Below are 57671 nucleotides of genomic sequence, written 5' to 3' on the forward strand. Positions count from 1 at the left end.
AAATTGTCTCTATCAATCTACAAGTGGGTCCAATAATCTGTATTTTTAAATACAAAATTAGATGCGCTTACCCTGGTTGGGCATTGCCCCTGGGTTGAGTTTACCTCTCCTCATTGCAGCTTTTTTCGGGTGCTATATCAATTTACCACTCTTCATATTGACACCGCATCGCCAGTCAAAACAGCGAGTTAGCGTTGAAATCTTTCCGCTTTGGTTGTTAAAGTGCTTGTGCTTACCTTCATACAAAACCCAATGCGAGTTTTATGGTTATATTGGTTTAAATGTATCAGGAGGGCTCATTCCCATTATTTTGGCGCTTTACCAATTTTATCGCGTTCAACAAGAAGTAATTTTGATAGTAACAGCGGTCGTTGCGTTGTTTAGTTACTTCCTAGTGACCGTCATTCCAGGAATAGCAATTGTTACTAGAATGTCGAGGTTTTGGCTAATCACGATTGTTGCGGTTTTGTCAGCAATGGCATTGGTTGTTGACGGAGTGAACCGCTATGATGTGTCAGTTGCTTTTGCGGGAGGAGTATTGGGAACGACGATCGGAGCTGATTTACTACACCAAACAAGATGTTCGCCCCGAAATTGCTGCAACTCCCCTTAGTATCGGAGGTGCTTTCCTTGGATGATGGGATCGCGCAATGCGGTTTGTGGGCTTTAATAATAGCTGAATGGCTTCCTGCGACAATGGCTTGGCTATCTGCTTGTTTTCGGTAGATTCTTCTAACATAATCGATCGTAATATAGTAATTCTTTAAGACCTAACCTTGTTTGGCTCAACTTCCAACGCTTTAAGATTTTGCGCTCATAGCTGTTTCTAGCCTAGCGCTTTGGGCAAACTGCGTCATCACCCCCACCCTGTTTTCGGTACGGTTGGCAACACCGGCGAGCCTTCCCTCCACGCTCGCGCCGTGCAGATTTTGCTCGGCAAGGTCATCATGGCGTTGCTACAGCATTTTCGGTTTCCAGGAATAGCTATGTACGGTTTTCTTCACTGCCCATTACTCTGATTGTTTCACGTTCATTCTGGCAAATACGACCAACAGAGTAGGGTTCTCCTGACTGTTTCTCCCACTTAGAAAGCGGCATCATAATAACTGTAAGCAACGAGCTTCAACCCAAACTTTTCTTATAAAGCTTTACCATCTTTGAGGTGACAGATTATGTTGATGCGCTACTGGCAACCCTTCACGTCCATTGAAACCATCCGTCAGCAACTCGATAAAGCTTTTGACGGACGGGCAACAGCGAGAGATAACTCAGAAGCCGCTTGGATGCCCGCTCTAGAATTGGCTGATGCTGGAGACAACTTCGTATTAAAAGCGCAACTGCCTGGAATTGACCCCAAAGACATTGACGTTCAAGTCACCCGCGAAGCAATTTCTATTTCTGGCGAACGCCGCTACGAAAACACCGAAGAAAAACCTGGCTACGTCCGCTCTGAATTCCGCTACGGCAAATTCCACCGGACGCTTCCCTTGCCCGCACAGATTCAAAACGACTCCGTGCAAGCTGAATACAAAGATGGCATTCTAACGCTAACTCTGCCCAAAGTGACTGAAGCTCGCAATAAAGTCGTCAAGATTAACTTAGCCGAAATTGCTGGAGCTTCCACGAATCCCGCTTTGGAACAGGCTAATTAATAACGATCGGCTGTGCTTAATCAAGTAAGGCACATTTTCCTAAATTGAGCCTGATTGGATTTACTTAACAACAACGGAACTGGAAAAGCTGATACCGGGAGTAACCATTACTCTCGGTATTCTTTATGTAGAAAAGCCAAGCGAAAATTTACCTACAGATGCCATGAACTGACGCTGATTCCAGTTAGTCTGTCAAAATATTTCACGCTTGTCGGCACAAATTTCATTGAGTCTGCGAACCGGAGGAGGATTGGCGATCGCTCCAATGCTGGCACTCTCGTTGCAAACTTGAGATGGGTGTTGCGTTTTGATTCAAATAACCCAGTCTCTACCGGGCGTTTCTTAATTCCTCTTTACCTCATATCATCGGAAAGCCGTTATCTCAGCTACGGTATCGGTGGATGCGTGTGGGTCTGCCTCCAAGTGCTGGTGTGAGTTAAGTGCCTAACCTAGGATAGTGTAGTATATACTGTATTATGCCCAGGCAAAACTCCCGAAGATTTTTATATGAATTTTGTTAATTCGGTTCCAAGCAATCATCTTCCTGAACCCACCCTTTATTTAGGTCAGCACCCCAATCAGCCGATAAAACTGTACCGAGGCTTCGCTGAGCTGGTTAAAGATGAACAGGTCATTGAAGGTCAAGCAACCGTAAGTTTTGGATGGTTCCCATCTCCGTGCGTTAAGTTTGAGTTCACTCATTTATTTCACCGAGGCGCGAATTGATATTGATTGGGATGACGTTACCCTGAAACTGACAGAGATTGGCATCAGCGTGAAAGTTCGCATTTCACAGACGACAACAAATTGTGGAAACAATAAGTCTGTAATATCAGGCTATCCTTGCGAAGCAATTGTTAAAGGGAAGAGTGAGGAATTAGCCTCCTTAGTGTTTCACTTGCCTAACTTTCCGTTTTTCGACATTTCCAACACATGGAGAATGAGTGAAGAAGAGGAAGAAGAACTAGAAGGTTGGTTGGAATGGGTATTTGACGGACAGTTTGTCTTTCAGACTGGAGATTGGCGGATAGTATTAGCAACTCTTCCCGAAAATTGGGATACCCACGAGTTACTTCAGTCTCAAGGCGGCTATAGCCTAACCCATATCTGCAAACTGGAGCGGTTAGAACGAAACCCCTTCTCAATGGACGATGCCCGCGACCTGTTAGAAGCATTTTCTTATTACCTTTCATTTGCCAGAGGACTGTGGTTGGCTCCCATGCTAATTGCTGGTTTTGATGCCGAAGGGACGCAGGTTTTTGAAGAGTGGTCAGCTTGCCGTGCCGACTCTTGGCAAAACACTTATACGTGGTTTTCTACGGATTCAACCGACCTAGTTGAAACCTTTCCCGGTTTTATGCGCCGATGGCAGGATAAAAACTGGCGGGAGTTGGTGCAAGAGTCTATTCATTGGTATGTGGAGAGTAGAAAGCAAGCAGGAGGAGTAAATGGTGCGATTGTTTTACAGCAAGCAGCATTAGAACGACTGGCATGGGTCTTGCTCGTAGAAGATAAACGCAGCCGAGCGTCAAAATGGATTTCAAAAACTCCCAGCCGGGGATCAAGTGAGACTCTTGCTGTCATCTTTGGGGATAGACCTAAAACTACCCACTGACTTAATTAATTTGACTCAGTTAGCGAATCAGCAAAATTTGGTTGATGGTCCACAGGCGATCACTGAAATACGGAACGCCATTGTTCATCCTAATCCGAAAAACCGTCATAAAGGAGGCGGATGTTCAGAAAAATTAGAACGGAAGCCTGGAGCGTCGGTCTAGAATACCTAGAGTTAGCTCTGCTCAAGTTATTTGATTACCCGTATATTTAGCTTTTTCACGCTTGATGCTAACTGACTTAAGATAATAAGTGCAAGTGGCAAATAATTGACGTAGAGGGTAAGAGCTTCTAGAGTAACCAAAGTTTAAGAAGAAGGAGAAAGAGTATGAGCAAACAGAAAAACAAACCTGGGGATGAAAAATGGGAAACTATCAGACAGATTGGGGGTGGCAGGCAAGGGGATACTTTTCTTGTCCAACCTAAAGATTCTACAATTTTGTCTCAGAGTTTTGTATTAAAAAAACTCAAAAATCAGAAAGCTCCTGAAAGACGCAAGAGAATGCACAGAGAGGTTGCTGCGTTGAGTACCCTCAATTGCCCCGGCATCCCGCGATTTATTGAATCAAACTCCGACCAATTTGCTGCCGACGTTCCGCTTTACATGATTGGGGAATTCATTGAATGCAAAACACTTTCACAATTCCTAGAAGACCCCGCTAATCCTATGGGTATTGGGAATGCTATCAATCTTGTTCTGAAACTTTTAAAAACCCTACAATACTGTCACAAGCTTGGGATTGTACACCGAGATATCAAACCGGACAATATTATCATCCGCCGCGATAACATCGCCGATCCAGTTGTCATAGACTTTGGTATTTCATTTAATGAATCTGATGCTGACGGAACTATTTTGACAGAGCCTTGGCAGCAGCTTGGAAACAGATTTTTAGCACTTCCAGAGCTTCAGGTAAATAGCAGCATGCAGCGTGACCCCAGAGCCGATATTACGCAATGCTGCGGGATTTTGTTTTTTGCGATCGCTGGCTCGCCTCCTGTTACTTTGCTCGACTGCGAAGGAAGAATGCCCCATCAAAGACCCGAAAGTCAAAAAGCTTTGGCGAAACACCCTGACGATTTACTGGCTAAAGTGAATGGAATTTTTGACCGAGCTTTTGGAACTCACATCGAGTACCGCTGGCAATCTATACCCGAGCTACACCAAGCCTTGACAGATTGCGTTTCTGCAACTGACAACGCTCGCAATGCCGAACAATATATTGCTCAAATCCAAAATAAAGTATCAACTTCATCTGATTATGCCCGACGCCAATCTTTTAAAGAACTTGCTCAACAGCTCGTTAAGGAGCTTTATAACGTAAGTCGAACTGTTGCAGGCGAACTTGGCGAAGGCTTTGGTACAATTCACGATGCAGATGCAATATACTTAAAACGTCGCGGTATTGCTCGGGTTACAATAGACTGGGCAAAGCTAAGGTTCTCGCAAAGTCACGCCATTACCAACGAATTTTTACCAAATAATTTTTTTCCTAAGTTTACAGGATCTGCAACAGGAAACGAACTCGTTTTGTTGGCAGAGGTAAATGGAGAGCAAATTGAACTATTAAGGACTCCTTTAAACGGCGAGCCTGACTTTACTGCTTTTAGCGAACGTCTCCGGCTTTTCTATCTTGAAGGAGTGAGGAAATTAATAGGAGCTTGAACGACCCAACACTGCGGCGGAGAGCGCTCGTTCCCTACAATACAATAGTGCTAAACTCACGTATCTAGCAACTCCTGTAAAATCTGTTCTACTGTTACCTTCAGCGGAGGTAAATTATTCTGTACGATCGCCCAAACTAGGTTTAGCGACACTCGGAAATATTCATGCACTACAAGATTTCTAAACGCTACAATTTGCGCCCACGGCACTTGGGAATATCGGCCAGTTAACTCGGACGATAACGCATTTGTTGCTTCTCCAATAATTTGCAGGTGATGAACAATCCAAATTTGAATCAATTCTTGGTTATCAAATTCCTGCCTGCCAAGGCTTGCATATCGTTCAATTGCCGCTATTGCATCTAATATATCTTGCAGCCGTTGGGCTTCTCGCCTCATAACGGTACAGCTTCCTGCAAAACGCGCTCGCGAATGCGTTCTTTCAACATATCCACTGTGGCGATATCGACCTTGCGATTGAGTAGTTGTTCTAGATCGAGCAATAGTCCACCTGGAAACCAAGGCGTAATTTTCTCTAAATCGTAATCCACTAACAAATCAATATCGCTTTCTGGTGTCGCTTCGCCCCGTGCTACCGAACCGAATACGCGCACATTGTAGGCTCCGTGCTTTTGGGCAATGGCGAGAATTTGCGATCGCTGATAATACAGCAATTCTTGAATGCCTAATCCTGTTTTTTTCATCAAGCTCTCCTCAACTGGGGTCATTGCTAGTTAATCAGCGAAAGTAGCCTAAATCTGTAAGCATTCAAAGCCAAGCTATCAGACATTGTAGAGTATTGTAGTATGCTCGATCAAGCTTTCAGAGTTAACAGGAGTTCATGTGGGAATGCAAATTGAATCCTACGATCCTCACCACCTTGATGCTGTTATTCGTCTTTCGCTTCGGGCATGGAGTCCGGTCTTTGATTCGATTCAGAAGGCGATGAACGCTGATATTTACCAGGCATTCTATCCCAATCATTGGCGTGTGAGCCAGCAAAAAGCTGTGGAGGATGTCTGTGCTGCGGAAGACACGAATGTATGGGTTGTGATCGATGCCGGTTCTACTGTGGGCTTTGTAGCCGTGAAACTGCACGTTTGGGACAGCATGGGTGAAATCTACATGGTTGCCGTCGATCGAGACTTTCAAGGTAGTGGCATTGGTAGCGCTCTGATAAAATTCGCTCTGGCTGGGATGAAAGATGCTGGGATGTCTGTGGCTATGGTTGAGACTGGAGGCGATCCCGGTCATGAAAGAGCGCGTCACACCTATGAAAAGGTGGGGTTCGAGCTATTCCCAGTCGCCAGATACTTCAAGAAGCTCGCTTGTGCAGATGGTAAGTCTCAAGGTTTACTTGGTTCTATAGCTAATCAATCGCGCTCGCCCCATCGAGCCATGTTTGGTTTCACGTTACCTTGATTCACCAGCAAGGACTTGACAGACTTAACCCAACCTACAGCGAGAGGATCTCGCACTGGTTCCTGCTCTGCGAAGGCTCCGCCTCAAGCGAACGACTCTCGCTGCATCGGAACGGTAGGTTGCGACATTAAGTTAATGCTGGATAAGACCGATGTAGGGGGTGGTATCGTGTTATCTAGCAAATCGAACGGATATCCTGGAAGGTAAGGGTATTATCCAGGACATCTGACGGATAATCCTGGAAAGTAAAGGTGTTATCCAGCACATCAGCGGTTGAATAAATAGTTATATTTTTTGGGCATCAAAAGTACCAACAACAACAATTGGAGAAAATAGATGTGGGATGAAAGATACAGTGCCCAAGAGTACGCATATGGCACAAACCCGAACAAGTTTTTGGAAGCAAACGTCAGCAGTATTCCAAAAGGTAAAGTTCTGAGCTTGGCCGAAGGAGAAGGGCGGAATGCCGTTTTCCTTGCGAAGCAGGGTTATTCTGTCACCGCTGTAGATGCCTCTTTAGTTGGTTTGAATAAGGCCAGAAAGTTGGCCGAAGAGAATGGGGTGATTGTTAAGTTTATTCATACTGATTTAGCAGAGTATGATTTAGGCGAAAATAAATGGGACGGAATTGTATCTATATTTTGTCCATTGCCCTCTTCAATAAGAAAACAACTTCATAAAAAAGTTGAAGCAGCGTTAAAGCGAAACGGTGTTTTTCTGCTTGAGGCTTATACACCCGCTCAGTTGAAGTATGGTACTGGTGGCGGAAATTCAGTAGATGTGATGCAATCTAAAGAATCTTTAAGCCTTGAGTTGGCTGGCTTAAAGTTTAAGCATCTAATTGAGCTTGAGCGTGATGTAGTAGAAGGTATTTATCACACTGGCATTGGTGCCGTAGTTCAGGCGATCGCATTCCATCCTTCAACTTAATCCTAGAGAGAGAGGAAAGTTTGAGAGTTGCCTACTAAAACACGCTCAACTCGTCTGCCAATTTGAAGCATTTGAATTTCCCGCAATCTTGGTTTTCCCCGCCTAGTCTTAGCACTTTTAAGCCCAGGGTCAGGATATGCCTTTATTCTGATGAAGCTGCAACTGTTACAAGTCATAGGCTGGGAAATAGATTTTTCTTGACCGACTTCCTTCCCCTCCATGCTCAACCTAAAATTCGCTCAAGTTTGGTAACGAAACCCGGTAACGATATTTAAGGCAACCTACACTGTGGAGCAACGAGTTTGTTTACTGACTTGCTGAGGTTCAAGTGGCGTTGCTGAATTGATGTATGATGTAGCGATCGAGATCCAAAAACATTATTCAAAACAGGATGGAATATTTAGCTACATTTAATAGTTAGCAGGATATGGGGTGGGAACATCCCAGAACTTGAGATAGTGAATTAGTAATCTAACTGAATGTGCTAGCATTTCTTTTGACTTAGAATAGCAAAGTGTCTTACGATGAAGTCGAGCTAAATAGTGTCTAAGCCTTGTATTTTCTCCCTCTACTCTAGTCATATAAGTTTTACAGATAACCTGGTCTCCATCTGGAATAAATATCGGATAGACTGGCCATCCATCCGTGACATAAAAGTAGCATTTCCAGCTACCGACTAGTTCCCATAATGGCTGAAAAGTTTTTGCACTATGGTCGCCCATTACCCATCCTAAGATTCCTGGCTGAAAGTGATTGACCGCCGTCGGTCGCCAGATTTTGTTTTTTTTGAGCCGACAAATGTTTCCAACTCATCCAGTTCCCCCACCTCTGGAATTATTTCTGAATCGTAGGCATTTGGGAGCAATTCTCCTACCTGCTTAACCCAATTAATAATACTAGTATGATGGACTCCTTTCACTCTCTCAATTGCCCTAAAACCCATGCCATTGACATACATTTTTAGACACTCTCTTTTAACTTCCTGTGCGTACCCTTGATGGGATTGATAAAAATCTATGAATTGCCTACCACAATCAACACATATATGATTCTGTTTACCTGCTTTATGCCCATTCTTATTAATACGAGTAGACTTGCATTCAGGACATTCGATGGACTCTAATTTGCTGTTCATTGTTTTTCGTCAACTTTGCTCTCGATCGCTATATCATACATCAATTCAGCAACGCCCATATTGATCGGCTACGCGCGAGCTTCAACCGATAACCAAAAATTGAACCTGCAAATGGACGCTTTGCAGCAAGCGGGTTGTACAAAGATTTACTCAGATAGGCGCGAGTGGAGTTAAAGCTGCCAGACCTTGACTGATCCCAGCACTGGAAGTAGTATCGGCTAACGATGTTGGGATTTGAGTAGCAATCGTGCAGAAACTTACGCGCTTGGCTGAAATTTTTGCCAGCAACCCTTAGCAGCGGTTTCGCGCTGCTAAGTGGAGCTTCTATTGATAGTTGCACTTAATCCTGACTCAGTTGTATTTAATTCTCGCTCGTAAGTGTCTTGATTGCTGGCTGGAGTGTTTAGTATTGCGGGTCGCTACAAATAGCCTCTGTTCTTCTATTCTTCACTGTGCGGTAGTACCAACGACGAAACCGCAGTGAGGGTTCATCAGTAGGCACGTTACATCCTTCATTTGTATCGGAAACTTCACCGATTTGTGACTCAATCATCGTGCGATCGTCGAGAGATGCTGCAAAGAACTCATCAAAGTCAAAGTTACTCAGATCGATTCCAGAGTTGGGCAGAACAACCTGCATAAATCGCATTTGCTGGGTGTTGATCGGAATGGCAAACAGGTGGGGGCGCAGGGGCATTCCACCTAGATCTAACTTGAGAACAACGTTATTGGGCTGATGCCAATCAATTTCAATTCCGTAAGGTAAGGTGTTGAGTTGATTCGTGACTGTCATTCCATCTGCTGTTGCAGTAACGCTGATTTTGGCGATCGCATTTTCGTTTACTGGGTCATGGAATTGGCGACCAAATGTATCCCGATGGACGAAAGGAATATGTAGATAGTCCAGCGAAATATCGATCGCTCTTGTCCAATGCGCGTTCCAAATCTCATGGTGAATCACGTAGCGTTCATTTGGTTCTAATAAGCTCGACGGCAACTGCGGTTCTGGCACGTTTTCGGTTCCCGTAAAAACCCACAACATCCCTGCCATCACCCTTGTCGGCAGTCTCACGGCTGACAGTTTTGAGCGTTGAGCTGGGTTAAGTGAGTTGAAAGGAACATGAATACAAGCACCATCTGAGGCAAAACGCCAACCATGATAGGGACATTCAAGGCAACCGTCTTCAGTGACTTGCCCGCGTGACAGAGGCGCACCGCGATGAGGACAACGATCGAGGAATGCCACGAACTGCTCGGGTGAATTGCGAAATAGAACTAGCGATTCGCCAGCTAACTCAACCGCAATGGGAGCTAATCCTATTTCAGCAACGGGTAATACTGGAGTCCAGAAGTTAGGAAACATCTCAAACATAGCGGAATCGGCTCCTCAACAAACTTTTGGGCGTTACTCAGCATAAAACCCTACTCCTGACAGCATCCTGTCAGTGGAAACCAGATAACTTTATTCTTTCAAGTTGAAACTTCGTATATGCGTCAAGACTGATTTCTTGCCCTGGAGATTCAACGTCTGAAGCAAAATCAAGATGTTGGATACGATCAACCCGGAAATCTCTGTAAGCGTTTCTGAGAATGCACCATGTTCCAACTGTCCATTTCTCACCCCAGTAAAATAGTCCCAACGGGAAAACAACTCTTTGAGACAGTTGCTCATTCAAGCTTAAATACACAATTGTGAGGGCTTGTTGTTGTTGAATGCCCCGGTAAAGGTCGTTCCAATGTCTTAAGCTTTGGTCATTCAGAATCTCACCTAGTGCCCGAACAGGTGTGCGAGTCGGATCAAAGCTGCGTGGTGGCAACACTGCTCCAATTTTACTCAACAGCGTTTTTGCCGCTGCTGCTAAGTCGGTCCCGGTCGATTGCGACAGCATCTCGACACCCAACATCAAAGCGACAATCTCATCAGGAGTTAAAGTTAGGGGCGGTAACTCGAAGTCTTCATCCAAGGCGTAACCGACACCAGGTTCGCCATAAACTGGAATGCCACTCACTGAAAGATCATCGATATATCGGTAAATTGTACGCACGGAAACACCAATCCGTTCGGCTAGTTGCCCTGCTGTAATAGGTTGGTAAGATCTAATAAGATTCACTAATTGGAAAAGACGGTCCGCTTTCCTCATCCTGTACAAAGCATCCTTTCACCTCTTAAAAGGTTGGCCCCACCACTACCAGCATTCCTTGTTAAACGACGATCGCCATTTCAGTATCACCTTCCGCTCTAGGTTCTACCGCGCTTTCCTATCCGGTGGTGTGTCCTACCAAAAAGCCGTTGTCACCTATACGGGTATAAATCTTAGCGACGGTCCAGTTCAATATAGCTCAAGATGTACTGCTGGTAGTCGTGCGTTATCCAATGCTGCTTAGGTCTAGCGACCTGCTAAACACTCCAGCTCCCTCATTACTGCCTTCAGCTTATCCAAGCGCACATAGTGAAAACGAGATCGCGCTGTGGTTGTCAACCAGGTATTACATGGTTAACATTGCGTCTTGACCGTGGAATACTTGGATAGTCAGAAAGTAAACAGCCCATCCCTTCATCCGTGTATTACACGATTAGCAAAACTTCTTCCCATGTATTACCTGGTAGGCACAATTCGCCACAAACTCGCTTCAGTAGCAATAAAGCGCTCAAAAATAGAAGGATTGCACGACTTTCACCAGATGACAGGGGATTCAGCTTCTAGGGTAGGATACAGCTATATCCCAGCCTAGCGGTACGGTTGATCCCAGTCGTAATCTTTGATTGGGTGCAGGGATGTACAGCCCGATATAAGCTCCAACCACAACTTTAGTCAAGTCCCCAAACATCGGTCGGGTACTGAGGTCGATGCCAGCCAGCAGCAGGGAACCGAGAACCAATACCAAAACGACAGCTCCCAAAATGCGGGCTTGCGAGAAAGGGTTTTTCATACTCGTCACAAGTTAAATTACCAAACACCCAAAGTCTTCCTGCTCGGGGTGTTCTTTTTATAACAAGTTTGTTTATTGACAGCTTTCTCTCGTTTATACAAACTTTACAAAGGGTGCATCTCAGTTTGGCGAATATGTCGCAAAAGGGTTAAAATGGAAAAGCTAGTAAAATTGCCAAAAAATATGAGGTAAAGAAAATGACACCCTCAGACCAAGAACAGCTAAAAGCCTACTTAAAAGCGGCAGCATCCATTCTTTACAGAAATACAGATCCAACCGAATTAGAAAGTTTTGACAGCATAGAAAAATCTCTCCATCAGAAAATGCTAGAACAAGTGGGACCAGAACTAGGTAGCTTTTTTTTTCAGCAGTATCAGGGATTCAAACAGGAAAATCCAGAAAAATAAAATCAATAGTTGGTTCGCTCGAAATTACAGACAATCAAGCGAAATATTTTGGATTGAAAGCGTATAGTCAATTCAGTCCAATGATGGAAAAATGCTGTCTTTTAATCAGTGCCAACGAATCTTATCAAATGGCTGAAAAAGATTTAGAGATTTTCACGGGGGTCAAAGTCTCTCATAGTACATTACAAAGATTAGTCAAACGACAAGAATTTGAATTACCTACATCTAAACAAGGAGTTCAAGAAATTACATTAGATGGCGGGAAAGTCAGGCTACGCAACGACATTAAAGGCGAGGGGTGTTACTGGAAAGACTATAAAGCCATTTGTTTAGATAATGTTTATTCGGGAGCATCTTTTCAAAATAATCAAGATTTAATTGATTGGACTAATAGCCAAAAATTACTACATCCTATGTATTGCCGCTTGAGATGGTCATGCGGTAATTTGGAAAATATTTCAAGAAATAGGAGATACTGAACAAAGACAAGAAATCTTATATTGGTATCATCTGAAAGAAAATCTTTACAAGGTAGGAGGTTCGCTAAAACGTTTAAAACTAGCCGAAAATATGTTGTGGCAAGGTAAAATAGATGAAGTTATCAATCTATTTAAAGAGATGACAAAAAAAGGATTTAAAATATTTTGTAACTATTTAGAGACCCATCGGTGCCGAATAGTCAACTACCAATACTATAAAGAAGAGTCTATAAGTTCGATAGGTTCGGGAACAGTTGAATCAATTATTAAACGAATTGGGTTCAGGGTGAAAATATCAGGAGCGCAATGGAAAATTGAGAGCGTTCCCTCTATCCTTTCTCTTCGCTGTGCTTATCTCAACGGTCAACTTTCAATTTGATGTATTTGCCTTCATTGAGATGCACCCCTTCCCCTTCCCCCTCCCCCTCGAAAGATGATGATATTGATGAAAACTTCATTGCTAACTTTGACCCCAATGTACCCCTAACACTTGAAACTCAATATCAACTCGCTCAAGATGAGGAAAGACCACTGCCCCCGCCTGTTTCCGAAAGAGGCGTTCCTAGAGCAGTGACAATGCTGCTGTTGACTGGTGGAATACTATTGCTAGGACTGCTGATTTGGCAATTTATCAAGCCTAAATCACCTCGCGAACCTATCGCACAATCAACACCAAAAGAAAGCTCTTCTGGCACCATTAAAGATGAAAAACCGGAGTTGCTGGCTAAATTGGGGTATAGCCGAGATACCTGCAAAATAGGACACGACGTAAAGTTTTGTAACAATATCACCTTTTCAATATCCCGTTCGGGCTTTGGTTCGGCTTCAACGGTGAGTTCAGCCAAACTGCACAGCAAAGCTAAACGCCAGGCGTGAAGATGCCAACACTCAGTCGGCGAAGGCAGAGTAGTAGTAATACTCTGCCTTCGTACAAGCCAAAAAAACGTCCATCTTTTACTGCTAAGTATTTCAGGCTTTGCTACTTCAAGTCATTTTGTCTTATATTTACAAAACTTTACGTCGTGTCCTATTTTGCAGGTATCTCGGCTGTACCCCGTATCGTTTCGCCAAGAATCGTCTTCACTGGACAGTTCCTGCGTTAAGTACGCCCGTTCAATGCGATCGGTGGAGCGATCTCATGCCGATTGTCACTGGCAATTATGGTTAGTCCGTCACTGAGTGGTACAGCGACCTCTGCCTTGGCAAAAATCTCAGGTTAAGCTCACTCCGGGACGGGTAGCTCAATCTTTTGGGAGCATTTTATTCCTGTTAGGTACACCAGCTCAACCTCCTAAACTTCGAGGTAAATCTCCTGGTTGGATTAAAGGAAAACAACGGCGACGTAGAATTCGATATCCCACCGTCGAAAAAGGGTTTTCTCGCCCGAGAAAACCCGCCACAAAGTCCCCTTAATCTCAAGTTGTTTATGTTTCATTTTTTAGTGCATTCAATCTACCGTAATGCCTCTCTTTATTCTGTCTTAGTCTAAACTCCAGTTCCAAATTCAATGGTATTTTTGTTCTCCTGATTCATTCTCTAGTTGCGCCACGCAACTAGCTGATGATTTGGTTTAATACTCCAGCCAAATAAACAAGTTCTTTTGTCTGGCAGGGCAATTTTTAAGTATTTATACTGTATCGCTCGGTTCGCGCTAGACCATCTCACGGAATTTACAGCCCGCCCGCACCCCATGTGAAAGTTGGGGTGCGGAATGTGGGAGCAAGGGACGCCACTCATCAACCAACCGAGGGCAAAGTTTGGAACTTTTGGAGAGGCTATTGAAGCATTTGTGACAGTTGCGTAAGTCCTGCCTGATTTACCACGGTTTGAGCCTTAACTTAACCGTATTGCTTTATAACCCACCTTCTGCAACCCCCAAGGGTGCGGAATGTAGTTTAAAAATTGCTTTGTTTGCAGTTTGAATGTTTATGTCTGCTATTCGCTACACCTATGCCTGAGAAATCAAAAGATCGTAAGTACAAAAAGCCGGTTTTTCCCGCTCAATAATGTCCCTAACTAATTGTTCATCAATCTGCTTACCGGGTTCCGGACGCAAGCGCACACTAAAATGAAATGGACGCCCACTCCCCAACATTGAATCTCTACCAATTAGCGTTTCTCCCATTACAAAACCGCGCGTATAATTTTCTTCGATACTGATGTGTTTTTCTGCTTCTCCTAAAAAATCATCTAATGGTAACTCTGTATAAAGATGCAGATAAAAACGCAAAGCTCGGCGTGTCCCATGCCAGCGATAAAGTTCTACGGCATTACGAATTAGACGACGCTGTTGTTTAATATCCCAACGGCGATCGATGGGCCATGCAACCCAATTTGCCAGAAAAGGAAGTAACGATTCCGGTGCGGTCAAAGGATCTAAATAAGCCCATAAAACGTCAATTGTTTGGACCGCAGGGTCAAATGCCTGCTCGAAAATAGTTAAAAATCGTCCAATAAAATCTACTTCGCGGTAAATGGTGGGGACAAAATTTACGTAAGAACTTGAGGGACGCACGCAGAGGTTAAACACTCGATAGGCAACGAGTTGCCGTTCGGTTTGGGTTTCAGCGTAGACAAAAACTTGGGTTTCGTAATTAATTTTTAAGCGATCGCGCCCTCCCTCTAAAGCATACTGATTTTCAAAATAATCCTCTGGAATTCGGAAACAGAGGGCTTTATCCACTTTTTGATTAGCAGCAATTTCTTCTGCTTCTTCCTGCTGCCAAAGGCACCAATTCAAAGGAAAATCTCCTTCAACTTCCAATCGCCATCGTAGCGAATGAGTGCCTAAGTTTTCTAACTGTACCAACATTTCCCCCGGTTCCCCAGGATAGAGGAGGAGGTTGTTGGCGATCGCCACTTCTGCATTATTGTCGCCAAAACCTGCTAAAGCCGACGAGTCTGCTACTTCTGGAGGTTGCATGGATGCGAGTTTAATCGCTAAAGTTGGACGGTAATTAGATTGAGACATTACTTAAAACTTATTAACAACTCACAAATTTACAACTCACAACTTATTAACAATTCAAAACTCAACCCCTTCCCCGTTAATCAAAAAACTCTATACTATGACCAGATACTAATCGACTATTTTCTTTATCTGCCCAAGAACAGATCAAACCTAAAGAACCTGGATTAATCATTTCTTGGGGCGCAGGTTCGCGGAACCATCCTGAAACATATTTTCGTAATTCAAACAACTCTACCATTCCTAAATAACGTATCCCTGGAATTTTTTGACATAAAGCAAAGATATCGGAACGAGATACGGGGCGACCTAAATCCCAACCTTTCCCCTCAATCCCACCAGTCAGAGGATTAAGAAAGCGGTATAAAGCTATCAGCAACTGAGTGCGGATCTGCTCTAGAACGCGAGGATTATTATATTTAGGTTCGATAATAACTTCAGTTGTAACGCTAACCCCGACGTATTCTGGTTCTTGTAACTTCACTTGCACTCCCAAAGGTTTGCGGTCTTGCATATATTCTAAAATTTCTGTCTCTAACATAGAGTTGAGGACAAAATATTGTTCTGGGTCCATCCCTAACCGAAAATCAATCATTTCTGTCTCAACTTTCGGCACAATTAATAGCGTAACTCTGCCAGGCGTCGTATTCATTGCATTCGTAAGACAATGAGCGCGAGCGACAGCTCGGGTTGCTGTTTTAGCGACATTTTCAAAATCTTCTGGTGTGACTGCCGATTCTCTTGTTCGCAATATTTGCGGCACTCGAATCACAGCTTCATCTAACGATTCGGGGTCAATTCCTCCTGTTGCGGGTTGATAATTTATAACGCTCTTAACGTAAGGAATTGCTTGTTTAATTACCAATAATTTTTCCGCTTGCACGTTGCCCCTACTTCCCCCTCCTGTGCGGTAAACTCTCATATAAATTTCCGCACCTGGGGGAGGAACTTTGCCGTATTGTCGTTCTAATGACTCGTTAGGAGCGCCATTGGCGTAGTCTGGCTGTAGATTAGATAAGTTTCGGGCTTCTGTGGAATTTCGGCGTACAACTGTGCCTCCTGGTTGAATTTGCGATCGCTCTCTAGTTCTCTGCTTTAATTGTGCTGGTTCTCGAATCAACGGACCAAATTGAACCATACCTGTTTGGGCATCAATAGTATAGTGGAGGTCGTCAGGGCCAGAGGCGCCAAAATCAGTAACTTCTTCCCATGTTTCGGCTGGGCTATTAATCGGTTTAACTTCAATACATTCGCCTAGTTTGCGCCTTAAAATTGGTTGAGATTGTAATTGAAATAGTTGCCCTGCTTTGCCATCACTGACTCCCAAAAGTTCGTTTTCAATCCGAATGCATTCGCTGGCATTTACCGCACCGCCAATCGCTCGAACTTTTATACCAAAAATGCTAGGCGAACTGCTATAACTTGGTTGTAATTCTCTCGGATAAGTGTAAACGCAACGTATCCAGTGTCCTCGGTATTCCGTTCCGAAATCGGTGCTAGGCAATAGTTGGGGTAAATGTAATATTACATCTGCTCCATCAATTGAAGGATTCGTGCCTTGCTCTCCTAAGTCGCTAAAACTGAAGCCTTTGGTTTTATCGTCTTCTGGTTTTCGCAATATTGTTGACTGCCAATTTTGACCATTCCAAGCTTCCCATCTTAATGGTGGGTTCTCTGGATCGATCCCGGTGCTTCTAGCGACTTGTCCTCTAAAAGTGACAGCAATTACATTTCCGGTAATCGAATTTTCTATGTCTTCTTGTAAGACCAAATAAAAACAGTTACTGGGAAGCGATTGCTCGAACAGCAAGGTTTCTTCTAGATTCCACCATTGGTTGTTGCTGGAGGAGCGCTCGCGGGTCGCCCTCTGTCGCAAATTGTTCGGTCGCTCTTCTTCTGTTAATCCTGTTAGAAAATGTTTAATTTGAGGAGTGCCGATCGCAAATTCTTCATCTGTACTAAAAATAATCGCTTCTTGAGTCTCTGTTCGCACCGTAGCAACTTCGGTGGCATAGGGAATTCTAATCGGTTCTGGTTGTGCTTGAGTTAGATAAAATGTTAATTCGCACTCAGCGGGTGCAGGAGGTTGCAGGCGAATTCCCAACAATTCTAAAAACGCCACGTAATTGCGGCGGGGAACTTGATTAAACCGCATTAACATTTGGTCCGTTAACCAAGCAAACAGTTCAATTAAAGTTATTCCTGGATCGCCTGGGTTATGATTTGTCCATTCCGGACAATAGCGGGGAATGCGGAGTATACATTCTTCTACTAAGTCCTCAAAACTTCGGTCATCCAGATCGGATTTCGGTAATTTGGGTAAAAAATCAAAGTCCATAATTTATATCAATTTTGTTGTTGTTATATTATTCACTATAAAACTTATCCCGTCCCCACGTCAGTTATTTTTCTTCGAGAGCTAAGTAAAATGGATAAACTAAACTTCGCGTATCGAGACTATTTTTAGGTTGATAAACGATCTCAATATCTACTCTACCCCTAATTGGGTCGGGGTCGGCACGTACTTCTTTTAAAATGATGCGTGGTTCCCACATTTCCAAAGCTTGTTCTACATACAGGCGAATTAGCATCAGAGTTTGAACGTTCATGGGTTCAAATACTAATTCTGACAGGCGCGAACCAAAGTTGGGTCGATAAACCCGTTCCCCCAAATCTGTTCGCAGGATAATCACGATCGATTCTTCGATGTTGGGCGTACCCGTACTGAGTTGGATGCCTCCCTGGACGTTGACTTGCAGGGGAAATCCCAATCCCGCCCCAATGTAGTCTTTCTGCGGCGGATAATAATAATTGTCTTCAGGCATAGGATTTATTTTCAGCAATCTCCTATTTTAATACAAATTTGGGTTAGTGCGATCGCCTGTCTTGGCGCGCAGGGTAGCTAGTTGAGCGAGGGATATGCCTCCGGACCGCTGGCGCGATATGGCTCTGGCAGGCTAGCGTGATCGCACGATCGGCTATGATTCTATTTGGGCGATCGCCTCTGTCGCTTCCACTTCCCCATAAATAACTGACATAATCCCTGGGAAATATTCATCCATCATGGTAACATTGGCATAAACCAACCTTTTGATTAAAGCAAAACTGACCCGATCGCCTTCCACATCAATGCTCGTTTTATAGCGAATTTCCCCATCGGTGAAATCTAGTTCAAAATTGCCGAGAATCATCCCAGAATTCGCTCTAGTTAAAAACTCAGCTACCGCCATCAGTTTATTTTCGGGGACATTCACCGGGCACATTGAGTAAAATACCATTTGCTGTTGTTGTTCTCTCGCTCTGGCGAAGCAAGCCCATTTACCATTTTTTCCTTCAAAAGCTGTTTGTAAAACAGGCTGTCCTTCCACTGGGTAAAAAGGCCATTCATCTTGTTGGAAAAAGTTAACCATTTCCGTAAAGATTTGTCCGTCGGTAGTGGTAGATTGAGCGATAGCATCCACAGCAAGATCGGCCATTTCTTCAAAGAAATTGACGATTCCCTCAAGAATTTCAGAAGTGCCTTTCTGAGTCATCGCCGAGAGATTTGCTTCCGTCCACTCTTTGAAGAAATTGGCTATAGCATCCCCAACTTCTTCGCTATTAATTCCACCACTTGCGACAGCAGAGGGATTAATATAATTCCAGAAGGTGGTGTAACCAGTTTCGCCTGATTCCTGTTGCTGCTTGACGGATAACCCCAACCAATTTTCCGTCGAAAGTAGGGGGTCATCGGGTTTTTCTGTGCTTATATTGAGGAGATAGTTTGCAGCTTCGTTAGGATTTGCGACGTGTTCTACCAGGTGGGGTAGTAAGTCGGGTTTTAAACTAATTTCGATTTTGATATCGGGCGAGGGTAGGAATTCGCTTTGAAAAGCGCCGCGCAATTCTGGCTTAAGATTGAATAAGGATTGAGTGTTGATGCGTTGGTAGAGTTCTGGGTTGACGGAAAAGGTGAGGCGACATTCGATGAGTTGGTCTTCTTGTTTTGTTAGAGATAGATTTGTGGCGCGAACGGTTAGGGGGGATGGGGGGCGATCTGCACTATGCAGCAGCGCTTCGCTATCGCGTAGTGTTAACTTGCTGTCGAGTTGATGATTTTCAGTCTTTGTATTCATGCAGAGTTATCCCTCGACTGATAGCATTTTGTTTTGTGGTGGAGGTGCGTACACATACCCTAACTACAAAGCCTATTAGTCCTTCATTGCGTTAAATCTGACTGAACATCTTCGCAGTTGGTTATATTTCCAAACCATCCTTCATCAATATGACACTCTATGTCATCTTTATCTAGTCTTCTAATTCTAAAAGGATAATAATTCATTTGGACTTCATCCCGTATAGTTTTTGATTCAAGATAAATAGTTGAGCCTATACTTCCAGCACACCATTCTACATCGAAAGCCTTAAAAAATCGCTTAATTATGTTCCATTGCCATGCTTCCCCTAAGTAATCAAACTTATCTTCTCCCAAAGGAAAGAAAAGGAGTACCTTAGCATTTTTATGTTCATTGAGTCTGGGCCAATAAATCTGAAAGGTTCCCCATGTGCATTTTAGATAAGCAACACGCGCCCAACACAACGACAATTTCAAAAAATTTTGCAGGGAAACAACTTCATCCATTGGTAGGTTTAGTAATTCTTCAAAAATATTTAATACATCTAGCTCCAAATCTATCAATCCGCGATTGATGCGTATACAATTTAATGTTGATGCTGCATACATATGCAAAGAGATACCATCTGGTAGTAGATCGAGACTAACATCCAAATCCTTTGCTTCTTCCACAAAGCGATAAGTGTGAGACACAGCCTCCGTTACTGTCATGAGAGAGCCAAAACCAGCGACGGACAGGAAGTCATACTGAGCACCTACACTGTCATCAAAGCTAGGTGGATCCATTTCCCAAGGCAACCTAACTATAGGTTCTGATAAGGTGGCTTCTGGTTCTCCAAACCAACCAGGCCACACTAAGGAGCGTCCTCCCTCACCTAATGGACGTTCCGACCACGGTGGTATTTTATCAACATACTGACAAAATTCCTGAAGCAGTTCCCAGCGAGGTCGATCTATCAGCAACGTTCCTTTAAATCCCCCCAAGCCTAAAGTTTCAGTAGATGATAAATCAATATCTTCTCCTACGCCTGAAGAACCTCCTACTGCTAGTCTCGCCTTTACCTTTAAAAAAAGTTGTTGCGCTAAATCCAACTGCCAGTCTTCTCCCTTAAATTTGGCTCCAGGTTCAGGTTCATATGGAGGCTTAAGGTAGATATTAAAATTGAATTTCAGTTCGCGTTCCAGCTCTTTCCAGACAAGACCAATAAAATTTATTTTTGCAGCAGGGTCTGTAATTTCCCACTCCATATAACCCTTCTGAAGAGTAAATGATTCTCTTCTGAGAGCAGTTTTCTCTGCTAGCAATCTATCGATACAAGCAGCTATATCCTCAAACTGAAATTCTATAGGCTTTGCTACTATAAAAACAAACTCTATTCCAAGATGTAGAACAGCCATATTTTATAAATCCCAAACTTTAGAGGCTTCATTCTGAGCTACAACACCCGCTAAGTTCATAGGTATATACGCCGATGAAATCAAGACGACATTAGTAACAAACTTGGCAATGACAAAAACTGGGTTAGCATCGGCAGAAATATGAATAGGAGTCCCCGGGCCAGAATCATCAGAATGAACAAAAGCCCGCCCTGATATCATACTATTTTTAGCATCATTAGCATAGGTTCCCTTCCATTTATCCCGGAAGTGTGGGACAACCGCTGGATTGTTATCAAGATAAGTTGTGAAAAAGTATCTAGCTGATGTTTGATTGTTGATAGAATTACCTGACCCGAATATGGCAGTTTGATCGGCAGCAGTTAAAGTTGCAGTACCACTAGTAACAAATGCCTGAAGCTCACTGAGAGTAACCGAGTGCCCCAGGCGCTGCATCCACCGCCAAGGCTCATCTCTGTCTGGGTTACCACCTCTATTGCAAAGATGTTTTTCAACATGTTCCTCTAGCATAGAGGGATTAAAGTTGATGGGGCTAGATATGCCTCCGCCTGGTGGATATTTTTTATATACGTGCGCCCAACCAGCCATCTTGCTAGCTTGCAACCTTTGTGGCTGAGAGGCATGCCACATACCAACGATATGAACGGCTGCACCTAATTCAGCTACAGGTACAAGTTTGATAAGCTTACGAAGCTCCTCAAAACCGTTGTTGCTGATATAAGTGGTTACATCAGCTCTCAAAGGACAGCTTGCCCATGCTGAAATCAGATTTGTGCTATTAGGGTCACTGGAATTATCATTTCTTCTGTCGAGTTTTATAACTTGCTCGCCAGCAGGGAGTATGTTATTGAGATTTATTAGATTAGCTAGCTTATTAGGTATGTCATCCTTAATATATATAATCAGCTCCTGCATTTTGGTGGCATCATTGTTGATTAAGCCATTAAGCTGTGTATGATGCGAACAAAGCAAATCAGCTAAGTCATTTTCCTGACTAGGTTGAACAAATAAGCGAGGCAAAGTAGGCACATTAAAAGTGTTTTTTACACGTTCAAGGGGGGTGCCTCCACCACCACCTACAGTGCCTGACCCCACTGTAGCGTTTGGCGCAATTACTACTTTGAAATCAATGTCTCCATCTTTTTCATCTTTCGCGGCATCATTGAAGTGGACACTAAGCTTAATTCCAGGCTTCAGCTTGGCAGTATAAGTTTGCTCAATTTGCTTAGCCTGCGCTTCCTTCTCTTGTCTGAGGGTCTTGTAATCCTTTGGTTCCCCAGGAATCTTTTCTAATTCAGCAATGGCCTGTTTTGCGAGTTGAGGATGCTCGTTTTTGGACGCGCCTTTGCCTTCCTGGCTCTTATTATCTTTATTCCCTTTCTTACCCTTCCCAAACCCCAGCTTATTGCCAATCTTTTTGGCAAACTTAACAGCCTGAGAAATCACCCAATCGATCGCCTTATCAATCGGCCCTCTTACCCTCTTAATAATGTTTTGAATCTTGTCGGTAATACCGCCCAAGCCCAACAAACTCGCCATAAAGCCGATGATCACGGGTAGCGCCTTAGACATGGCATTCTCTATAGCCTTCGCCGCCCCACCAACTGCACCGTTAGCAATAGCCGTCACCGACTCAATCACCGCATTCACTAACTCGACAATCTGACTTCCCCGTTGAATAAAGAACGTGATGATGTCAATAATCGCCTTGCACGCCCTGACGAACGCACTAGCGGGATTCAACAAGCTGAGAATCCACATTATCCCCTGTTTAATCACCGTTTCGACGACGAAACTCTTGATGGTGTCAATCACCATCGACTTCAGGTCGCCAATCTTATCCTGTATAAACTGCCACAGACCCCCCACTCCTTCATTCTTCAAGATTACAAACATCTCGAAGTTAGATTCTAAAGCGCTGACGGACTCTTCTCCGTTCTTGCCGATCGCCTTCACGGCTCGCGGTCTGATAGTCTGATAAGTGGTTCCCAGTACCTGCGTCACCAGGCTAAAGATGCCCTTTATGTCAAAACTCTCCGGCATCTGAAGCCCCGTTGAAGCCAAAGTGCCCGTCAGCCAGCCCACCATCCCCTTCTGGAGATGCTCCCCGATATTCGACTGAAAGTTCTGGAAGCCTTGCCTCAGACCCCCCACGAGATTGCCCAGGAAACCAATTGGATCGAGGATAATCTTCTCGATTGCACCCGCCGCCCGCGACAGGACGCCCATCAGCAGGTTCTTCATTTCGAGGATGGTTTTGATTACCCCACCCATCGCGTCCATCGCCTTGTTCAGTAGGCCGCGATTTTCGGCCTTCATTTCATTAATCCGGCTATCCAGCGCTTGCAGATTCTCGTTGTACTTCTGCGCCAGCGAGTCAATCAACTCATTTTGCTTGTTATCGACGCTTTGCTCTAACTCATCAAACTTACCCCCAATTTCCTGCGCCGCTTCTTGCCCGACTTGCCGCAGAGATGGGTCTAAAGAAGCAACGTATTTCTGGATTTCCTGCCTACCCTTGGCAATCTCGGCTTTCGCTGCATTCAGCTTGGTGGCTACTTTGTTGGCAATTGTGTCGATGGTTTGGCCCATGCTGGCGACGAACATACCCTTGCCTTCCTCGTAGAAGGCGTTTACCTCGCTAGGCATACCGAACACTTTGTCCGTCACCCATCTTGCCGCGCCCAGACCACTGTAGCGCTCGTCTTTGTAGCGCTTCATCCGCTGGTCAACATAATTCTCAAACTGCGCCTTGGCAGCAGCAGTACCGGAGTCGAACTGTTGGTTAACTTCTCCATCCAGTTGACTGAGTGCCGTTTCGACCCTCTGTTTAGTATTGCTGTAAATTCCTTGAATGTGGTTAGCGACTTGGGAGCGTTTTTGCTCGTCTTGTCCCTTGGTATCTGTCTGGAGTCCGACTACCTGGGTTAACAGTTGCTCTTTCTCGCCGTGCATTCCCTGCAATTGAGTTTGCGCCGTCGTCTGCGCTTGAGCTTGCGCCTGGGTAACTATCCCTTGCTCTTGCTGGCGGTAGGCGTTTGGTGCTTTATTGGCGTGAGTTTGGGCTGTTTTCTTGGATTCTAATGCTGTCTGGAATTGCGGTTCGTTTGACTTCGCCAGTTGTCGATCGCTAACCTCGGCATCCGTCATCTGCTTATCGATAGATTTACTACCCTCTTGCAAAGACACCTCAGACTCAGACTTGGGCTTAGGCGCAGCTTTATCGGCACCAATATCAGACGGTGCTTTACCAGCTTGTTTCGGCGGTAGCGGAGTGACGGATTTGGGCGTAATACCGCTAGTATCCGGTTGTTCCTTGGTTTTCTCTTCGATGGGGTTAGCTGCTTGCTTCTTCTCCTCTCCAACTTGGGAAGACAAGTCGCCCTTCACCGAATCGAGTTTATTTTGGTCTTTGAAATTGTCGGCTTCTTCAAGGGTTTGGGGGGTAGCAGCAGAGATTTTTTCCATCAGCGCTGCTTTGAAAGCACCAGCATTAAATTGTCCTGGCTGTTGCTGGTTCATTTCCTGAACCTGCTTGTTCTGGGCTTTGCTTTCTACCTCGTTGGCTGGAGATACTGCGGCTGCTTGCGCTTCGGCTGATTTTTTCCCGGCTGGGGGATGTTTTTTTTCCTGGGTGGCGACACTCTTGGTGCTATTTACTACTGCCTTGAAGCCAGGGTCATTTTGAGCTGATTTGGGTGAATTTCCGCCACCGCCGCCAGCCGCACCCCCAGCAGCACCACCGGATGACGCCCCAGCACCAGCACCCCCCCCAGCAGCCCCACCGGATGACGCCCCAGCACCAGCACCCCCACCATTTCCGGCGGGTGTCGATGGCGCACTAGCACCATTACCTGGTGCTGGCTTCTCGATAGTATTAGCCCGTTCCCCTTTCTCTGACTTGGCTGCTGGTGAGGCTGCAGGAGTTTGGGGTGCCACCTTAGCGGCTGCTGGCTGTGCTTGGGGATTTTCCTTCCGCTGTATCTTTGGTTCCACAGATGTCAACTGGATAGCATCTGCTTTCGCTTGCAGTTTGTTTTCCTTCTTCTGCTGCTGAGTAACAGATTTAGTCGGAACCGCACCTCCCTGCTGGATGATGTGAGTCAACTCATGCGCCGTCAACTCATCTTTACCGGGAGATTTCCCCGCCCCATAGTAAATATCGCTACCATGAGCAAACGCCTGTGCTCCCAACTCCTTATTCATCTGTACGGCATTCGAGTCGGTATGCACCCGCACTTTGCTTAAGTCAGCGCCAAAGCGGGGTTCCATGAAACTACGTACATCGTCAGGTATTGGACTACCCCCACCTTTTGCCCCCGCAAGACTGCTTTCTATGTTGGAAGGAGCCTGGGTACCGCCACCTGTGGCTGAACGTTGCACCACTGGGGTAATGGAGTTAGCCAGAGGTTGCCTCTGGACTTGCTCTTTTTCTTCATTTGTCTGACGCTGAATTGGCTGCTGAACGGCTGAGTCTGGCATAGTCATGACTTTCGCCGCCATGCTGTCAGCTTCTTGTTCGTATTTATCCCCAGGTGTACCCACAGTAAGTTTAGTTTGAATGGGCTTTAACTCAATGTTTTCTTGTGGGGTTTCAACCGAGGAAGAATTATTTGATTCTTCATATTCCTGGTGCAATGGATCGCTCGTGTAGGGTCGGGCTTTTTGAGAGTTATAGATTTGTCCCTCTGGTTGTAAATTATTTAAATCTCTATACCATGTTCCTGCCTCGTTCTTACTGATAGTCCGTATCTGTGTGCCGTCGTTTCCGACTGTGAAAGTATCCTCAAAAGCATTATTAAGTATGTGAGATCGCCACTGAGTTTTGTGACCAATAGTTGCAATGTCTTCACCTCGCTGTGCATCTCTGCTCCGGGGCAAATACCGTCTTTCATTGTTAGAGCCGACAATACATTCATATTCCTTGCGATTATTACGTTGTGGATTCAATTGGTGAGGAACATTCTGCCAATAGTTTTCCTCAAAATCATTTCCCCAAGGGAGGCGATCGTTTCCATTCCACAACTCTTGCCCATTGATATCTTGCTTATAGGGTTGCTGTTTCAGGTTTCTTCTTGGCGGTTGTACTCCTAACTCGTTTAATTCTCTTGTGCGCTTTGTAGCTCCCCGAGTTCTTGTTAGAGGGTCAACCGTACCTGATGTGCTGTTTAAGGTACTTGTTCTGGTTGCTGTTCGGTTACTTCTTCGTTCAGGCGATCGCTGCACCAGTGGCGTGATCGAGTTAGCCAAAGGTGAAGTTTGGATTTCTTTTTTTTCGTCATCAGTTTGACGTTGAATTGATTCTGCAACGGCCTCGTCTGGCATCCTCATGACTTTCGCCGCCATGTTGTCAGCTTCCTGTTCGTAGTTATCCCCTGGTTTGCCAACGGTTAGTTTGGTTTGAACTAATTCCTTGCTTTGCTCTTCTTTTTCTTGTGATTCGCCTTCACTACTCTTGGCCTTAATTTCCTCCTCTGCCTGCATCGGGAGTTGCTCTTGTTCCTCTTCAGTCTGGCGTTGAATAGGTTGCTTAACGGCCTCGTCTGGCATCCTCATGACTTTCGCCGCCATGCTGTCAGCTTCTTGTTCGTATTTATCCCCCGGTGCGCCAACGGTTAGTTTGGTTTGAACTGATTCCTGGTTTTGCTCTTCTTTCTCTTGTGGTTCGCCGGAACTAGACTTCGCCTGGATTTCCTCAAGAGGCTGCATCTGGAGAGATTCACTTGATTCTTCTTGTTTCTTCACATCAGAGGTTTCAAGACGCTGAATTCCTCCTGAGTAAGTGCTAGAAGCGGACGAACTAGCAGGCGCTTCTATTGGAATATTTCCTCGATTTAACGGAGCACGGGCGATTGAAGGCTTTTGTGCTGGATCATCGGTGGATATTGTTGAATTGCTTAATTCAAGTGCGCTTTTTTGTGCTGTATCTGCTGAAACTCGCTCCTCAATTACTGCCCCTGGTTCTTCCTGTTGGCGTTGAATCCCACTTGGTAAAGACCTCCCATCACTCCGATTCGGCGCTTCTACAGTGATATTTTGCCAATTCAAGCTACGACGAATTGTTTTTGGTTGAATCCCTCCTAATTCCTTCGATAGGTTTGAATTGCTCCCCAAAGATTCTGATAGCTCATCAGTAAACGGGCGTTGATGCAATAAGGGCGAACTTGCCTGAGTAGCCTGGGGTGGCGTCGCCGAAGTTTTCTTTTTGGCTAATACTCGTTCGTTCATCACCTAACTCCTCCAGGCACTGCCAATAATTGCAGATTGCTAATTTCAGATTTTAGATTCGATGCGGGACTTACGCTCCCAAACCCGGTTTCTCTGAAAAATCGTCGCTTTGGAACCCGAGATTTACGCGCTAAACCCTATTTCTAGGTTGCTAGTAAGTCCTGTTAATATTTTTAGGACTAGGATTAACCGCCAATTAATACGGTAGCACAGCCCGCCGAAATTTTATTCGGTGGTCCAAGTGCTTCCACAATTGTATCTCCTAAGCGACTAGCGGGAAGCCCGTTAATTAAAACTGTGAGACTACCACCGATTACAACGCCAGGGCCATGTGGGGGGAGTGGCAAAGGTGTAGCGCAATTATGGACATCTGCCCCACCAGCCCTACTAACAATCGTACTGCTCATGCTTGTCGCAGCCGTTGCTTTCATTGTTTCTTCAGCCGTTTTAGCTGCGGGCAATCCTGGGGTTCCTGCGGCTGCTAGGGTGGCGGCTTCGGCTGCTTTAATCCCTGTTTCGCTAAGTGCTTTTGCCGATAGTATTGCACCTGCTGAGGCTAAAGGAATTCCCCGCCAAGCTGGTAAATTGCCTATCAATACATTAGGGCTACCAGGCCCTCCCGTTAATACAGGTGGGAGGGGATGGGCTACGGGATCTGTAATTCTAGCTGCTGGTCTACCCATACAAAAACTCCTTAACTTTTAGTTCAGTTTAATCAAGCTACCTGTGATAGTAACGATGCCCTTGGCATTGATATCAATATTACCCGTAGAACTCAAAGTAATACTGTGCATCCTGTCATCCAAACGTAATTTATGACCGCCCTTAGTTTCAATTTCTACAAACTTTTGGCTGTCATTAATGCGTAATTTATGACCCCCTGCTGTCTCAATATAAGCTCCTTTCTGACTAAGACCTTTATCCTCCTCCACAAACTGAATTTTATGTCCGACGCGGGTTTGAAACGTCCGCAAGCGCACTTTGCCATTAGCAACATCATTTGCCACCGGATTGGGCGGTGTATCTTTGCCGTTCCAAACTCCACCAATTACATAGGGACGATGAATATCGCCCTGTTCAAAAGCCACCAGCACTTCGTCATTAATTTCTGGCAAACAGTCAAATCCTCGCTTATTCCCCGCACCTATTGCTACTATTCTAGCCCAATTGCTGGCGTGTTCTTCTGTTAGTGTAGGAAACTTAACTTTAACTCGACCCCAACCTTTCGGGTCTTGGTTATCAGTAACAATTCCTACTAGGAAAGTTTGTCCTGGCTGCAAGTGATTTACCGGAGAAAGCGCGGTCAAGAGGTTGCCTCCCCGCAATCCCCGCACACTGAATTCTGTAATGTATACTCGCTCGTGATAGGTATGACGAGTTTCGGTAACGTAGTATTCGCCGCTATGCTGTCCCATGTCTTCTAATGTGACGATGCGCCCCGGTCGAATATCGGTATTTCCTTCAGCTTTGGCATCGGCATAGATAAATTGACCTCCTAATTCGTCGCACAAAGCTTGGGCTTTGGTATCGGCTTCTTTGGGATTAAAGCAAGTCCAGTTTAAAATCATTTTGGGTTTAGGAGGCTTGCCCTTAAACTTATTGCTCGTATCACTACCTTTACCGTTTTGTGTTTTAGTTATAACTTGTTCTTGTTTTTTTGTGGATATAATTGCTCTTTTTTCTTTGTAATCCCAGGCTCTTACTTCTACTTCTTTTACTTGCTCTGCACTGGTGACTCGCACGCGGAAGCTGTGGAGGTCTGTCAACCATGCAAGGGTTAATTTTTTACTATCAGCTTTTGGTTTACGAAAGTTCAGTTTCCCATCTTGAAGAAATAATTCAAATCCAATTCTGTCGGCTCGTTGCCGCAAAAATTCCATGTTGGTTTGATTTTCCTGAAAAGCATAGTCATGCGCCACGCCACTAGCATCGATAGTGCCAGCCTTTATGCCAACTTCCTGAATTATTTTCTTCACAATGTCACTGTCGGTCATATTCTGAAAAGAACGGTTGTAACGTCCTCGATGCAAGCGGTGACCGACATCATAACCACGAACAATTACGGGAGCTTGAGATTTTTCGCTAAAAAAGGTTTCAATTCCTGTAATTTCGCCTTCTATGACGTAATTTTTCTTGCTTTGATTGTAATCTCTAGATTCTGTTGTGCTGGAGGTAAAGCCAATTTTGACGGGTTTACCAATTTGTAATAAGTTGTGATAGCGCCAACGTTCATCCTGGTTGCGACCGGGAAAATAATCATTTTGAATCACTAGGGTAAACATTCCTGGCAGATGCAGGCTTTCTTCTACAGTGACTTGAAGGATATCTTCCATTAAGTTTGGAGGAGCTTGCTTGCCATCTATTTCTAGTGTCGGTAGGGCGCGGTAATGGACTCCTGTCATAATTTTTGATTGGTTTTATTTATTTGGGTTTATTAGCTTATAAAAAGATGTGATATCTGTTAAATGTTTGAAGTTCGGCGATTCGTTTTACCTGATGATTTCCGGTTATCCAAACTATCGGCTTGACGGTCTACTTTAGCCGGAGGTTTAGCACCTAAAGGCCCGTTTTCGTTGGGTTCATCGGCTTCCTTTAAAGTTAGGCTATCGATGACAGCACGGACGGGTGTTCCATCTGGGAGAAACATGGTGAGTTTATAATTTAATTTTTCAATAAAGCAACGGCGCAGGTAAACCTGTTTTCCCCACATAAATTGATAAATTGGCGGGCGTTCTTTTCCTTTGACAAATTCAACTGATTTTCTAAAGTTCTCGATATATTGTTTAACAACATCTCCTCCCTCTTCGTAAGTGTCAAACAAAATTTTATTGATGGTAACTTTGTAAGCTTTTACATGAGAAAAACTAACTTTAGGGGTTCCTTTATCTTCGGTACGTGCACCGGGACTTTCGGAGGTTTCTACAACTCCCTCGAAAACTAATTCCGTGGGATTAAACATAAATTCAATCTGTGGCACACCATCATCAGATATTAAAAGGGCTTTAACCAAATTTCCGGATTTACTTGATGTTGATGTGATGGGTGAACTTGTACTTGATGCCATAATTTATCCTCGATAGTACATGTCTTATTACTAATACAAGCGAGTGCTGTAGTAGCCGCCCTGACGCTCTCGATTGATTTCTAAACGCTGCCGAACTAGGTAATAAATTTCTCCGGTCAGTTTTTGTAATTTATCATCAACTGGGGAAACTTCACCAGGATCGCCTGCTGGTGGTGCTCCTGGAGTCGATCGCTCTGGTGCCGATCTTACTTTAGCAGAAGTTCCGTAGGTTGAGGTAATGTTGCTCAGCCAAGCCGGGTAACCTAATGATTGGTAGCCTTGACGCTCTTGTTCTATTTCTAGCCATTGTCGCATAAGAGTGTAAACTTTTTGAGCCAATTTTTCTAATTCTTCCTCTTCTATGGATCGGTTTTTCCCTGCAGTGTCTGCTGTTATTAGTTGGGAAGTCTCTCCCCTAGTGGTCAATGTGTAATTATCAGACACATTGGGAGAAGCCAAAGTATAAGAAGGTGAAGATTCTGGTTCAGGTAAGGAGGCAGGCGGAACTTCGTTTTTAATCGGGATACTGTCTGGTGTTGTGGTAGAACTTTCACCCAATAATTCGGATATGTTTGACCATGATGTCGGTGTATCGAATGTATTATTTTTTTCTTCGTTGTTATTGGTGTATTTGTTCTCTAATTTAGCCAATATCGAATTGTTGGGGTTGTTGAGCCGTTGTGAGAAACCCAATGGTTTGAGAGAATCTATATTAGCTGGTGCATTGTTAGTATTTTCCCCCATTAATTCAGATATACTTGACCACGAATTTGGTATATTTTCAACTTTTGCCGAATTGTTGGGAGATTCTGTGTCGGTTGTGCGAGAAATATTGGGGGAATATTCTTCTGATAATTTGGAAATGTTGGACTGAGAACTACTAGATAAAAGGGTTGTTTCCTGAGAAATAGTAGGTTGTTTATCTGTCTCATTACTTACAAAGTCAGAGAGAAATAAATCTGACTTTTGAGAAAGAAACTTTGAATTTACCAAAGGTTGGATAAGGTTAAAACTGGGGTTTTTTGAGCTGGCTTGGACAAGATTTGTCGGGGAAAGATTTATGGAACCTGAAGATATTTGCGAGTGAAAATTAGGAGATATAAAACTAACATTTTCTCTATTTTTTCTAAAAGTTTCTAGCGGTGGCGGTGTATTTTTTATAGATGATAAGGGAAAAATTTTAGCTTGAATTAAATTGGGAGAAATTGGAACCTCATCCACTTCTTGTCCAGTTTTAACAGTTAAGCTTTCTGTTTCTTTTGTTGAGCCTGGGGAAGGTTTTGATTGAATTAAGTTGGGAAAATTTGGACTCGCATCTACTTCTTGTCCCGTTTTAGCAGTTAAATTTTCTGTTTCTTGAGTTGGTACTGGAGAAGGTTTTGATTGAATTAAGTTGGCAGAAGTTAGAACCGCATCTACTTCTCCTTCAGTTTTAGGCGTTAAATTTTCTGTTTCTTGAGTTGGTACTGGGGAAGGTTTTGATTGGATTAAGTTGGCAGAAGTTGGAACCGCATCTACTTCTCCTTCAGTTTTAAGCGTTAAATTTTCTGTTTCTTGAGTTGGTACTGGGGAAGGTTTTGATTGAATTAAGTTGGGAGAATTTGGGGTCGCATCTACTTCTTGTCCCGTTTTAGCAGTTAAATTTTCTGTTTCTTGAGTTGGTACTGGGGAAGGTTTTGATTGAATTAAGTTGGCAGAATTTGGGGTCGCATCTACTTCTTGTCCCGTTTTAGGTGTTAAACTTTCTGTTTCTTGGGTTGGTACTGGGGAAGGTTTTGATTGAATTAAGTTGGCAGAATTTGGAACCGTATCTACTTCTTGTCCCGTTTTAGGTGTTAAACTTTCTGTTTCTTGGGTTGGTACTGGGGAAGGTTTTGATTGGATTAAGTTGGCAGAAGTTGGGGTCGCATCTACTTCTTGTCCCGTTTTAGCAGTTAAATTTTCTGTTTCTTGAGTTGGGACTGGAGTAGGTTTTGATTGGATTAAATTGCCAGAAATTGGTGCCGCATCCACTTCTTCATCAGTTTTAGCCGTTAAACTTTCTGTTTCTTGAGTTGGTACTGGGGAAGGTTTTGATTGGATTAAGTTTGGTAAAGTTGGTACGAGCGCCTCCCTCTCTCCATCAGTTTTAGCCGTTAAACCTTCTGTTTGTTGAGTTGGTATGGGAGAAGGTTTTGATTGGATTAAACTGGGAAAAATTGGTGCCGCATCCACTTCTCCATCAGTTTTAGTCGTTAAACTTTCTGTTTCTTGAGTTGGTACTGGAGAAGGTTTTGATTGGATTAGGTTTGGTAAAGTTGGTACGAGCGCCTCCCTCTCTCCATCAGTTTTAGCAGTTAAATTTTTTGGTTGCTCTCGGCTTATTTCTGGTTGTGACGCTACAGTTTCTTGAGATAATACTGGAGAAGGCTTGGCTTGGATTAAGTTGGGTAAAGCTGGTGCGAGCGCATCCATCTCTACCTCAGTTTTAGCCGTTAAACTTTCTGTTTGTTTTCCAATTAACTCTAGTTGTAGAGATCGAGATCCTTGAGATGATACTGGATTAGCTTGGGCTTGGATTAAATTGGAGGAAGTTGGTGCGATCGCATCCACTTCTCCATCAGCTTTAGCAGTTAAATTTTCGGTTTTTGCTGTTATTATTTCTGGCTGTAGTGATACAGCTTCTTGAGGTGGTACTGAAAAAGATTTAGATTGGATTAAGTTAGGTGAGGTTGGTGCGAGCCCATTTACTTCTCCCATATTAGTAGCAGATGAAGAAGGCCAACTTTCTCTATCTAAACTTAGCTTGCCCGAAAAACTTGTTTGCGGTTGGGGTAAAGGTTTAGTTATAGATTGAGAGCTTAACTGATTGTTGAAACCTAGAGAATTATCCTTGAATCTGCTGATGTGATGTAAATTTAAGGAATCATAATTAGAGATATTATGGACTGGCTTTGCCGAAACTATTGGCGATACGTTGTTGGATATATCAACCGTACTCGTTGGCATCGAATTAGATAAACTAGAAGTTTCTCCAGAAGTAGAAACCAGATTATCAGAACTCGATGTACTTTGCCTTTGTGTAAATTGAGGCAAGCTTGATAAACTAGAAATCTCAAAAACAGATGTTTGAACTAAAGGTTTTGAAATTGACAATGGTTTTAGTTGAGCGATATTTTCCGTGGCAGCGTTAGCACTATTCAATGCGGCTGTATTTGAAGATAAAGGCTCATTTTTTGAGCGGTAATTTGTAGGAAAATTTCCGACTAAATCTTGTGTATTAGATATCTCGCCTAGATTTGAGTTAATCTCAGGTCGAGCTCGAATAGGTAATTGATTATCGAAAAACTGAGGAATTTCTCCAGCAAAATTTTCTCCATCTTCCCTTATTTGCGTCCCTGCGTCTAATCCCCAGTTGCCAATTTCCCCATCTTTATTTACCTCTCCTAATGGCTGAAGCACAGAATTACCAAATGGCTGCAAGCTTTGCCCTAAGGGATTTAAAGATTGACATAAAGGAGATAGCGATCGCTGGAGTTTAAAGTCATTTCCCAGAGAAGTGGGTTGAATTAAAGAATCTTTCAACCCTAGAGGCTTTAAAGTCATAATCATTGCCTCCCAAGCGGAGTTTTACATTAATTTGCTATAAAAAATAACCCGATGCGTGGCGTCCCGGTTGCAGTTTTATCGCCCCTCCTCCTTCTGATTTGACTATCTTCAATCCCTCATAAGCTAGGGTCAATTCTTCAATCGCCACCGTGTTAGAATTGCCTTGGAGTGCTGGCGCTTTCCAACCAATTGGAATGGCTGCTACTAACGTCCAGCATTGCATGGTTACCCCTGCTTGGTTAAAGAGCAAAATATTTACATTCCGCCGTTCTTTTTGGCCATTGCTTAAGGTATTACTTACCCAATCCCAAAAAACAAAATCATCGGTAATACCGCGTTTTAGAGTTACATCTGAAAACTCAGCTTGACCTAAAACAATCCGTTGGTAATCGTTGACACCACCTTCAAAATAAGTTTCTTTTTTGATTTTGACTCCTAATCCCGAACACTCGCTAAAGGAAGCCGTAATACTACTTTCCATTTCCACGTAAAAGCGATTAGCAGTTACGTAGTTCAGTGCGTGCGTGTCTTCACCGTTTTTAGACATCAGACCATCCCTCTATAGTTTCCAGCGCGATCGCGAGTATTTCTCAAGTCTTCCAGCATCAATTCATAAACTCTATCACTCAGTTTCCTCATCAACATTGGATCTACAATAACTTTATCAATTAACTGAGCCATTTCATCTTTTTTCTTTACATTCATTTTTTAATTCCTCTTAGGTAAAGTTCGCAATGATACCAGTCCTGCTTCGCTCAGCAAACGTTGCCCCTCATCCGTTTTTAGCAGTTCTGTAAATTTTTTTCCTGCAACCGCTTGCGTTTTATCTTTTTTGGGGTAAACTACTACCAAACGGTAAATTAATGGATAGCTACCAGACTTAAATGCTTCAACATTAGGCCAATAACTTCCTTTATCATTGCATAAATCAATCGTCGGTTCTATAGGTTTTACTTGGTTACCAAGCTGTTGAACTAATGGCTGCACTTCTTCTCCCTTTTTTCCTAGTGCCAAAGGATAAACAGCACATTGATTAAACACGCGACTGAGTAAACCAAAACCAAATCCCACCGTTTGATTCTGCTCGAAATCTTTGAGTATTTGTCCTAAAATATAACTTTCATTAATTGGTTGTTGATTTATTATTTTTTGCTCCGCCTCTCTAATCAGTTTTTCCGGCAATTTTTTAAACTGTTGAGGTGGATCTCCTTTAAACACTAACTCTTCAAAAAAATTAACAGTTTGACGATTATCAACTGGCATATAAACCTTGATGTTCGGGCTAATCCCTTCTGGAGGAGACCAGTTGGTCAAGGTTTCTGTTGTGTAAATTTCTCGTAGTTGGTCAAGCGTAATTTTGCCGTTCAAAGCATTCGGAACACTCTGGTATCTTTTGTGATCGCTGAAAGCTACAAATACCACCAATCCATCATAGGCAACTTCCACCTGCTCCATATCATCGGGTAAATCTTTTATAAAAGTAGTAAGGGCAAAGTCTGCTCTCTTAGATCTAATTTCTTCTATTATGTTTTCGTGGGAAATTTCGAGCGTATATGTTTTTAATCTCGGATCGCGAATGCTTAGTTCTTCTACAAACGTTTTATTGTAAGAAACCAAACTAACTGTCTTAAGAATATAACTCCAAATTCCATCAGCCTCAGTTATGTACGTAACTGTTTCAGTTGGAACTCGATCGATTTGGGCAAGGCAGCAGGGTTCAGAAGAATTAAAAACAAGCTGTTCAACTTGAGAAAAAGGCTGACGCAATCTTACCATAATTTGCAACAACAATCCCGTCAGAAAACCCAAGAAAATAATCGTTAATACCAGTCGAAATAACGAAGAATATTTCTGAGTATCTTCTTCTAAACTGTCAGCTTCTGCTGTTACGTCTAGTGGCGTTTCAAGCTCCCTTGACAGGGGTGCTAACAACTCTTTTCTTGCTTCAAAAGCTGTTTTAAATGGCGGGTCAATTCCTAATAGACGATGAATAAATTTATTCAGCCTAGCATCTTTAAATTCAGGCCAATGTTGTTCAAACTTGGGGTTAAGCGGTTGAGCGGTATCGGGGTCTACTGTTGTTCCCCATAACAAATAAAAACTTACATATCCCAAATCGATTAAATCTTGTTTGGGTGAGCGCTCGCTAAAATTAGCAGTGGGTGGTTTAAATAAATCTTCCCAGAGAGCTAAATCTGCTACGTAGATAAAAAATTGCGGTTTATCTAGGGCAGATGGCTGACTGCTACTCGCAATTAAAAGGCTATCAAGACTGAGATAACCGTGGAGCAAGCCTTGCTCGATATCGTCATCAAAGGTTCGCAATCTGTGACTGTGGAGAAACCAAAGTGTTTGCAATACTTGATCCAAAACTCCGCGCACCTGGTGGGGAGTCATAGCCCCGTTTTTTAGCAGATACTCTCTCAAAGTTAGGCTATTGTGAATCGGTTGCTCGAAAATTAGGTAGCAGCGTTTTTCATTGCTAGGTGCGATCGCATCCCAAGGGCTAATCAAACGAAAATCTTGTCCTACCCCATTCTTGAGGTTCAAACTCGCTAGCTTTTCAAACTTTTCTTTCCGCTCTTTTGCTTCTTTTTGATTAAAATCCCGGTCGGTTAATAGATATTCCTTAATTAATATAGACTTGTTATTCTCAACCTGAATTCCTTGATACAACCGCACTGTTTCCCCATCTTTTAAACATTTTTCAACTCGATACTTACCGCGACGACCCCCGCGAATTTCTATATCGGTTGCTAAAATGGGCAGAGTTTTTGCACTGGGAGATGTTTTTCTCGCTAACCGATCTGCCGCTGCAATCGTTACCGCATGTGCTATTTCATTTAAACTACTACTTGCTACTTTTACTTGCGATGTCCTAGCATTAGATTCGTTCAATAACTCTTGTGGGGAATAGGGGTTAAGCATCCTATCTGCTTGTGAATTTCTTTTTTCCACAGGTATATTAGATTGCTCAACCAAATTTTCCTGCGTTTCAGTCTTTTTACCCCAGGATAACTCAACGTTTTCATACTCTTTTTGCGCGTGGCGGGTCGCTATCCGAGATAGGTTTTGAAATGGGTAGCGAATAAAGTTTGCTACCTCCCTAAAATTACTGCCAACTGAATTTACTAAATCGGCGAGTCTCACAGCACCCCTCCCATATTAAATAGAAATAATACGCAGAATTTTTAATAACAGAACTTACGTACACGAACAGAAAAATCGGCGGCTTTTATTAAATGTACGGGTCACAACAGAGTCTTGTCATTCGTCAACAACCTGGTTTCTGGGCAAGGGCGCGAAGTCCTAAATGACTTAAACACCAGCGATAAAATCAATAATGGGTGGTTGCTAACTACCAATTGGTAAGCGCTAATTGCTAACTGTTAATTAGAAGGTTTTGTAGGTTCTTTTGATTCTACTTCTTCTTCCAACTCGTTAATGCGACGATAAAATTGGTATAAATAATTCAGATCGCAAGCAAAAAGATCTTCAATTACCGTCGGAGTTACTTCTTCTAATGCACCCAATCTAGTAATTACCCTCGATAAAATAATCACCGTAGAATAGGCAGGATTAGACTTAACCCGGGGATCACGCAATGGCAAAATTTCATCGATCGCTTTGGCTAAACGCATCACACCTTTGCGGTGTAAATTTCCATCTGCATCTAAAAACCCTTTTGGTAAAGTAAATTCAAATTCAATTTGAAACATCTTGAAACCTTACGGCTTATTGTTGCCGAGCAAACATTTCTACAGCAATTTCCATTTCTTCAATTTCCGAATCCCCACCAGCCGAACTTAAATCAGAAACAATGTAACTAACAGGCCAAGCTCCTTGAAACTGGAATATTGCCTGTGAGTTATTACTTTGGTCATAAATAGTTAAAGAACCATCTCGACGTTGTTTAGCCCAATTTCCTTCTTGAACTGCTTCAAACCACTTCCACAAAGTTGTGGAGTTAGTCATGCCCCGACGTAGGGTTATATTATTAGTTTTAACATTCCCCGGAACCTTTGTGCAAACAACCTGACCCATTTTCGCTGCACCCCAGCGGTTGGGTGTAACCTCGGAAACTTCTATGACATCTTGAGTGCGTTTAAACCCTTTGCAATCCATAAAATAAGCATCAACTGGTTCTTGGCTCCCTTCTAGTTTTAATTCGATATAAAATCGGCAATTTGTGAGGATTTCTGGAAAATCGTTAATCAGGTTTGCCATTTTACCTCCTGGCTAATTTTAGATGTCCGAGGTCAGCTTTCCGATTAACTTTAAGCACGGCTTAAAGAAACCGGATTTCTCTAAAAAAATAGTTGTACAAGCTAGAAATCGCAACATAAAACACGGTTTCTAGCTTGCGTCAACCTAAGTCCTGTTCAATCTCAAATGTCAAATCTCAAATTACCTATTGTACTCGTTTGATATCTTCGTGTACTAGGGTTATGGTTTCGTTAGCCACATCATTCGATCCAGCTTCTAGTTTAGGCCCTTCATATTTGGTAGGATAAGCATTTTGCAACTCCCAACGTGCTTTCATCTCTCCTCCTTGGTCGTAAACCGTAACCGAAGCGGCTTTCCGATTTGAAGACCATTCCGACTTACCCCCAGCATTTTTGTTGCAATCTTCGTACCATTTGTAAAGGTCTTTGTTAGTAGTAGCAACAACTTTGACGACAACCGGAGTATATTTGACTCGGGTGGGAGCAGCCTGACGCAAGTTCATTGCGTTTTTACTCGATCCCATTACCTTGTCAGCCCCGGCGGCTGGGCTTTCAGCACTTAAACCCGAGACTTCCAGAATTTGTTTATCTGTCAGACCGTCAGCTTCAAAATAAAACCTACAACTGACTAATAGTTCATCGCTGTCTGCTGGCATAATTCAACTCCTTTTGATTTAGTAATTGATGATTAGTAATGGGTAATTGGTAATTTTTGTTTCGATTACCATTCCCTCATTTCACTCGCCCGTTAGCTAATTTTATTGTTCATCTTGAGCGTTCCACTGACTGATGCGGAAAATGACAAATTCCGCTGGCCGGACTGGGCAAACCCCAACTTCAATATACAACCGACCTAGAATCATCGTTTCAGGGGGATTGATTTCTTCATCGCACTTGACGAAAAACGCTTGCTCGGGGCTGCTACCAAACAATGCACCTTCCCGCCACAGTCGTTCGAGGAAATTGCTAACCGTCCGCCGTACTCTTGCCCACAAATCTTGATCGTTTGGCTCAAATACAACCCATTGAGTGCCTAATTCGATCGATTTATTGATATAGCTCATCAAGCGACGGACGCTGATATAACGCCACTCGGTTTTTTCCGGTTCTACTAACGTTCTTGCGCCCCAAATCTTAATGCCTCGATTCGGGAAGGTGCGCAGGCAATTAATCCCTTTGGGGTTCAATAATTCTTGTTCCCGGAAGTTGCAATCGTAAGATAATCCGATGACGCCGCGCGGAGTTTCATTGGCTGGTGCTTTGTAGACCCCTCGCGTTTCATCTGTGCGCGACCACACACCCATCATGTGACCGGAAGGCGGGATTAATATCGGTTTTCCAGCATTACGGGGATTGGGGACTTTAACCCACGGATAGTAAAGCGCTGCAAACATGGAACGTCGGTTAAATTCATTATCCAACCAATTAGTTACGTGTTGCGGTTTGATACAGTCATGGGGAACATCCAACACCACCATGCGATTGGGCGGATTGGGTGCGGCGTTTTCGCACAGACTTACCATCAAGTCCATCAGTCCGTGCAGTTGGTCGCGATCGATCAAGCCCTGTTTGTGCGCCAGCATTAAATCTGGACAGGCGACGATCGTGATTTCGTCAATCTCGAATAGCCCTTGTATCCCGCTGCGATCGTCGCGCACTCCTCGCACGTACCCGTACAAGTTTTCCTGCGTCGGTAAAAGAGGGGGAGGGCTGACTTCGTATTGACCGTCTAGGGGACGGCGGGTAAGCGGCAGCCCGCGTTGGGTCAAGTCTATGACGGTGACGTACTGGGATGCTTCTTCGAGTTTGGTCACTACATAGTCGCCTACCTCTGGCTGCACGTTCCGATCCATCGTCAGTTGTTCGTGCCTTTCCAGTTCTTGCCCATCGCGCTTGATGACTACGGTGAAGAATTCAGCCGGGACAGGGGCTGGGGTGTTTGGATCCTCGGGATAAGCTCTAGGCTCGCTGGGTAAGATTTCTACGTTGACTGCGCTAATATCTGTTTCTTCTTCTCCCTGCTTGAGGATAAATTGCAAAGATTCGCGTTTGGCAGAGGTTTTCACCGTCAGTGCGGTGGATTCTGGTCCTGGTTGAGTCGTCCTTTCTGCGGGTTTTGGGAGTTCGGTACCGATGCTAACAATCCAACACCTAGCGCCTCCGTTTAAGAACCAACCGTTAACGGAAAAGGGTAAATAGGCACCAAAATCTGTGAATCCATCGGAGTTTTCTTTAGCAAAGTATTCTAAATATTGATTCCAACTGGTGACTAGCATCGGTTTGCCGATTTCGGCACCATTGCGAATCGCTTCGGTAAAGCCAATAAAGCCAGCGATGTTGGTTTGTACGCCTTCTATGGGGCGACTACCTCGGTCAATTTCTTCGACGTATACACCAGGGGCAAAGTAATCAAGTCTCGCCATAGCTTTCTTCCTTAAAGGGAAAAATTTACCAGTTACCGCATACCATGCTCACTTACCATATTTTACCTACCAGTTATCCTTGTTACTATTTTTAAGCTGGTGACTTGCTCATTCAAATTCTTATATGTAAATTTTCATAAAGTTGAAGCACCACTTTTTGTTAATAACTGATTACTGCTAATGGTTAAGTGAGTCTGATTTTTTGACTCGTATTCCCATCAATCATAGATGCCTTATCTGATTTACACCATTTTTTAGCTAAGCTAAAGTGGCTAATCCAATAATAGGCATAAATTATAGTACACTAAACTTTGTTAACCAGACATCTGCACAAATTGTGTTTTTTCTTAATAACTTTCATTAATATTTAAATTCAACCTGGATTAACTTTTAGAGAAGATGAGTAACTATCTAGCGATCGCCACCGTCACAGCCACCCTGCAAAGGCTTTTGCAATCGGCGATCCAACTCGATCTCCCAGGAGCCAAGGTTACTACGGTGCGCCCTGAAGCAAGTGGGGGTAAAACGCCAGAAGTAGGAGTGAATATTTATCTGTATCAAGCGATACCCAATCCCGCTTGGCGGAATTACGACTTACGCAACCGTCGCCCCAAGGGAGAATTAGTTAAACACGCCCAAGCGGGATTAGACCTATTCTACATCATGACGTTTTACGGCAATGACATAGAGTTGGAACCCCAACGTTTGCTCGGTAGCGCTGTGCGTACCATTGTTGACAACCCGATATTGACGCCTGAGATGATTCGAGCGACGCTGAATCACTCGAATTTTAGATATTTGGCAGATTCTACCTTGGAACAGCAAGTCGAGCGGGTGACGATTGTTCCCAGCCAGATGAATACGGAGGAACTATCGAAAATTTGGTCAGTGTTTTTCCAAACACCCTATATGCTATCTTTTGCTTGCCAAGGCGGTGCAGTTTTGATTGAAGGCAACAAACAGAGCGCCAGAGCCTTGCCCGTAAAGAGCGTGCAATTTTATACAACGCCCAACCAGCCGATGGTTGAGGAAGCGGTCTCGGAAGCGGGGGCAAATCAACCGATTGTAGCGGGTAGTATATTGATGATGCGTGGCAAGCGGTTGCAGGCCGATCGAGTACAGGTGAGAATCGGCGAGACGAGGGTAACGCCGCAAGAGGTTAGCGAAAAAGAGCTGCGGTTGAATTTATCCTTGCTACCAGAAGAAGAAAAGCAAAGTTTGCGGGCGGGGGTACAGCAGTTGTGCGTGTTGCATCCGATCGTGAAGCTCAAGCCCCTTGACCCCGATCGCGCAATAGCGTCGAATGTACTTCCTTTTGTCTTGTGTCCGCAGATTGTAGGAAAGCCAGAAGTATTGGATTTATGGGGAAACGAGGAGGATCTGTATGGCGCAGAATTCCAGGTGCAACTTGATTTAACCATTGGTAGCGACCAGCGGGTACTATTGTTTTTGAACGAGCGATCGAATAACAATCCAGTGGGTTACATTTTTGCAGCCAAACCCCGTGAGGAGCCTATCGACACGGTGCTGTTTCCGATTTTGGATGTGAAGGGAGGAGAATATTTGGTACGCGTGCAGATCGATGGTGCCGAGAGTCCTCTCGAAGTAGATGCGGATAGTGGGTATGTCGGTCCCTGCGTCGTAATTGGGTAAACTACCCACCACCAAGCTGAGTACAGTAGGGTAACGCAGTAACAGCTCGCCGCAGGCGTGCGCTCGACGTATTTACGTCATCATAGGTGTTCGCGATCGGCAATTAATCTTGTTTATTCTCTCGCGCGGCTGAAAAAAGTCCAATTGAGCGATCCTCTTTGAGGGTTCCGCTAACGTCGTCAAGCTTCTTTCAGGTGTTTGGGAACCTTTTCCACCACGCCAGACAGGGTTAGCCGTGCGTACCTTACAACTACAGATAGTGTAAAAAATGATTTCTTGCGTAAGTCCTGACTAATGTTTTGGCACAATAAGTAAGGAAGACTCTTAAATGAACATTAAACAAAGCAGTCAATGGCAGAATGCCAATATTAAATACCTGATGGCATCGGTAGCAGTAATCGAGCAAATGTTATCAAGTTATATTACTGAACCGGAAAATTGCCTATCCTCATTAAAAGTAGAACAAGCTAGATTGGAATTGATGGCAGTGGCGTCAGCAATGCCTTCTCCATCGGCCTTACAAGAACTAACAATTGGATTCAATTTATCGGATTTTGAGCGAGATGTACTGCTGTTATGTGCGGGCATGGAATTACAGCAAAACTTTGATTCTTTGTGCGCCGATGCTCAGGGAGATGGGCAGCTAAGTTATCCTACGTTTAATCTGGCAATGTCAGCTTTGGCTGCACCCCATTGGAATGCTATTTCTCCCGATCATCCGTTACGTCGCTGGCTGTTAATTGAAGTTGTGCGCGGTAAAACTATAACCCATAGTGCGTTGAGAATTAACGAGCGAATTTTGCACTATTTAATGGGAGTAGATTGTTTAGATGAAGCATTTAAAGGTATTATCGAGCCAGTATCTCTTAGTGGAGAAATGGTGCGATCGCGCCGCCTGCCGTTAAGCGGTTCGCACTCGACAATAGCATCTCAAATAGCAGCACTTTGGTCGAAGAACTGGGCTCAGCAGCAAAGTGGTTTTTCTGTTGACTCACTACCACTTACCGATTACCCATTACCAATAGTACAACTATGCGGGGATGAAGTAGAATCTAAATTGGCGATCGCATCCACTGCCTGTGAAATCTTAAGAATTAAATTAGCCGTAATATCTACCAGAGTAATTCCGACAGTTACTGCCGAATTGAATAACTTGATTTTACTGTGGTATAGAGAAGCGAAGTTGAGGCGATCGGTTTTGTTATTAGACTGCGATGAAATGGATTCCGAAGATGGAGCAAAAGAGAACGCCATCGCTCAACTAATTGTTAATATCACCAGCCCCATAATTATAATGACGCGGGATCGCCGTAAAAGTACAAGGCGTCCTTTCATCACTTTTGATATCCATCCACCCACAAAACAAGAACAACGACAAATCTGGCAAAACGCTTTAGGAGAATTTGTACCTGTTCTCAACGGACAAGTAGAAGTATTAGTCGAGCAATTCAACCTTAACGCCCCCACGATTTATGCTGTTTGTGAAGAAATGATTAGTCAAAATCCCGAAAAAATTGAGGCTGGTTTTACAGATAATCTTCCTGCCCAACAAACAAGTAAAATCAATCCGCCCGCTGCAATCCAGAATCAATTATGGGACATCTGTCGCGCTCAATCTCGTCCCCGGTTAGATGACTTAGCTCAACGCATCTTACCCGCCGCCACTTGGGATGATTTAGTATTACCAGAAGCAGAACGCCAAACCTTGCGAGAAATTGCCGCTCATGTCAGGCAACGCACCAAAGTTTACAAAGAATGGGGATTTGCAGGTAAAGGAGATCGAGGTTTAGGAATTAGCGCTTTATTTGCCGGAACCTCTGGGACTGGAAAAACTATGTCATCAGAGGTGCTAGCTGGGGAATTGCAACTCGATCTTTACCGAATTGACTTAAGTTCTGTAGTCAGCAAGTATATAGGCGAAACTGAGAAAAACTTGCGCCGGGTTTTCGATGCTGCCGAAAGTGGGGCGACAATTTTGTTATTTGATGAAGCCGATGCGATTTTTGGCAAACGTTCTGATGTCAAAGATAGCCACGATCGCTATGCCAATATGGAAGTTAGCTATCTGCTACAACGCATGGAATCTTACCAAGGTTTAGCGATTTTGACAACGAATTTAAAAGATTCTTTGGATACAGCTTTTCTACGCCGGATTCGATTTGTAGTGAAGTATAGTTTTCCAGATGCCAAAGATAGGGCTGAAATTTGGCGGCGAATTTTCCCAAAAAATACGCCTACAGAGGGACTGGATTGTGTCAAATTAGGGCGGCTAAACGTAGCAGGCGGGAATATCCGTAATATTGCCTTGAATGCAGCTTTTATGGCAGCCGATGCCAGGGAGCCAGTGCAGATGAAACACTTGCTGATTGCGGCTCGGGCTGAGTATGTGAAGTTGGAGAGAACGCTAACCGACGCGGAAATTAGGGGCTGGTTATAGGAAAACACCTGAAAACCCTGTGACTTTAATCCAGGGATGAAAGGTCACAGGAGGCTTTAAGCTCTAAGTCAAATCAGAGAGCCGAGCCAGATTGTAAACTTTCTTTAGTTTGGAGCTAATTTTATGTCGAAAAAGAGATAGCGCTCGCACTCTATGCAAACATCAATCCGGTTTGGGTGGCAATTCAATTGGTGACAGTGTATCTGCATTAGAAGGTGATGGTGAAGCCCCTCCGGGTGCAGTTCCTCCAGGTGAAGCACCTCCGGGTGTAGTTTCTCCGGGAGTAGATGTTTGGGGTTGAGTTAAGCCCCTGGGTTCAACAGTATCGATGACCACTGATTGCATTTTTTGTTCGCCAGCTTTATTAGTTACTCTCAACGTAATCGTAATGTTGCTAGGAGGGCTACTCAGCGTCAAACTTTTAGCAGCTTCAGGTTTTTGAACTTCTCCGAACGGCAGTAATTCAACTTTAATATCTTCCCCATTTTCTACTTTCCAAGAGACAATAATATCAACTGGTTTTCTGTCTTTATTAATTTCATAAATGTATTTAGCCTTTTCACTAAAATCCCGACCGTTGACTCGAAAATAAATAATTTTAACGGGGGTAGCTGGTTTTGGCGGTATTGGTTTAATTTTAACAAGTGGCGTATTTTTAGTAATCTCGGTAGCTCCCTCAGCTTGCTTAGAAATTACGCTCAGTTTAAACGTGTAATCACCCGCTTCTTTTGCACCCGTCGGCAGATTTTGGCAAATTAAATTAGTTGTTAAAGCACAAAATTTTTTTAATTCTAGCGGCAAGGTATTATTAATATTATAAATTTTTAACTTACTGTTAAGCGAACCATCAGGAGCTAGGCTTGCCAGCCTTAATTCTCTAATTTGATTGGCATCACTAATTTTAAAATTTAGTAATATTTCTTCATTTTTAGCAACTTCATAAAAAGGTTTAGTCGATGAAATTTCGGTAATGTTCGGTACGGGTAAGGGTTTAACTGTAATGCTATCCGTTTCTTGAGTATCAGAAGGTTGATTAGGATTTTGCATGGAAAACACTTCTAATTTGTAAGTATAGTTTCCTGCTGTGGTAGGTATAACGCGGATATTTTCACATATAATCATATCTAAGTTATTCGCAGAGCCAGTTTTTACAGGGCTATGTGGCTGAGTAATTAAAGGACTTGAGGATTGAATTCTACACTGATTTAACGGCAAAGTATTTTGAATTGCTAAACTATCACTTCCTTGTTGAATTATTCTCAGTTCTTTGATTTGGCTTGGGTAACTGAGACGCCAGTTTAAAAACACGGGTTCTTTATATTCATAGTTAAGTTTGTTAGGTAAAACTTTGTCAATAAATTTTGGGATAGGCGAAGGTTGAATAGTAATGGTGTCGGTCTGTTTTGTATCTGAAGGTTGGGTAAGATTTTGCTGGGAAAATACTTCGAGTTTGAAAGTATAATCTCCAGGTTGAGTAAGATTTGTAGCTACGCCTTGACAAACTAAAAATTCTCGACCTTTAATTTTTTCTATCTTGTTAGGCTTCGCTTGCATTCCTTGAGGATTCGAGTTTTGAGGATTGCAGTAAAGGAATGTCTTCTTTACACGCGAACTGTTATTTTTTTCCTGACTTATAATTAAGTTTTGTATTTGTTGGGGGTGGCTAATTCTCCAATTTAGAAGCACTTGATCTCCGAGACTTTCTAGATAAACTGGCCTGCTAGATGAAAATTGAAAAATTTTTGGCTGGTCAATTGGTTCAATTGTAATGGTATCGGTTTCTTTAGTATCAGAAGGTTTATTTTGGTCTTGGGGATAAACTTCGACTTTGAAGGTATACTGACCTGCTTGTTTGGTTTCTGTAGGTAAATTATTGCAATTAAGTTGATGGTCACTCTGTTGACAAAATTGCAATAATTCGTTATAGCCATAACTCATAATTTTACCCTTTCCTTCGCGACTTTGGGGAATAATTTTTACCATGGAGAGTTTGGTGTTATTTTGAAATTTCCTGTTTTTAAACTCCCAACTGCGCCAGTTAGTTAGGGTTAAGTTTAAATTAACTGGTTTGGCTGCTAATTCTTGATAAACTTTTGTGACTGGTTCTAGTCGGTTGATCTTGGGTTGAATAAAAGCTTTCTGCCAAAAAAGAAATGCACCAACTGAAATCAATCCCAATAACAGCAATAGCAATAGTAAAAGAGGTAGCCAAACTTGCCACCAAGGACGCAGTTCCCAGATTAAAGTTCCTTCGGGTAATTCTTTCGGAAGTGCTGAAGGTTTGAGAGTTTCGGGGAAGAGTAAAACACGGTTATTTTCAAGTAGGATGTCAAAATTAAATTCTAGTGCTCTTCCCCAGAAAGGACGTCGCCACCACTTGCGAGGTTGTAGTTTAAACAGGATATTGCTGGTAGAATTTGGTGGTAGGAGTACAGCAGGAAATTCAGGGGTATAGCTAAAAAGCCGATCGCGGTCGCTGGCGGCGATCGCAATTTCGCGAGTAATATTACCTTGGTTGATTAACTTTACTTCAAATCTTCCTTCCTGCGTCGGTATTCTAAGCAAAAGCGGATGCAGTTCGACATCCAATGTTTCATCGACAAGAAGTTGCAAATACACCACATCCAGCAAAACTAAATCTTCTCGGTTGCTGGAGATTAAACGGATAGTAGGAAAGTAATTGCCAGCAGTAGTAGATTGGGGTGGATGCAAAATTAGAGTAATTTCACCTGTGTTCCCTGGGTTAAGTTGTAACCCATCGGTTTCTTGCACTAAGCCAGGCGTTTCAATCTTATTCTCGGGATAGCGAACGCTATACCAATCGTTGGTTAATTCGGGACAAATTAAATAAAAGCGATCGACTCTTCTAGAGCGATTTTCTACCGTAACTTTGACTTCTAACTTTTCTCCGAAAGGGAGAAGGTAAGGGTTAGTTGAATTGGTTAATGGCTGCACGGTAAATCCTGGTTCCGTGTCCCATTCTCCATCGCGTTCAGGACGCAATACTCGTAGTTGCTGAGGACGACGAAAGAGTTTGTCTGGGTATTGAGAGGGAGCCTCGATCAAAATGTCATACTTGTATAAACCGACGTTTGCTTGCGCTGGAACTTCAAACGATAAAGTGACTTCGCACTCACCTTTGGGCTCTAATCTTAGCGGATTTGGTTTACTGAAAGTACACCAACTTAGCAAAGGTTCGGATTTAGCATCTCCCACGGCAATCCAAATATCAATATCTGCATTTTTTTCGCCCAAATTTTTGACAGTTATGTCGCGTTTAGCAGTAAATCCTCTGGTAACTTGATTCGCTTCTAGGGAAAAAATGTCTTCGATGAAGAGAGGGTTATTGGCAGTTTGCATTGTTATTTTCGTCACTCCCATTAACACGATATAATTTGACTCTATTTTTATCATCGCCGGTTGAGATAAACAAGTTATCATCTAATGCTTTAATGTCAACGCTGTTAATTCTAACGCCCGGAAATTCGGCGATAATTTTTCCGTCTTGGTATTGAGGCGATCGCTTGCGGTTCTCTAAAGGCCAAAGTACCACTCGTCCATCATCTCCTCCACTGACTAGGTAGCAACCATTTTGGCTTAAAGCAGCAGATCGAACGGGTTGGTTATCCTGACCTTGATGCCACCGATCAATAATAGCATTGTCGCAATCTAAGGGAATAACTAAATTTCCCCAACCATCTGTTTTGGAGAGGCTGAGATCGCTGCTTTCTGCGATCGCAGCGGAAGTATTATTAATACACTGGCGAATTTTATCCATGTCCCATAGACTAATATATCCTTGGTTATCAGAGGAAGCTAATAAATTTTGACTGTCGGCGAGCGCTAAACTATTGATATATTGATTTTGACCCGCGATTGGAGAAACTTTTTTATCTTCTTGCCAATCTGGCGAGGAATATTCGAGTTCGTAAATTCGGCGGTTAAACCAGTCCCACAAGGATAATTTATTGTACCGTCCGGCGATCGCAGCTAGAACATAAGGTTGTTTTTCGCGACTTTCGCTGATAGCCAGCGCATAAATAGTAAAGCGACTATTAGCAATTTGAGGTTTAATATTTGGGAAGTCTAGATTCCACTTACGGACAACTCCACTCCCGTGCCCGCTGAATAAATAACCAGAATCTTTGCTAAAAGCTAGAGCAAAAACGCGGTCTGTTCCCTGATAAATAGACCGTGGCTCTGTCTTTAATAATACATTCCAAAGTTTAATATCACCACTTTCTAATCCCGATGCAATAATATAATCTTCTCGGGGACTTTGGTGAATAACGCGCACAGATTTTTCGGTTTTTTCCGCAATAAAACCTTCATATTTCAGACGGCGCATATCTAGTGACCAAGAACTTCGATTTACTTGCCAAAGCCGAATAGTTTGGTCGCTGGAAGCGCTAACAACTAAGCTGCTATTGCCAATTAAACGGACGGAATTGACAGGACCTTTATGATAATCCTGGGGATTTAGATACCACAACAACCAAAGTAGCAACAGCAGTAAAAGTACCCCCAATAGTTGCAGCCAAAATGGAATAATCGGTAAAATTTGCAGTTCTAAAACTTGGCTGCTAGGATTTGAACGAATTTGTGGCTCAGTTTGGGCCGTATTAGGATTAGTTAAAATTGGCGATACTTCAAATAAGAGTCGTCGTTTTAACCACCACCAAGGTCGTCGCTTTTTCGCCACTAAATACATCGTTTTGGCTTCACCGGGAGCAAGTTCTATTGGTTCAGGTATCTTTAAACCGCATTGCTGTACATCTTGGGCGGAAATTTGTAGGTTGATTTGTTGGGGTAAATTGCTGTTGTTAGCAAATTCCAATTCGTAAGTGGCAACTTTAGATTGTTTTTTAGCACCTTTTATTTTTATAACCGGAATTTTTTGCAGTTTATTTTTGCAAATAAACTCTACATTTCCTTGTGGTAAAAGTTCTAAAACTGCTTTTTCGTGGGGGTTACGGTTGCTAGTGTTCGATTTTGCCTCAATCGCGAAATCATATTTTCGGCTGAGTGTTCGAGTATTTTCTTCAGCCTGACAGCAGAAACTTGTTTGTTGGTAGTCTCCCGCATCTATTTGCAATGTTTGTTGGGTTCCTTGAGTTATCCATTCGGGCTTTAAGCCAGATATTTTTAGTTGTACCTCCGTAGCTTTTTGGCTGAGATTATAAACTATCGCTGGAATTTCTATTTTTTCCCCAGGCAAAACTTTAAAGTCTTTAATCGGTAGATATAGCCTTAAAGGTTTACGTGCTTTTTCAACAATTAAATTGATTTTTTGACTGGTATATAAATTGGGAAACTCGACCGAAAATACTCTTAAAGTTAGTTCAATAGTTGCATCATAAACGGGGATTGGCGGTTTGGTAATAATAACGTGAAAAGTGGTCCGATCGCCTGGGGGTTTTTTAGTAGAAATTTCGGGTTCTAGGTTGTACCATTTAACATTGGATTCTGCATCGGCTCCAATTGCTAGTAGTTCGATGTAAAAGCTGGCAAACTTGTTGCTTTCGTTGACAACAGTTACCTCGAATTCATTTTCACCATTAGCAGTTCGATCACCAGATTCAATGACGAGATCTGGGATTAATCGGATTTCCCGTTTGGAAACAATAGCTTTAACAAGATTTGGCACTTTTTGCTCTCCCATATAATTGATAATCATACCCGGTTCAGTATCTTCGCTAGTGCAAGTTTTTTTGCGCTGTACGGGCGGGATAACCCCAAAATATTTGAAACTAGCTCAAGAGATAAATAAACCCGCCTCCCCTAAGTGCATCATTAATAAATGTCTATTGTATCAACTGTATAATCTGACGCCGACGTAGGGCAAAATGCAGGATGTTAATTCCTAACTCTTGAGCGGTACGAATGTCATTCCGATTTAGTAATTCGTCATCTAATCCCCAAGCATTTGACAAAGTGCCGGTGACTAAAATAATTCCACCTCCTTGCCAAATTTGCATGGGCGATTGATTAATATTTGGTAGAGTAGCAAACAAAAAAGGTTGGGTTTTCAGCGGATGATTGCGACTCAATTCTTGCCAAGATTGCCAATTAGTTTCTAGCTCCTGGGTAATGATGTTGTTGATACTATCGACTAGAAATTCGTTATTAGTTGGGGAATCAATTAAAATAATACCGCCCGTTTTTAAATAAGTCTTTAGCGTGTCAATTTCTGCTTCATCTAGTTCAACTATTTGCCAATCGGCGAGATAAACCAAATCATAAGGAGCGACGGATTGTGGCGTTTGCAAGCTAGCTTGTCCGATTTCTGTTTCTGCTTGCAAATGCGGGTAAAGTGCCGCAACAGATTGGAGTAAAAAAGAAAGATTTTCTCGGTAGCGCTCACTCAAACTTAGCCGAGCAGTATTGTACACGTCATCTGTCTCTTTTTGTTTCATATGAGCCACTTTTATTACTGCTTGAGGTCTGGCTTGGGCTTGGATGCGGTAGCGTAAATCTAACTGATTAAAGGAGGGAAATAAAACATCCGTGGGGTTTTCTAGTTTAACTATACCGGGTTGCAATTTAATTCTACACAATTCTATTTCTTTGGCAGTTGGAGGCTGAATTTTTTCGTCAAATCGCAACCATTCTCGTAACGATTCCGTCTTTTGCTGTTGTTCTGGATTGTCAGGTTCTACATAACTAACTACCAAGTAAACTGTCAGAGTTGCAGTTACAGGCGCTTCGGTTTTAATTCGATATGTTCGGTCAATAGCTTCGTTAACAACGATCGGATTTCCTTCTACATCAATCGCAATTCCTGGTTGAATTTCTAACCAACGTTGATCGCGAAATTTTGCTGCAATTTCAGGAGGTGGAGCAATTAATCTTACTCCCAATCCACAAACAATTCCCGGCTGATTTAACGATTGATAGTGAACGTTTTGGCGGCGGCGGTGGTAATCGTGCGCCAACAGCCACCGTTGCCTATTCATCATCAAACCGTCATAAATATGAAGGCGTTCAAAAGGATCGATCGGCGGTAGCGGAAAAGATTGATGAGTCATACAATTTTAGATTTTAGATTTTGGATTGGAGACTGGATAAACGCTCTTGAGTGACCAATCACCAATTAGCAACGCTTTTGACCCCCATCCGGCATGATTGTACCACAAAAATTAGTATTAGTGCTTAAGTTAGTTCCACTTAAAGTTGCTCCTTTTAAATTGGCATTACTTAAATTAGCGCCTCTTAAGTCTGCATTGCTCTAGTCGGCCCCGCTTAAGTTGACACCGCTTAAATCAGCATTAATCAGATTAGCATTTCTTAAATTTACTTCTCTAAGTTTGGCTGTTATTAAAATGGCTTGTTGCAAATTAATTGCGTTTAAATCAGCGTTCATTAAACAAGCACCGCTCAACTTCAAGTCATCAAAATTGCTTCGGGTCAGCTTATTTTTTCTGATGCTAACTTTTTGAAAATTTACGCTTCTGAGGTTAGTACCCGGTAAATTAGTGCTGCTCAAGTAAATATCTTTAAGGTTTACATTAAATGAGCTGGCGCTATTTAAGTTGGCTCCATTCAAGTTAGTTTCAGTCAAGTCCCCTTCTCTAAAATTGGCAAAAATTAGGTTTGTATTACTCAGATTGGCGTCGCGCAAGTTAGCGCTATTGAGGTTAGCTTGATGGAGATTGGCTTGACTGAGGTTGGTTTTGCTGAGGTTGGCTTGACTGAGGTTAGCTTTAGTGAGATTAGCATTAGTGAGATTGGCATTTGTAAGCTCGGCAATAAACAAGTCTGCTGGCAATAAGTTGGCATTACTTAAGTTAATATTCTGCAAGTTGGTGCCGCTGAGGTTAGTACCTATTAAATGGGCATTTTCTAGGTTAATTTAACTGAGATTTAGGTTGCTCAAGTTCGCACCTTCTAAATCGGCTCCCCGCAGATCTCGACCGCTGATGGATTGATTCACAATTTCCCAGACAATACGCCACTTGCTATAAATTTCTGTTTCGTCGTTAAATTTAGCATCTCTAAAATTTGTTTTTCTAAGATCGGCGTTTCGTAAATTAGTACCCCTGAGGTTTGCACCACGCAGGTTAGCATTGCTCAGGTTGGCATTTCTTAGATAACCACCACTTAAGTCAGCATTACTCAAGTTGGCGTTTCTCAGATTGGCGTTTCTCAGATTGGCTTGGTGCAGGTAGAGGTTTGCCAGGTTGGCGTTGCTGAGGTTACACCCCGCACAGTTTCTAGTTTCCCGCAACCGTTGCACCGCTGAGGTATCTTGCGATCGGGCTTCTGTCCCTACTCCCAACAGGTACAGCCCAGCAATCGCCGTTAACCAGTGGGTCAAAATTTTGCTTCTCATCATTTCAGCTAGCATTAGTAAAATTCATTCAGCTATGGACGCATACACTCTATATGTATTGTAAACATTGCGCACCTTACCGCTATAGGTAGTGTATCAAGCTACTTTTTGCGTAAGTCCTGTCATTGTTAAAAAATGTATTACTTTATAGAAAAAAATTAAAATCTGCTATAACTTAGTTTAACGGCGCTTGAAAAAATTTTCTCAGTTTCTGCATTTGGCTGGGATATTATATGTTTAAGATATCTCCCGAGCTGCTGCGATTTCTAGCTCTCGCTGTTAAGAATCGAATAAGTACAGGCCTTGACAGTCGTACCTCCTGCAGGTTTATTTCTGTAGTGGCAGCATTAATGCTGCCACTACAGAAACAAAGTCTTTCGGCTGAACCTCAATCATTAGCAATGGGGAATAATCCCGCTCACTTCAGCGATAGACTGCTATCTCAAGCACGATCAGACAACTTTGGCTTAAAAGATTTTAACTTCTGGGTTGCCCAGTGTCAGGTCTTAGAAAGCAAACAGAACTATGCGGAAGCACTGGTAGCTTGCGAACAAGCACTCACCCTCAAACCAAAAAGCAAAAACCGTCAGATTTGGTCTAGTCGCAGCAATGCCCTGTTACAGTTAAAACGATACGCCGAAGCGGTAAATTCCTATGATTTTTTACTGCGGTTTGACGCCAAAAATTCTCAGGCTTGGACTCGTCGTGGCGAAGCATTATATCACTTGGGTAAGTATGATGAAGCGATAGCCTCCCAGGAAAAAGCATTGCGAGTAAATGGAAATTGGGGCAATGGAACACCGGCGATTGCCTGGTATAATAGAGGTTTAGCGCAAAGAAAGTTAGGGCAAAATGAAACAGCCCTGATCTCGTTCGAGCGAGCTTTAAGTATTGATCCAGATGATGCGATTGCCCAAGTTGAGCGCTGCGGCACTTTATCCGATTTAGGGAGACAGGAAGAAGCACTCGCGGCTTGCGCTCGTGCGATAGATGCGCTACCAGCGCCAGCTTTTACCAACCTCGCTATAGCGCAACAAAGGGCAGGGAAAATATTAGACGCGATCGCATCTTACGAAAAAGCTTTAGCGATTAATCCTAACGATGCTACTGTCTGGGCTAACCAAGGAATTCTCTTAGAAAAATTGGGGCAGAATGAAAAAGCACTGACTTCTTATAACAAAGCCATTCAAATTAATCCTAAATCAGCTTTCGCTCAAGTCAATCGCTGCGCCACACTCAACCGATTAGCTAAGTACAAAGAAGCACTAACAGCCTGCAATAGTGCAATGAATGGAGATGGCAATTGGGGAGATAAAAATCCCGCTTATGCGTGGAATCAACATAGCAGTGCGTCGCTCGGGCTGGGGCAATACCAAGAAGCGCTGAATTCCGCTGAACGAGCTATTGATATTAATGCAAACATGGCAGAAGCTTGGAACAACAAAGGCGTCAGTTTGTGGCATTTACAAAAGTATCAAGACGCCCTGGTTGCCCTGCAAAAATCAGTGGAAATTAATCCTAACTACACTCAAGCCTGGTTCAACACTGGCCGAATATTTAGTACGTTAAGACAAAATAGTTTGGCAATCCAAGCTTACGAAAAAGCCTTAGACAGCGAGATTAATTTTCAAGCTAATTTAACCTGTAATAAAATTTTGTATAACCGAAAAAATTTAGGAATATGGCTATTGAAAGAATACGAAAAAGTTTTGGAATCAGCACAAAACTACTGCGCTGATGTTTTAGCAAACAAAAGCGTAGCATTATGGCACTTGAGCGATTACCAAAACGCCCTAAAGTCCGCAAGCCTTAGCATTGAACTTAACCCTAAATCCTTTGAAGCATGGTACAATCTAGCTGTAGTATTGGTAACTTTGAAACAGTATAATCGAGCATTATATGCCTACGAAAAAGCTAGCAGCATCAGCCCCAACAACTTTTATGTTTTGACTGGTAAAGGTTTAGCCTTAGAAGGAGTGGGGCGATATCAAGAAGCTCTCGAAGCCTTTGAAGCCGCTTTAAACATTAATCCCAATTACGAGCTAGCTCAGCAACAACGAGATTTGTTATTAGAAAAATTCAAGCTCCCAATTTGATCCAATCTGTTAGGAACCCCGCTTATGCCTAATAAAAACTCACTGCAAACAGAATTTAAATTTAGCCTCCCTAGAGGCTTAGTAGATGACCAGGGAAAAGTTCACTCCCAAGGATTTATGCGCCTTGCCACTGCCAAAGATGAAATTTATGTTCAAAAAAACCGTTTAGTTCAAGATAATCCAGCTTATGGATTTTTAGTGATGCTTTCCCTCGTAATTACCAATTTGGGCGATTTAGTTGAAGTCACGCCTGATTTGTTAGAGAATCTTTTTACCTACGATCTTGCCTATCTAAGAGAGTTTTATAACCGAATTAATCAACAGGGTATTGCATCTCTTCCTGTTAAATGTCCCAAATGCAGTAACGACTTTAATGTGGAGCTTGAACTATCGGGGGAGTCCTTCGCTACCCCCTAGACCAAGTGTATGAGGAGGTAGCCTGCATCGCATTTCATTTCCACTGGTCTTTAGAAGACATTTTGAATTTAGAACATACTAATCGCCGGCTTTGGGTAAGGCAAATCGGTTTATTGAACCCAAAGGCTTGAACGGGAGCCTGATAGAACCCATTTGAGATATTGCGATCGCTCATAGCAGTTGATCGCCCCCAAAAGCTCTTTTTTGAGGTAGTTCGACTTAACTGGAGTTTAGACTAAACAGACCTGATGAGCGCGATTGTCGCTCCACTCAAGAACGGCAACGGTCGCTGGCGACAAACTAGGAGGCTCAACCATCAGAAGCGAAAAAAATGAAACCTTATTCGATTGAGTTTCGTGAGAAAATAGTTAAAATATATCAACAAGGTGATACATCAATTAGGAAAGTAGCCGCCCGATTTGATGTGAGTAAAGGGTTTGTTCAAAAAATTTTAAAACAAAAACAAAGGACTGGTCATGTTCAACCCAAACAACAGGGTGGAAGCCCCAAAAGTGTGTTACACTCGCGCACAACTGAATTGACCAGATGGTAGAAAAATATCCGGATAGCACGTTGTCAGAATATTGTGAATATTGGCTTATGAGCTACAAGGAAGCTATCAGCTAAGCGCCTGATGTGTCTGTCGCGAACTACAAAAACAAAATTTGACGCGAAAAAAAGACCATACGCAGTAGTAAGTATGCCACTGAGAGAGTGCAAATTTTGAGGTGTGAATATTGGGAAAAAGTGAAAAATATCGACCCTAACAACCTCGTTTTTTTGGATAAAATGGGCGTTTTATTGGGGTTAACACGAACCCACGCTCGTTCAAGATATGGTAGTAGAGCCTACAATTTAAAACTATTTTATCGGGCTGCATAAATTACAGTTGTCGGAGCAGTAAGTTTTAAAAAAGTAGTAGGAATAATGACGCTAGATGGGTCGATGGATAGTAAGGCGTTTAAAGTTTTTGTGGAACACTTTTTAGTGCCCAACTTATGGGAGGGTGCAGTCGAAGTCAATTGATAATCTACCAGCTCATAAGTTGGCGGTGCTCGAACCATTGATTCAAGCAGCGGGTGGCAGTGTACTGAATTTATCACCTCCCAAATCCTGACTTTAATCCAATCGAATTATGGTGGTCACAACTAAAAGCTTTTTTACGTCATTTCTCGCCAACTACTACCACTCCGTGTTGACGTAATACTTGGCGTATGCGCTTGAAGGAGTCAATACTAAGCACTTCAAAAACTGGTTTACAAGCTGCTGCTACTGTACTTTATGAACCTGCAATCCGCTGTAAGTGCTTGTATCATTAACCAAACATATCAATAAACCGGAATGATCTCGCCCTGCCAAAACTTGCCGACTTCTGAACCGCCGCATTAAGAAATACCCCCGACGGATGCAGTAATGCAGTATTTGCGGCAAACTCTCAGGTGTCGGGTCGGTATACACGCCTGCATGAAGATAGAGGGACACGGACAAGCCAAGATACTCACTGTGCGATTCGTTTGACCAAAAATAAGGCTTAAAACCCTTATGGGAAGGTTAGTATAGCTGCTCAGGCAGCTAGTGCCAACTGATTGCATTTATAGGTGAGACTCCGTTGAGTCAAGTCCTATCCCTCAAGTGCAGAGGTGAAAGCATAACCCCTAGTTTATTGGCTAGCATCCAGTAGGCTAAAGCGGGGTTAAAAGGCAGAACTACGCTTAAGCCAAACCCGGTAACTGTCGAGCAAGAATCTATGTGTAGCGCAAGCTTGCGATATGTTTGAACCATCGTTATCTTGAATGGTGTAATGGCTAAATCAAGGATAAATCCGTTGAAAAACACGGTAAAGACTGGTTAACACCAAGCCAAAAGGCAAGGCTAGGGCATGAGCGATTCGTGAGTCGCCTCATAAGCACCGCCCGTAAACCCGGTGGAGAATATCACACTAAGGATTCAACCAAAATGTAATCGGAACGAAGTAACCCCTTAATTATCTCTGGAGAGGTCGAAATCCAGTAAGTAGCTAACGAAAGATAATTAGGGGTGGGATTGTATCAGAAGCGAATGCCTCGCGGTAATCGTGAGGATATGCAGACGGATACACGGTAATTCCAAAGGAATAGAACAAGTAGCAATGAATATATCTAATACGCTGAACAATCAGACGGTGGAGTGGAAAGACATCAACTGGCGAAAGCTAGAACGGGTGACTTTTAAGTTGCAAAAGCGAATATTCCAAGCGAGTGAACGTGGGGATGTTAAAGCAGTTCGCAAACTTCAAAAAACCCTGATTAGGTCTTGGTTTGCAAAATGTATAGCGGTGCGTAGGGTAACACAAGATAACAAAGGTAAGAATACTGCTGGCGTAGATGGCATTAAATCACTAACCCCAAAGCAACGTATCAACCTGGTTAACAATTTAAAACTTACCGGAAAATCACAACCTACCCGTAGGGTAATGATTCCAAAATCTGGTACAGGTGAAAAACGACCATTAG

The 57671-nt window shown here is 43.1% G+C and carries 42 protein-coding genes and 3 pseudogenes (1 of these 45 running past the window's edge); 16 read left to right on the top strand and 29 right to left on the bottom strand.

The features are described 5' to 3' along the window. Nucleotides 1-61 precede the first annotated feature (61 nt). The 4 genes from QUB30_RS33970 (at nucleotide 62) to QUB30_RS25190 (ending at nucleotide 4932) form a co-directional block, all read left to right on the top strand. On the top strand, nucleotides 62-613 hold the full coding sequence (locus QUB30_RS33970; protein ID WP_445300543.1) for a DUF1614 domain-containing protein: 552 nt from the start codon (nucleotides 62-64) through the stop codon (nucleotides 611-613). A 559-nt stretch (nucleotides 614-1172) separates the two neighbouring features. After that, complete coding sequence (locus tag QUB30_RS25180; RefSeq protein WP_333339099.1) at nucleotides 1173-1652, top strand: Hsp20/alpha crystallin family protein; 480 nt, start codon at nucleotides 1173-1175, stop codon at nucleotides 1650-1652. Nucleotides 1653-2340: 688 nt separating this feature from the next. After that, complete coding sequence (locus tag QUB30_RS25185; RefSeq protein WP_333339102.1) at nucleotides 2341-3267, top strand: hypothetical protein; 927 nt, start codon at nucleotides 2341-2343, stop codon at nucleotides 3265-3267. A 327-nt stretch (nucleotides 3268-3594) separates the two neighbouring features. Further along, nucleotides 3595-4932 carry a protein kinase domain-containing protein gene (locus QUB30_RS25190; protein ID WP_333339105.1) on the top strand — a complete coding sequence of 446 codons (1338 nt, stop codon included), beginning with the start codon at nucleotides 3595-3597 and terminating at the stop codon, nucleotides 4930-4932. Nucleotides 4933-4988: 56 nt separating this feature from the next. On the opposite strand, the gene QUB30_RS25195 is transcribed toward QUB30_RS25190, so the two are convergent. Together QUB30_RS25195 and QUB30_RS25200 are read right to left on the bottom strand one after the other, a co-directional pair. After that, a complete protein-coding gene (locus QUB30_RS25195; RefSeq protein ID WP_333339108.1) occupies nucleotides 4989-5330 on the bottom strand; it encodes a HepT-like ribonuclease domain-containing protein in 342 nt (113 codons plus the stop codon). Next, complete coding sequence (locus QUB30_RS25200) at nucleotides 5327-5635, bottom strand: nucleotidyltransferase domain-containing protein (RefSeq protein WP_333185155.1); 309 nt, start codon at nucleotides 5633-5635, stop codon at nucleotides 5327-5329. Before QUB30_RS25200 ends, QUB30_RS25195 begins: the two co-directional genes overlap by 4 nt. A gap of 145 nt (nucleotides 5636-5780) precedes the next feature. Here QUB30_RS25200 and QUB30_RS25205 point away from each other — a divergent pair, with 145 nt between their 5' ends. Further along, nucleotides 5781-6353 (top strand): GNAT family N-acetyltransferase, encoded by a 573-nt coding sequence (locus QUB30_RS25205; protein WP_333339202.1) that lies wholly within the window; start codon nucleotides 5781-5783, stop codon nucleotides 6351-6353. A gap of 336 nt (nucleotides 6354-6689) precedes the next feature. Beyond that, nucleotides 6690-7283: a class I SAM-dependent methyltransferase gene (locus QUB30_RS25210; protein WP_333339110.1), complete on the top strand. Its 594-nt coding sequence runs from the start codon at nucleotides 6690-6692 to the stop codon at nucleotides 7281-7283. A 410-nt stretch (nucleotides 7284-7693) separates the two neighbouring features. Here QUB30_RS25210 and QUB30_RS25215 read toward each other — a convergent pair. After that, nucleotides 7694-8397, bottom strand: a protein-coding gene (locus tag QUB30_RS25215; protein WP_333339205.1) for an IS1 family transposase whose coding sequence is annotated in 2 segments (ribosomal slippage) — nucleotides 7694-8058 and nucleotides 8058-8397 — 705 coding nt in all. Because the reading frame shifts where the segments join, the coding sequence is not laid out codon by codon here. Nucleotides 8398-8478: 81 nt separating this feature from the next. Between QUB30_RS25215 and QUB30_RS25220 the strand changes: the two genes are divergently transcribed. Then, nucleotides 8479-8592, top strand: a complete 114-nt coding sequence (locus tag QUB30_RS25220; protein WP_445300544.1) for a recombinase family protein — start codon at nucleotides 8479-8481, stop codon at nucleotides 8590-8592. Nucleotides 8593-8821: 229 nt separating this feature from the next. Here QUB30_RS25220 and QUB30_RS25225 read toward each other — a convergent pair whose 3' ends face one another. The 3 genes from QUB30_RS25225 to QUB30_RS25235 form a co-directional block, all read right to left on the bottom strand. After that, complete coding sequence (locus tag QUB30_RS25225; protein WP_333339113.1) at nucleotides 8822-9790, bottom strand: aromatic ring-hydroxylating dioxygenase subunit alpha; 969 nt, start codon at nucleotides 9788-9790, stop codon at nucleotides 8822-8824. Nucleotides 9791-9860: 70 nt separating this feature from the next. Beyond that, a complete protein-coding gene (locus QUB30_RS25230; RefSeq protein WP_333339115.1) occupies nucleotides 9861-10559 on the bottom strand; it encodes a YafY family protein in 699 nt (232 codons plus the stop codon). Between the two features lie 553 nt (nucleotides 10560-11112). Beyond that, nucleotides 11113-11349 (bottom strand): hypothetical protein, encoded by a 237-nt coding sequence (locus QUB30_RS25235; RefSeq protein ID WP_333339118.1) that lies wholly within the window; start codon nucleotides 11347-11349, stop codon nucleotides 11113-11115. Between the two features lie 197 nt (nucleotides 11350-11546). Here QUB30_RS25235 and QUB30_RS25240 point away from each other — a divergent pair. Together QUB30_RS25240 and QUB30_RS25245 are read left to right on the top strand one after the other, a co-directional pair. Beyond that, a pseudogene (locus QUB30_RS25240) lies at nucleotides 11547-12614 on the top strand (ISKra4 family transposase). Further along, nucleotides 12614-13111 carry a hypothetical protein gene (locus tag QUB30_RS25245; RefSeq protein ID WP_333339121.1) on the top strand — a complete coding sequence of 166 codons (498 nt, stop codon included), beginning with the start codon at nucleotides 12614-12616 and terminating at the stop codon, nucleotides 13109-13111. Before QUB30_RS25240 ends, QUB30_RS25245 begins: the two are co-directional and overlap by 1 nt. 1072 nt (nucleotides 13112-14183) lie before the next feature. On the opposite strand, the gene QUB30_RS25250 is transcribed toward QUB30_RS25245, so the two are convergent. The 17 genes from QUB30_RS25250 to QUB30_RS25330 all read right to left on the bottom strand — a co-directional run bounded on the left by QUB30_RS25250 (nucleotide 14184) and on the right by QUB30_RS25330 (nucleotide 40244). Then, nucleotides 14184-15206 carry a phage tail protein gene (locus QUB30_RS25250; protein ID WP_333339123.1) on the bottom strand — a complete coding sequence of 341 codons (1023 nt, stop codon included), beginning with the start codon at nucleotides 15204-15206 and terminating at the stop codon, nucleotides 14184-14186. A 76-nt stretch (nucleotides 15207-15282) separates the two neighbouring features. Then, nucleotides 15283-17541: a putative baseplate assembly protein gene (locus tag QUB30_RS25255; protein WP_333339126.1), complete on the bottom strand. Its 2259-nt coding sequence runs from the start codon at nucleotides 17539-17541 to the stop codon at nucleotides 15283-15285. 64 nt (nucleotides 17542-17605) lie between these two features. Further along, a complete protein-coding gene (locus QUB30_RS25260; protein ID WP_333339129.1) occupies nucleotides 17606-18028 on the bottom strand; it encodes a GPW/gp25 family protein in 423 nt (140 codons plus the stop codon). Nucleotides 18029-18181: 153 nt separating this feature from the next. Continuing rightward, nucleotides 18182-19318 (bottom strand): YbjN domain-containing protein, encoded by a 1137-nt coding sequence (locus QUB30_RS25265; RefSeq protein WP_333339131.1) that lies wholly within the window; start codon nucleotides 19316-19318, stop codon nucleotides 18182-18184. A gap of 83 nt (nucleotides 19319-19401) precedes the next feature. Further along, nucleotides 19402-20715, bottom strand: coding sequence for a hypothetical protein (locus tag QUB30_RS25270; RefSeq protein WP_333339134.1), 1314 nt, complete (start codon nucleotides 20713-20715; stop codon nucleotides 19402-19404). 3 nt (nucleotides 20716-20718) lie between these two features. Next, nucleotides 20719-26943, bottom strand: a complete 6225-nt coding sequence (locus tag QUB30_RS25275; RefSeq protein ID WP_333339138.1) for an eCIS core domain-containing protein — start codon at nucleotides 26941-26943, stop codon at nucleotides 20719-20721. Nucleotides 26944-27128: 185 nt separating this feature from the next. Next, nucleotides 27129-27626 (bottom strand): PAAR domain-containing protein, encoded by a 498-nt coding sequence (locus QUB30_RS25280; protein WP_333339141.1) that lies wholly within the window; start codon nucleotides 27624-27626, stop codon nucleotides 27129-27131. A gap of 18 nt (nucleotides 27627-27644) precedes the next feature. Next, on the bottom strand, nucleotides 27645-29345 hold the full coding sequence (locus QUB30_RS25285) for a VgrG-related protein (RefSeq protein WP_333339143.1): 1701 nt from the start codon (nucleotides 29343-29345) through the stop codon (nucleotides 27645-27647). A gap of 59 nt (nucleotides 29346-29404) precedes the next feature. Beyond that, nucleotides 29405-30007: a CIS tube protein gene (locus QUB30_RS25290; RefSeq protein WP_333339146.1), complete on the bottom strand. Its 603-nt coding sequence runs from the start codon at nucleotides 30005-30007 to the stop codon at nucleotides 29405-29407. Nucleotides 30008-30037: 30 nt separating this feature from the next. Beyond that, nucleotides 30038-33592 carry a hypothetical protein gene (locus QUB30_RS25295; protein ID WP_333339149.1) on the bottom strand — a complete coding sequence of 1185 codons (3555 nt, stop codon included), beginning with the start codon at nucleotides 33590-33592 and terminating at the stop codon, nucleotides 30038-30040. Nucleotides 33593-33629: 37 nt separating this feature from the next. Next, nucleotides 33630-34142 (bottom strand): phage tail protein, encoded by a 513-nt coding sequence (locus QUB30_RS25300; protein ID WP_333339152.1) that lies wholly within the window; start codon nucleotides 34140-34142, stop codon nucleotides 33630-33632. Continuing rightward, nucleotides 34142-34276 (bottom strand): hypothetical protein, encoded by a 135-nt coding sequence (locus tag QUB30_RS25305; RefSeq protein WP_333339156.1) that lies wholly within the window; start codon nucleotides 34274-34276, stop codon nucleotides 34142-34144. Before QUB30_RS25305 ends, QUB30_RS25300 begins: the two co-directional genes overlap by 1 nt. 27 nt (nucleotides 34277-34303) lie before the next feature. Continuing rightward, nucleotides 34304-36577 carry a substrate-binding domain-containing protein gene (locus QUB30_RS25310; protein ID WP_333339159.1) on the bottom strand — a complete coding sequence of 758 codons (2274 nt, stop codon included), beginning with the start codon at nucleotides 36575-36577 and terminating at the stop codon, nucleotides 34304-34306. A gap of 407 nt (nucleotides 36578-36984) precedes the next feature. Beyond that, nucleotides 36985-37314, bottom strand: a complete 330-nt coding sequence (locus QUB30_RS25315) for a hypothetical protein (protein ID WP_333339163.1) — start codon at nucleotides 37312-37314, stop codon at nucleotides 36985-36987. A 16-nt stretch (nucleotides 37315-37330) separates the two neighbouring features. Then, the gene (locus QUB30_RS25320; RefSeq protein ID WP_333339168.1) at nucleotides 37331-37822 is read right to left on the bottom strand and encodes a phage tail protein; all 492 of its coding nucleotides are present in this window, start codon (nucleotides 37820-37822) and stop codon (nucleotides 37331-37333) included. A gap of 184 nt (nucleotides 37823-38006) precedes the next feature. Continuing rightward, nucleotides 38007-38477 carry a phage tail protein gene (locus tag QUB30_RS25325; RefSeq protein ID WP_333339170.1) on the bottom strand — a complete coding sequence of 157 codons (471 nt, stop codon included), beginning with the start codon at nucleotides 38475-38477 and terminating at the stop codon, nucleotides 38007-38009. A gap of 102 nt (nucleotides 38478-38579) precedes the next feature. After that, nucleotides 38580-40244 carry a phage tail sheath C-terminal domain-containing protein gene (locus tag QUB30_RS25330; protein WP_333339173.1) on the bottom strand — a complete coding sequence of 555 codons (1665 nt, stop codon included), beginning with the start codon at nucleotides 40242-40244 and terminating at the stop codon, nucleotides 38580-38582. Between the two features lie 399 nt (nucleotides 40245-40643). On the opposite strand from QUB30_RS25330, the gene QUB30_RS25335 reads away from it, so the two are divergent. Together QUB30_RS25335 and QUB30_RS25340 are read left to right on the top strand one after the other, a co-directional pair. Then, nucleotides 40644-41897 carry a DUF4255 domain-containing protein gene (locus QUB30_RS25335; protein ID WP_333339175.1) on the top strand — a complete coding sequence of 418 codons (1254 nt, stop codon included), beginning with the start codon at nucleotides 40644-40646 and terminating at the stop codon, nucleotides 41895-41897. Between the two features lie 328 nt (nucleotides 41898-42225). Continuing rightward, a complete protein-coding gene (locus tag QUB30_RS25340) occupies nucleotides 42226-44334 on the top strand; it encodes an AAA family ATPase (RefSeq protein ID WP_333339178.1) in 2109 nt (702 codons plus the stop codon). A gap of 162 nt (nucleotides 44335-44496) precedes the next feature. Here QUB30_RS25340 and QUB30_RS25345 read toward each other — a convergent pair whose 3' ends face one another. From QUB30_RS25345 to QUB30_RS25365, 6 genes and pseudogenes are all read right to left on the bottom strand, one after another. Next, a complete protein-coding gene (locus QUB30_RS25345; protein ID WP_333339181.1) occupies nucleotides 44497-47694 on the bottom strand; it encodes a hypothetical protein in 3198 nt (1065 codons plus the stop codon). Continuing rightward, the gene (locus QUB30_RS25350; protein WP_333339184.1) at nucleotides 47678-50011 is read right to left on the bottom strand and encodes a hypothetical protein; all 2334 of its coding nucleotides are present in this window, start codon (nucleotides 50009-50011) and stop codon (nucleotides 47678-47680) included. The genes QUB30_RS25345 and QUB30_RS25350 overlap by 17 nt, the downstream gene beginning before the upstream one ends. A gap of 127 nt (nucleotides 50012-50138) precedes the next feature. Continuing rightward, complete coding sequence (locus tag QUB30_RS25355; RefSeq protein ID WP_333339187.1) at nucleotides 50139-51362, bottom strand: DUF4159 domain-containing protein; 1224 nt, start codon at nucleotides 51360-51362, stop codon at nucleotides 50139-50141. Between the two features lie 65 nt (nucleotides 51363-51427). After that, nucleotides 51428-51550, bottom strand: a pseudogene (locus QUB30_RS33975) (pentapeptide repeat-containing protein); the annotation flags it as partial. Between the two features lie 12 nt (nucleotides 51551-51562). After that, the gene (locus QUB30_RS25360; protein WP_445300546.1) at nucleotides 51563-52186 is read right to left on the bottom strand and encodes a pentapeptide repeat-containing protein; all 624 of its coding nucleotides are present in this window, start codon (nucleotides 52184-52186) and stop codon (nucleotides 51563-51565) included. Continuing rightward, the gene (locus tag QUB30_RS25365; RefSeq protein ID WP_333339193.1) at nucleotides 52187-52681 is read right to left on the bottom strand and encodes a pentapeptide repeat-containing protein; all 495 of its coding nucleotides are present in this window, start codon (nucleotides 52679-52681) and stop codon (nucleotides 52187-52189) included. It abuts the gene before it with no gap. Between the two features lie 335 nt (nucleotides 52682-53016). Between QUB30_RS25365 and QUB30_RS25370 the strand changes: the two genes are divergently transcribed. The 5 genes and pseudogenes from QUB30_RS25370 to QUB30_RS25385 form a co-directional block, all read left to right on the top strand. Continuing rightward, nucleotides 53017-54762, top strand: coding sequence for a tetratricopeptide repeat protein (locus tag QUB30_RS25370; protein ID WP_333339196.1), 1746 nt, complete (start codon nucleotides 53017-53019; stop codon nucleotides 54760-54762). Between the two features lie 24 nt (nucleotides 54763-54786). Continuing rightward, entirely contained in the window at nucleotides 54787-55179 is a 393-nt protein-coding gene (locus QUB30_RS25375; protein ID WP_333339199.1) for a phage tail assembly protein, read from the top strand. 5 nt (nucleotides 55180-55184) lie between these two features. Then, the gene (locus QUB30_RS25380) at nucleotides 55185-55310 is read left to right on the top strand and encodes a DUF6760 family protein (RefSeq protein WP_332957685.1); all 126 of its coding nucleotides are present in this window, start codon (nucleotides 55185-55187) and stop codon (nucleotides 55308-55310) included. 200 nt (nucleotides 55311-55510) lie between these two features. Next, nucleotides 55511-55732: a hypothetical protein gene (locus QUB30_RS33980; protein ID WP_445300545.1), complete on the top strand. Its 222-nt coding sequence runs from the start codon at nucleotides 55511-55513 to the stop codon at nucleotides 55730-55732. Between the two features lie 1575 nt (nucleotides 55733-57307). Beyond that, a pseudogene (locus tag QUB30_RS25385) lies at nucleotides 57308-57671 on the top strand (reverse transcriptase domain-containing protein); its annotated part runs 746 nt beyond the window's last position; the annotation flags it as partial.

Source organism: Microcoleus sp. BROC3, assembly GCF_036702515.1.
Classification (GTDB): Bacteria; Cyanobacteriota; Cyanobacteriia; order Cyanobacteriales; family Microcoleaceae; genus Microcoleus.

Bases quoted from the DNA above. Each gene is read 5' to 3' on its own strand.
- QUB30_RS25270 (WP_333339134.1), bottom strand. From the start codon at position 20,715: ATGGCTGTTCTACATCTTGGAATAGAGTTTGTTTTTATAGTAGCAAAG.
- QUB30_RS25330 (WP_333339173.1), bottom strand. From the start codon at position 40,244: ATGGCGAGACTTGATTACTTTGCCCCTGGTGTATACGTCGAAGAAATT.
- QUB30_RS25375 (WP_333339199.1), top strand. From the start codon at position 54,787: ATGCCTAATAAAAACTCACTGCAAACAGAATTTAAATTTAGCCTCCCT.
- QUB30_RS25320 (WP_333339168.1), bottom strand. From the start codon at position 37,822: ATGGCAAACCTGATTAACGATTTTCCAGAAATCCTCACAAATTGCCGA.
- QUB30_RS33970 (WP_445300543.1), top strand. From the start codon at position 62: ATGCGCTTACCCTGGTTGGGCATTGCCCCTGGGTTGAGTTTACCTCTC.
- QUB30_RS25190 (WP_333339105.1), top strand. From the start codon at position 3,595: ATGAGCAAACAGAAAAACAAACCTGGGGATGAAAAATGGGAAACTATC.
- QUB30_RS25305 (WP_333339156.1), bottom strand. From the start codon at position 34,276: ATGGCTCAGTTAATTGATAAAGTTATTGTAGATCCAATGTTGATGAGG.
- QUB30_RS25340 (WP_333339178.1), top strand. From the start codon at position 42,226: ATGAACATTAAACAAAGCAGTCAATGGCAGAATGCCAATATTAAATAC.
- QUB30_RS25225 (WP_333339113.1), bottom strand. From the start codon at position 9,790: ATGTTTGAGATGTTTCCTAACTTCTGGACTCCAGTATTACCCGTTGCT.
- QUB30_RS25255 (WP_333339126.1), bottom strand. From the start codon at position 17,541: ATGGACTTTGATTTTTTACCCAAATTACCGAAATCCGATCTGGATGAC.
- QUB30_RS25365 (WP_333339193.1), bottom strand. From the start codon at position 52,681: ATGCTAGCTGAAATGATGAGAAGCAAAATTTTGACCCACTGGTTAACG.
- QUB30_RS25235 (WP_333339118.1), bottom strand. From the start codon at position 11,349: ATGAAAAACCCTTTCTCGCAAGCCCGCATTTTGGGAGCTGTCGTTTTG.
- QUB30_RS25210 (WP_333339110.1), top strand. From the start codon at position 6,690: ATGTGGGATGAAAGATACAGTGCCCAAGAGTACGCATATGGCACAAAC.
- QUB30_RS25350 (WP_333339184.1), bottom strand. From the start codon at position 50,011: ATGATTATCAATTATATGGGAGAGCAAAAAGTGCCAAATCTTGTTAAA.
- QUB30_RS25250 (WP_333339123.1), bottom strand. From the start codon at position 15,206: ATGTCTCAATCTAATTACCGTCCAACTTTAGCGATTAAACTCGCATCC.
- QUB30_RS25285 (WP_333339143.1), bottom strand. From the start codon at position 29,345: ATGACAGGAGTCCATTACCGCGCCCTACCGACACTAGAAATAGATGGC.
- QUB30_RS25275 (WP_333339138.1), bottom strand. From the start codon at position 26,943: ATGAACGAACGAGTATTAGCCAAAAAGAAAACTTCGGCGACGCCACCC.
- QUB30_RS33980 (WP_445300545.1), top strand. From the start codon at position 55,511: ATGAAACCTTATTCGATTGAGTTTCGTGAGAAAATAGTTAAAATATAT.
- QUB30_RS25370 (WP_333339196.1), top strand. From the start codon at position 53,017: ATGCTGCCACTACAGAAACAAAGTCTTTCGGCTGAACCTCAATCATTA.
- QUB30_RS25195 (WP_333339108.1), bottom strand. From the start codon at position 5,330: ATGAGGCGAGAAGCCCAACGGCTGCAAGATATATTAGATGCAATAGCG.
- QUB30_RS25300 (WP_333339152.1), bottom strand. From the start codon at position 34,142: ATGTCTAAAAACGGTGAAGACACGCACGCACTGAACTACGTAACTGCT.
- QUB30_RS25325 (WP_333339170.1), bottom strand. From the start codon at position 38,477: ATGCCAGCAGACAGCGATGAACTATTAGTCAGTTGTAGGTTTTATTTT.
- QUB30_RS25290 (WP_333339146.1), bottom strand. From the start codon at position 30,007: ATGGCATCAAGTACAAGTTCACCCATCACATCAACATCAAGTAAATCC.
- QUB30_RS25260 (WP_333339129.1), bottom strand. From the start codon at position 18,028: ATGCCTGAAGACAATTATTATTATCCGCCGCAGAAAGACTACATTGGG.
- QUB30_RS25265 (WP_333339131.1), bottom strand. From the start codon at position 19,318: ATGAATACAAAGACTGAAAATCATCAACTCGACAGCAAGTTAACACTA.
- QUB30_RS25280 (WP_333339141.1), bottom strand. From the start codon at position 27,626: ATGGGTAGACCAGCAGCTAGAATTACAGATCCCGTAGCCCATCCCCTC.
- QUB30_RS25200 (WP_333185155.1), bottom strand. From the start codon at position 5,635: ATGAAAAAAACAGGATTAGGCATTCAAGAATTGCTGTATTATCAGCGA.
- QUB30_RS25335 (WP_333339175.1), top strand. From the start codon at position 40,644: ATGAGTAACTATCTAGCGATCGCCACCGTCACAGCCACCCTGCAAAGG.
- QUB30_RS25245 (WP_333339121.1), top strand. From the start codon at position 12,614: ATGTATTTGCCTTCATTGAGATGCACCCCTTCCCCTTCCCCCTCCCCC.
- QUB30_RS25180 (WP_333339099.1), top strand. From the start codon at position 1,173: ATGTTGATGCGCTACTGGCAACCCTTCACGTCCATTGAAACCATCCGT.
- QUB30_RS25230 (WP_333339115.1), bottom strand. From the start codon at position 10,559: ATGAGGAAAGCGGACCGTCTTTTCCAATTAGTGAATCTTATTAGATCT.
- QUB30_RS25295 (WP_333339149.1), bottom strand. From the start codon at position 33,592: ATGACTTTAAAGCCTCTAGGGTTGAAAGATTCTTTAATTCAACCCACT.
- QUB30_RS25205 (WP_333339202.1), top strand. From the start codon at position 5,781: ATGCAAATTGAATCCTACGATCCTCACCACCTTGATGCTGTTATTCGT.
- QUB30_RS25315 (WP_333339163.1), bottom strand. From the start codon at position 37,314: ATGTTTCAAATTGAATTTGAATTTACTTTACCAAAAGGGTTTTTAGAT.
- QUB30_RS25355 (WP_333339187.1), bottom strand. From the start codon at position 51,362: ATGACTCATCAATCTTTTCCGCTACCGCCGATCGATCCTTTTGAACGC.
- QUB30_RS25345 (WP_333339181.1), bottom strand. From the start codon at position 47,694: ATGCAAACTGCCAATAACCCTCTCTTCATCGAAGACATTTTTTCCCTA.